Source organism: Anaerovibrio slackiae, assembly GCF_009695585.1.
Taxonomy (GTDB): domain Bacteria; phylum Bacillota; class Negativicutes; order Selenomonadales; family Selenomonadaceae; genus Anaerovibrio; species Anaerovibrio slackiae.
The window spans coordinates 1-46,933 of sequence record NZ_VUNR01000023.1 but is presented as its reverse complement, the minus strand read 5'-3'; the positions used below and the strand labels follow the sequence as shown (position 1 = coordinate 46,933).

43 protein-coding genes, 1 tRNA gene and 1 other annotated feature are annotated in these 46,933 nt (G+C 49.4%); of the genes, 3 read left to right on the top strand and 41 right to left on the bottom strand.

Translation table 11 applies throughout. The annotated features are described in order from the left end of the window. Positions 1 to 85 precede the first annotated feature (85 nt). The 11 genes from FYJ84_RS10805 to FYJ84_RS10755 form a co-directional block, all read right to left on the bottom strand. Positions 86 to 3,691: a restriction endonuclease gene (locus FYJ84_RS10805; RefSeq protein WP_154407622.1), complete on the bottom strand. Its 3,606-nt coding sequence runs from the start codon at positions 3,689 to 3,691 to the stop codon at positions 86 to 88. 87 nt (positions 3,692 to 3,778) lie between these two features. After that, positions 3,779 to 4,117, bottom strand: coding sequence for a nucleotidyltransferase domain-containing protein (locus FYJ84_RS10800; RefSeq protein WP_154407621.1), 339 nt, complete (start codon positions 4,115 to 4,117; stop codon positions 3,779 to 3,781). Positions 4,118 to 4,184: 67 nt separating this feature from the next. Then, positions 4,185 to 4,766, bottom strand: coding sequence for a Uma2 family endonuclease (locus FYJ84_RS10795; RefSeq protein ID WP_154407620.1), 582 nt, complete (start codon positions 4,764 to 4,766; stop codon positions 4,185 to 4,187). Between the two features lie 26 nt (positions 4,767 to 4,792). Continuing rightward, positions 4,793 to 5,482: an FAD-dependent thymidylate synthase gene (thyX, locus tag FYJ84_RS10790; protein ID WP_154407619.1), complete on the bottom strand. Its 690-nt coding sequence runs from the start codon at positions 5,480 to 5,482 to the stop codon at positions 4,793 to 4,795. Positions 5,483 to 5,639: 157 nt separating this feature from the next. Next, positions 5,640 to 6,137: a Mini-ribonuclease 3 gene (locus FYJ84_RS10785; RefSeq protein ID WP_154407618.1), complete on the bottom strand. Its 498-nt coding sequence runs from the start codon at positions 6,135 to 6,137 to the stop codon at positions 5,640 to 5,642. A 10-nt stretch (positions 6,138 to 6,147) separates the two neighbouring features. Further along, the gene (gene cysS, locus FYJ84_RS10780) at positions 6,148 to 7,587 is read right to left on the bottom strand and encodes a cysteine--tRNA ligase (protein WP_154407617.1); all 1,440 of its coding nucleotides are present in this window, start codon (positions 7,585 to 7,587) and stop codon (positions 6,148 to 6,150) included. Further along, positions 7,580 to 8,344: a serine O-acetyltransferase gene (cysE, locus tag FYJ84_RS10775; protein WP_154407616.1), complete on the bottom strand. Its 765-nt coding sequence runs from the start codon at positions 8,342 to 8,344 to the stop codon at positions 7,580 to 7,582. Before cysE ends, cysS begins: the two co-directional genes overlap by 8 nt. A 436-nt stretch (positions 8,345 to 8,780) precedes the next feature. Further along, positions 8,781 to 9,164, bottom strand: coding sequence for a cupin domain-containing protein (locus tag FYJ84_RS10770; RefSeq protein ID WP_154407615.1), 384 nt, complete (start codon positions 9,162 to 9,164; stop codon positions 8,781 to 8,783). 117 nt (positions 9,165 to 9,281) lie between these two features. Beyond that, positions 9,282 to 9,731 (bottom strand): MarR family winged helix-turn-helix transcriptional regulator, encoded by a 450-nt coding sequence (locus FYJ84_RS10765; RefSeq protein WP_154407614.1) that lies wholly within the window; start codon positions 9,729 to 9,731, stop codon positions 9,282 to 9,284. 504 nt (positions 9,732 to 10,235) lie between these two features. Then, entirely contained in the window at positions 10,236 to 10,694 is a 459-nt protein-coding gene (locus FYJ84_RS10760) for a hypothetical protein (RefSeq protein WP_205764215.1), read from the bottom strand. A 22-nt stretch (positions 10,695 to 10,716) separates the two neighbouring features. Further along, positions 10,717 to 11,172 carry an OB-fold protein gene (locus FYJ84_RS10755; protein WP_154407613.1) on the bottom strand — a complete coding sequence of 152 codons (456 nt, stop codon included), beginning with the start codon at positions 11,170 to 11,172 and terminating at the stop codon, positions 10,717 to 10,719. Between the two features lie 122 nt (positions 11,173 to 11,294). On the opposite strand from FYJ84_RS10755, the gene FYJ84_RS10750 reads away from it, so the two are divergent. After that, on the top strand, positions 11,295 to 11,537 hold the full coding sequence (locus FYJ84_RS10750; RefSeq protein WP_154407612.1) for a helix-turn-helix domain-containing protein: 243 nt from the start codon (positions 11,295 to 11,297) through the stop codon (positions 11,535 to 11,537). Between the two features lie 395 nt (positions 11,538 to 11,932). Beyond that, complete coding sequence (locus FYJ84_RS15075; RefSeq protein ID WP_405761720.1) at positions 11,933 to 12,241, top strand: DUF4143 domain-containing protein; 309 nt, start codon at positions 11,933 to 11,935, stop codon at positions 12,239 to 12,241. Positions 12,242 to 12,727: 486 nt separating this feature from the next. On the opposite strand, the gene ispF is transcribed toward FYJ84_RS15075, so the two are convergent. The 13 genes from ispF to FYJ84_RS10680 all read right to left on the bottom strand — a co-directional run bounded on the left by ispF (position 12,728) and on the right by FYJ84_RS10680 (position 22,601). Next, positions 12,728 to 13,198 (bottom strand): 2-C-methyl-D-erythritol 2,4-cyclodiphosphate synthase, encoded by a 471-nt coding sequence (gene ispF, locus FYJ84_RS10740; RefSeq protein WP_154407611.1) that lies wholly within the window; start codon positions 13,196 to 13,198, stop codon positions 12,728 to 12,730. After that, positions 13,195 to 13,902 (bottom strand): 2-C-methyl-D-erythritol 4-phosphate cytidylyltransferase, encoded by a 708-nt coding sequence (gene ispD, locus FYJ84_RS10735; protein WP_328596383.1) that lies wholly within the window; start codon positions 13,900 to 13,902, stop codon positions 13,195 to 13,197. Before ispD ends, ispF begins: the two co-directional genes overlap by 4 nt. A 133-nt stretch (positions 13,903 to 14,035) precedes the next feature. Further along, positions 14,036 to 15,235 carry a PIN/TRAM domain-containing protein gene (locus tag FYJ84_RS10730; protein WP_154407610.1) on the bottom strand — a complete coding sequence of 400 codons (1,200 nt, stop codon included), beginning with the start codon at positions 15,233 to 15,235 and terminating at the stop codon, positions 14,036 to 14,038. A gap of 248 nt (positions 15,236 to 15,483) precedes the next feature. After that, a complete protein-coding gene (locus tag FYJ84_RS10725; protein WP_328596382.1) occupies positions 15,484 to 15,978 on the bottom strand; it encodes a CarD family transcriptional regulator in 495 nt (164 codons plus the stop codon). 203 nt (positions 15,979 to 16,181) lie between these two features. After that, positions 16,182 to 17,567 (bottom strand): DNA repair protein RadA, encoded by a 1,386-nt coding sequence (gene radA / locus FYJ84_RS10720; RefSeq protein ID WP_328596381.1) that lies wholly within the window; start codon positions 17,565 to 17,567, stop codon positions 16,182 to 16,184. Continuing rightward, on the bottom strand, positions 17,568 to 17,729 hold the full coding sequence (locus tag FYJ84_RS10715; protein WP_154407607.1) for a hypothetical protein: 162 nt from the start codon (positions 17,727 to 17,729) through the stop codon (positions 17,568 to 17,570). 14 nt (positions 17,730 to 17,743) lie between these two features. After that, positions 17,744 to 18,193 (bottom strand): CtsR family transcriptional regulator, encoded by a 450-nt coding sequence (locus FYJ84_RS10710; protein ID WP_154407606.1) that lies wholly within the window; start codon positions 18,191 to 18,193, stop codon positions 17,744 to 17,746. A gap of 191 nt (positions 18,194 to 18,384) precedes the next feature. Next, the gene (locus FYJ84_RS10705) at positions 18,385 to 19,032 is read right to left on the bottom strand and encodes an ATP synthase subunit B family protein (protein ID WP_154407605.1); all 648 of its coding nucleotides are present in this window, start codon (positions 19,030 to 19,032) and stop codon (positions 18,385 to 18,387) included. Between the two features lie 49 nt (positions 19,033 to 19,081). Beyond that, positions 19,082 to 19,561, bottom strand: coding sequence for a pantetheine-phosphate adenylyltransferase (gene coaD / locus FYJ84_RS10700; RefSeq protein WP_154407604.1), 480 nt, complete (start codon positions 19,559 to 19,561; stop codon positions 19,082 to 19,084). Continuing rightward, positions 19,558 to 20,130, bottom strand: a complete 573-nt coding sequence (gene rsmD, locus FYJ84_RS10695; RefSeq protein WP_154407603.1) for a 16S rRNA (guanine(966)-N(2))-methyltransferase RsmD — start codon at positions 20,128 to 20,130, stop codon at positions 19,558 to 19,560. The genes coaD and rsmD overlap by 4 nt, the downstream gene beginning before the upstream one ends. A 108-nt stretch (positions 20,131 to 20,238) precedes the next feature. Next, entirely contained in the window at positions 20,239 to 21,066 is an 828-nt protein-coding gene (gene panB / locus FYJ84_RS10690; protein ID WP_154407602.1) for a 3-methyl-2-oxobutanoate hydroxymethyltransferase, read from the bottom strand. After that, positions 21,063 to 21,986 (bottom strand): Rossmann-like and DUF2520 domain-containing protein, encoded by a 924-nt coding sequence (locus FYJ84_RS10685; protein ID WP_154407601.1) that lies wholly within the window; start codon positions 21,984 to 21,986, stop codon positions 21,063 to 21,065. Before FYJ84_RS10685 ends, panB begins: the two co-directional genes overlap by 4 nt. A 213-nt stretch (positions 21,987 to 22,199) precedes the next feature. After that, positions 22,200 to 22,601 carry a bacteriohemerythrin gene (locus FYJ84_RS10680; protein WP_154407600.1) on the bottom strand — a complete coding sequence of 134 codons (402 nt, stop codon included), beginning with the start codon at positions 22,599 to 22,601 and terminating at the stop codon, positions 22,200 to 22,202. Positions 22,602 to 22,809: 208 nt separating this feature from the next. On the opposite strand from FYJ84_RS10680, the gene FYJ84_RS10675 reads away from it, so the two are divergent. Beyond that, positions 22,810 to 22,885 (top strand) — tRNA-Gln (locus tag FYJ84_RS10675). A 668-nt stretch (positions 22,886 to 23,553) separates the two neighbouring features. Here the strand turns inward: FYJ84_RS10675 and FYJ84_RS10670 are convergent. The 17 genes from FYJ84_RS10670 to FYJ84_RS10585 form a co-directional block, all read right to left on the bottom strand. Beyond that, the gene (locus FYJ84_RS10670; protein ID WP_154407599.1) at positions 23,554 to 24,414 is read right to left on the bottom strand and encodes an Asp23/Gls24 family envelope stress response protein; all 861 of its coding nucleotides are present in this window, start codon (positions 24,412 to 24,414) and stop codon (positions 23,554 to 23,556) included. Between the two features lie 85 nt (positions 24,415 to 24,499). Further along, entirely contained in the window at positions 24,500 to 25,327 is an 828-nt protein-coding gene (locus tag FYJ84_RS10665; RefSeq protein ID WP_154407598.1) for a PHP domain-containing protein, read from the bottom strand. A gap of 114 nt (positions 25,328 to 25,441) precedes the next feature. After that, on the bottom strand, positions 25,442 to 26,218 hold the full coding sequence (locus tag FYJ84_RS10660) for a TIGR00282 family metallophosphoesterase (RefSeq protein ID WP_154407597.1): 777 nt from the start codon (positions 26,216 to 26,218) through the stop codon (positions 25,442 to 25,444). Positions 26,219 to 26,236: 18 nt separating this feature from the next. Continuing rightward, on the bottom strand, positions 26,237 to 26,746 hold the full coding sequence (locus tag FYJ84_RS10655; protein ID WP_154407596.1) for a hypothetical protein: 510 nt from the start codon (positions 26,744 to 26,746) through the stop codon (positions 26,237 to 26,239). A 166-nt stretch (positions 26,747 to 26,912) separates the two neighbouring features. Next, on the bottom strand, positions 26,913 to 28,448 hold the full coding sequence (gene rny, locus FYJ84_RS10650; RefSeq protein WP_405721809.1) for a ribonuclease Y: 1,536 nt from the start codon (positions 28,446 to 28,448) through the stop codon (positions 26,913 to 26,915). A gap of 520 nt (positions 28,449 to 28,968) precedes the next feature. Then, positions 28,969 to 30,633 (bottom strand): 2-isopropylmalate synthase, encoded by a 1,665-nt coding sequence (locus FYJ84_RS10645; RefSeq protein ID WP_154407594.1) that lies wholly within the window; start codon positions 30,631 to 30,633, stop codon positions 28,969 to 28,971. A gap of 96 nt (positions 30,634 to 30,729) precedes the next feature. Continuing rightward, positions 30,730 to 31,011 (bottom strand) — a binding site (T-box leader). 104 nt (positions 31,012 to 31,115) lie between these two features. Next, entirely contained in the window at positions 31,116 to 33,689 is a 2,574-nt protein-coding gene (clpB, locus tag FYJ84_RS10640; protein WP_154407593.1) for an ATP-dependent chaperone ClpB, read from the bottom strand. A gap of 133 nt (positions 33,690 to 33,822) precedes the next feature. Next, a complete protein-coding gene (locus FYJ84_RS10635; RefSeq protein ID WP_235901432.1) occupies positions 33,823 to 35,139 on the bottom strand; it encodes a sensor histidine kinase in 1,317 nt (438 codons plus the stop codon). Continuing rightward, positions 35,114 to 35,788, bottom strand: coding sequence for a response regulator transcription factor (locus FYJ84_RS10630; RefSeq protein ID WP_154407592.1), 675 nt, complete (start codon positions 35,786 to 35,788; stop codon positions 35,114 to 35,116). The genes FYJ84_RS10635 and FYJ84_RS10630 overlap by 26 nt, the downstream gene beginning before the upstream one ends. A gap of 1,030 nt (positions 35,789 to 36,818) precedes the next feature. Beyond that, complete coding sequence (locus tag FYJ84_RS10625) at positions 36,819 to 38,318, bottom strand: IMP dehydrogenase (protein WP_154407591.1); 1,500 nt, start codon at positions 38,316 to 38,318, stop codon at positions 36,819 to 36,821. A gap of 190 nt (positions 38,319 to 38,508) precedes the next feature. Beyond that, positions 38,509 to 40,344, bottom strand: a complete 1,836-nt coding sequence (gene glmS, locus FYJ84_RS10620; RefSeq protein ID WP_154407590.1) for a glutamine--fructose-6-phosphate transaminase (isomerizing) — start codon at positions 40,342 to 40,344, stop codon at positions 38,509 to 38,511. Positions 40,345 to 40,895: 551 nt separating this feature from the next. Beyond that, positions 40,896 to 42,521 carry a chaperonin GroEL gene (gene groL, locus FYJ84_RS10610; protein WP_154407588.1) on the bottom strand — a complete coding sequence of 542 codons (1,626 nt, stop codon included), beginning with the start codon at positions 42,519 to 42,521 and terminating at the stop codon, positions 40,896 to 40,898. Between the two features lie 80 nt (positions 42,522 to 42,601). Next, positions 42,602 to 42,883, bottom strand: a complete 282-nt coding sequence (groES, locus tag FYJ84_RS10605; RefSeq protein ID WP_154407587.1) for a co-chaperone GroES — start codon at positions 42,881 to 42,883, stop codon at positions 42,602 to 42,604. Between the two features lie 553 nt (positions 42,884 to 43,436). Beyond that, complete coding sequence (locus FYJ84_RS10600; RefSeq protein ID WP_154407586.1) at positions 43,437 to 43,940, bottom strand: GNAT family N-acetyltransferase; 504 nt, start codon at positions 43,938 to 43,940, stop codon at positions 43,437 to 43,439. Positions 43,941 to 43,966: 26 nt separating this feature from the next. Then, positions 43,967 to 44,713: a TRM11 family SAM-dependent methyltransferase gene (locus FYJ84_RS10595; protein ID WP_154407585.1), complete on the bottom strand. Its 747-nt coding sequence runs from the start codon at positions 44,711 to 44,713 to the stop codon at positions 43,967 to 43,969. Continuing rightward, complete coding sequence (locus tag FYJ84_RS10590; protein WP_328596380.1) at positions 44,710 to 45,585, bottom strand: type II restriction endonuclease; 876 nt, start codon at positions 45,583 to 45,585, stop codon at positions 44,710 to 44,712. Before FYJ84_RS10590 ends, FYJ84_RS10595 begins: the two co-directional genes overlap by 4 nt. A gap of 13 nt (positions 45,586 to 45,598) precedes the next feature. Further along, positions 45,599 to 46,678: a DNA adenine methylase gene (locus FYJ84_RS10585; protein ID WP_328596379.1), complete on the bottom strand. Its 1,080-nt coding sequence runs from the start codon at positions 46,676 to 46,678 to the stop codon at positions 45,599 to 45,601. Positions 46,679 to 46,933 lie beyond the last annotated feature (255 nt).

Here is a 46,933-nt window from a genome sequence, read left to right as displayed (position 1 = left end):
AATCTTGCTCTTGAATTCAGCAGTGTATTTCCTTTTCGGCATGATAGTAACCTCCATTCGTTACTAATTACTATATCATGCACGCTTAAAAAATAAAGTGCTGGTCTAAATTCTTGGGACCATTATAAAATTTACTGTTTAAGCAACTTTTAAACTTGCTGATAATTTTCAGCTTATCTTCCCGGCTCAGGTAATCCCCTATGTCATGGTAAAAAATCTCTGCTTTTTTATTTAATGCTTTAGGATTTTTAACTAAAATCGTAATACAAATAGGTGAACGAGAACCAGAACCAAAAATTTTTCCACCTTCTTTTCGAGATAATTCACCCTGGGTTCTCTGATTGCCACGCAAATTAAAAACATAAATAGCAGAAAATTCCTTTTCCAAGCATTTTCTCATGCCATCCATAGCATTGCCATCCAGCCATCCGCCATTAGTTACAAACCCGATTACACCACCCTGCTGGGCATCTATGCGGTCAGATGCCCAGCGAAATGCCTTTATATAGCTATCATAAAGAGCATTTTTATTAGTTACTTTAGTACCTGCAACATAAGTATCAGACAGCCTCTTTTCCAAATGCGGATACGACTCGTTCTGAGCATTATCATTAGCAGATTTTTGACCTACAGAATATGGTGGATTTCCCACAATCACCCTGATAGGAGCCAATTTTTGCTGTTGTACGCGCATGGAATTATAAGGAAATACTTCTGAGAATAATTCTCCTGTATCTTCTTTTTCTCCCAGCTGAAATGTATCAGTGAGGCAAATACCATCAAAGCTGGTATAATCATCTCCCTGCATCAAATCATGAAACGCATTTTCAATATTTATTGATGCAATATAATATGCCAGCAAAACAATCTCATTGGCATGAAGTTCCTTCGTGTATTTTCGTATCAAATCCTTCTGCTTGATAATTCCTGACTGTAACAGCCTTGTAATAAACGTGCCTGTGCCGGTAAATGGATCAAGAATATGCACGTTGGAATCAGACATACTGCGCCCAAATTCCTTTTTCAAAACATCATTAACAGAGTGGAGAATAAAATCCACCACTTCTACAGGAGTATAAACAATACCTAACTTTTCAACCGTAGTCTTCAATGCCACCCTGAAAAAATTATCGTACAGCTCTGTAATAATTTTTTGCTTTGCTTCTGCACTATCAATTCCTTCGCACCGCATACGCACCGAATTATAAAAACGCTCCAAAGTTTCATGCTCTTTTTCTAAAGCATCATCATCCAAAAGAGCAAGTATTTTTGCCATTGATTGTGAAACTGTATTGTTTTCCACAAAAGAATAATTCTCAAACAATGCCTCAAAAACTGGTTTTGTAATGATATGCTGAGCCAGCATTTCTACTGCTTCCTCAGCCGAAATATAAGGATTTATATTTTTATGCAAACCCTGCATAAATTTTTCAAAAGCTTTCTTGTGCCTTTCATCCTTGCTAATCAGTGTATTTATATTATGCCTGTGCCGCTCGGCAATTTTTGCAATATCCTCCGCCCACTGGCTCCAATAACGCTTGCTACCTACTTTTTGCACCATACGGGCATAAATAGCCCCTTGCAATTCAGAAAAATAAAGCGTTGTCTGATACACACCACTACTCTCATGTACCTCGTTTTTAGCACTGTTCTCATTATTGACAACACCGCCTACCAAAATATTATCAGGCTTATTTTTATTAAGTTCAATTTTGTTTATAGTCGCATTGAAACGGTCATCATGGGCACGCAAGGCATTTAGCACAGACCAAACTGTTGCAAAATCCTTGCTTTCTTCCAAAGCCTCCTCCGGCTTGACATTAGCAGGTACAACAACTGGAATTATGATATAGCCAAAATTTTTATTTGGTGCAGTGCGCATTACACGCCCTACTGACTGTACAACATCCACCTGGCTATTGCGAGCGGACAAAAACAATATGGCATCGAGGCTTGGCACATCTACACCTTCGGACAGGCATCTCACATTAGCCAAAATATTACAGTCACGCCCGGAAGTATCAACATTCTTCAGCCAGCTTAATTTGCTGCCACGCTCTACTGCCCCCATTGAGCCATCTACATGGTCTGCTTCAACAATAACAGTTTCCTTCCGCTGGGCATCTGTCAAACTATCATAATAGAGATTTTTATATTCATTAAACACATCAACTATCTGTTTTGACTTTTTTATAGTAGCACAAAAAGCCACAGCCGTATGCATAGGTGCCGGATCAATTTCCGCCAATAGCTGTGAATCTGTAATCATCTTTTTTGAAAGGGCATTTATGCAACCAATTAACTTTGAGGCATCGTCCGTAGATATTTGGGAATTTTTATCTGCTATAGCATCCTGCAATACCGGCGGTATCTGATCATCACCTATGGTCAATACCATAACCTTGTAGTCAGCTAACAATTTTTTATCTACGGCTTCACTAAAACCTATACGATAAAATTCCTCACCATAAAGGCTTTCATCATCCATAGACCATAACACAATATCTTTTGCAACAGCTTTCTTTTTAGCCTCTGCCCCAAATAATTTCGGTGTTGCCGTCATATAAAGACGCTTTTTGCCTCTTATAAAGTCATTGTCATGCACTTTTACAAAATTGGAAGCCTCTGCATTATTCTTGTTTTCTGTGTAACCAGTCGTCCTATGAGCCTCATCACAGATAATAAAATCAAAGCTATAATCTTCTTCAACGTTTTTTGTCATCTGTAATTTTCTCTGGGCATTTGACACTACATCAATCGATTGGTATGTACTAAATACAACCACCATGCCATCATGAGGGCTAGTCACCGCCTGCCGAATGCGGCTTGCAACCATTTCTACATTGGTAGTTGCCGGTAATGCTAAATCAATATGTTTGTTTTCATCGTTGGAATTATCCTTAGAAGCCCCGGCATCAGAACACACACAAATAGCTGTTATAGGCTTACTGCTTTGGGCAGACCAAGCCATAAGGGACTGTGCTAAAAGCGCAATAGATGGCACTAAAAACAAAATAAAACCATTATCATTGGTTTCCTGCTCTGCAATCCACAAAGATGTTGCCGTTTTACCTGTTCCACATGCCATAATCATCTTGCCGCGCTCATGGTCTTTAAAATATTCTCTTGCTTTCTCAAGTGCATTTTGCTGATGAAGACGAGGTGTATACTTTTTTACGCATGCCGCCTCGCCAAATATTCCTTCATCCAGTTTCTCCCAATCTATCGGGGCTTCCTGCAAATCAAGAAGACTGATACGGGAAACTTGTGGCTGCTGGTTTTGAATAGCAATTTCAGCTGTCTTATTCCAATGATTAGTAGTAGCTATCCACAATCTCTGGGAAAAACTCCTGACCTGCCCCAAATCATCAACAAAACTTTTTCCAGAAGTAGATAAAAAACTATCCACAGCTGGCTTATCAATAACAGAATTTTCTGCATAGCATTTGCACTGTACTGCCCAATATTCCCCATCAGCAGTCAATGCTACCAGGTCTATACCTATATCCTTTCCACCAAAATCATTTTTAAAGGGAAATTCATTCCACATCCACACTTGTACAAACATGCCTTGATACAGCGGGTATGACTGCATAAAACGCTGCATCAGAAGTTCAAAACGAGTCCCTTTGTCACGCTCTGAAAAAGCTTTTCTGCGATATTTTTCCAATATGTCATAGAATGAAGCCATTGCTTTTCCCCTTTTCTTAAAAACAAAATGTCCTACTTTGCCACACTTATCCTATACCTGACTAAATCAGCTATTCCACCCGTTTCGTCACGCCGCTCCATAAAGCACAACTCCCTCCTTCTGCACATTTTGATAAAAAGGATGCACCATCACCCATTTATAAAACTGGTTAATGTCCTTCACAATCAATGATATGTCAATATGATTATCAAAATTAAAATCATACGTCATGTCAGAAGTTTTAGCAAACAGCTTGCTGATTTCCTTATCAGGCATATCCACCAAAAGCATAATATCTATATCTGACTCCGCCGTATAATCTCCCCTGGCATAGGAACCGTATAATATTACTGCCTTCATTTTTGAGCCATAAATCTCCTGCAGCTTATATATATATTTATCCATAATACTGCGATAATCAGGCATAGTTCTCCCCTCCTGGCAACATCCAATTATGATAACTATTCACCACTTTTGCAGAATCCCCTGCAGCTCACTTCACCCGCTCGAAAATATCCGCCACATCGATAATCAAATCATCATACAGGGAAACCTTCAGCTTGATGCGCTGCCTGGCAATCACCACATCTTCTTCATCCATGTGCTTGTAATCTTCCTCGGTGTAAGGATAATAGCTGGCTGACAGCTCATAGGCATCCCCCTTCAGAAGATGCACGGCAACGCGCCGTGCCTCCGGCTCAACAATCCAGTATTCCTTCACGCCTGCCCGGGCGTAGGCTGCCATCTTCACGGTCATGTCCCTGTCGTAAGTGCTGGGCGAAAGCACCTCCACCACCAGATCCGGTGCCCCGTCAATATGATGGCTGCCGATAATATCCGGGTTGCACACGATCATGGCATCGGGAATAAAGTGATTTTTTTCGTCCAGCCAGACCTCAGTGCCATCACAAAAAGACTGGCATCTCTTGCCTTTCAGATAATTATAAAATATCCCGCTTATGTTGGTAACAATTCTATTGTGATTAATGGCAGGCCTCGGTGACATCATCACAATTTTTCCATCAATCAGTTCTTCCCGTTTCATTACATCATACATATAAGCCGGATTGGACATAAAACACGCCTCCCTTACAATGGCATCTACTCAGTCCGCATTTTTATCATCTCGCCGAACCTGCCGCAGGTCATAGCCCCCTCAGGGCAATGGCCTGTGGCCACGCAGGAAGCCCCGGCATTCTTAAACAGCAGGGGGGCTGCTGCCTTGGCCTGCTCCAGCATCTTATAAGCCAGCTCCCGGATTTCCCACTGGGCGCGGTTGCAGCAGCGCAGGTTGAAAAAGTGCATCAGTGAACGGGCATTCATGGTCACCACGATTTTCGTCTCCGTGGCATTGGCCAGCACATAACGGGCATCCTCCCGAGGCACTCCCATATCAGCCAGCTCATCGTAGGTGCTCCGTATCTGCTGCATCAAGGCCTCAAACTTTTCCTTTGCCTCCGGCTTTTCCCCGATGGAAGGGGGCAGGATATACTCAAAGTCATGCTCTGCCACATACCGCTGGGACTGCTGGCTGTAGGAAGCCAGGCGATGGCGCACCAGCTGATGGGTGAGCACCCGTGACACCCCCTCGATGCCGAAGGTGAAGCTTACATGCTCCATGGTGGAGGCATGCCCCATCTGCACGATTTTTGCCACCAGCTTTTCCACCTGCTCATCGCTCATCTTTTCCGCCAGCTCCTCAGCCCCTGAGGCAGAATAGCAGAGCCTTGCTGCCATAGCTACCACCCGCTCCGGATTCGGCGTATGCTCCAGTAATTTTACCTTAATCATCTAAAAACCCCCAAACAACACATTTATCCTATACACAATTTTACTATAAAAAATGCCCGGATGAAAGCCCATTACAAAAGCAGGATGATGTATTCCGGCAGCCTGCCCCGGAATACCTATCCTGCTTTCTGCATGAAAATATTTTAATAAAATGCTATTAAGGCTGCTTCTGCCCTGCCGCCACTTCTTCCATCATGGCTTTGGATATCACCTGAAAGGCCGCCTCGGCAATCTCGTACAGGCGGTCATTGTCCTCCTGCAAATACAGGGTGCCAAGCAGTGCTTCAAAGCCGGTGCTGGAATGGTACTGGGCCACGGATGCGCTCTTTGACACGCGGCTCTTGCAGTTGCGGCCCCGCTTGTAGACGGCGATTTCTTCCTCCGTCAGCATGGGCTCCAGGGCGTGATATGCCTTGTCCTGCCACACAGCCGACACCATCTGGGCACTGAACTGGTTCAGCACCTGCACCTTGTTCTGCTCGTAGGACAGAAGCCGCCCCCGCACAAAGAGATGGAAATAGGCATCACCGATATAGGCCAGCACCAGAGGGTGCAGGCTGCGGGGATTGACCTCCTGATACCGCTGCAGCGCCCCGCCTGCCCCGTCCGGCACAAACATCATATCCACCAGCTTCTGAAAATGCTCAAAGGTCATAACAGCTGCCTCATGCCTTCTTCCACTTGGTGCCTGCCGCGGAATCCTCCAGGATAATCCCCCGGGCCTTCAGGCTGTCGCGGATTTCGTCCGCCCTTGCCCAGTTCTTTGCCTTCTTGGCCTCGGCACGCTCCGCAATCAATGCCTCGATTTCCTCAGCAGAAATGCCATCGGCATCCTCCGCCTCCGGCATCTCAAGGCTGCCCTCGAAGATACCGATGACCTCAGCCATCTCGCTGTATACATCCATCAGCCTGCCAAAATTCACCTTGTCAAAGGCTGCCCCCTTGTTCACCACGCTGTTGGCATAGGTGTTGATTTCCTTGGCCAGGGTAAACATGTAGCCGATGGCAAGGGCGGTGTTGAAGTCATCATCCATGGCCTCATAGAAGTCCGCCAATGCCTTGTCAGCCGTCTCCGCCAGCAAGGTATCAGCCCCGTCAGCACCGTCTTTCTCCAGCAATGCCATGCCGTTATCATAGGCAGTGCGCAGGCGCACCAGGCCTGCCTGCGCCTCCTTGATGCGCTCCTCGCTGAAATCCAGCGGGCTCCTGTAGTGGGTGCGCAGGATAAAGAAGCGCACCACCTCCCCCGGATACAGCTTCAGGATATCCGGCACAGTGATGAAGTTGTTCAGGGACTTGCTCATCTTCTCGTTGTCGATGGTGATGAAGCCGTTGTGGAGCCAATACTGGGCGAAGCTGTGGTAATTGCCGCAGCAGCACTGGGACTGGGCAATCTCATTCTCGTGATGAGGGAAAATCAGGTCGCTGCCGCCGCCGTGGAAGTCAAAGGTCTCCCCCAGGTATTTCAGGGACATGGTGGAGCACTCGATGTGCCAGCCAGGACGTCCCTGCCCCCAAGGGCTTTCCCAGGATGGCTCTCCCGGCTTGGCGGACTTCCACAGGGCAAAATCCATAGGATTGTGCTTCCTGGTGTCCACCTCAACCCGGGCACCTGCCTGCATGTCCTCCAGCTTGCGGCCGCTGAGCTTGCCGTACTCAGGGAATTTCTCCACGCTGAAGTAAACATCCCCCTCCAGCTCATAGGCATAGCCCCGGTCAATCAGCTGCTGCACCATGTCAATGATATCCTGCATGTGCTCAGTTACCTTCGGGTAGAGGTCCGCATGCTGCACATTCAGCTTGTCCATGGCTTCAAAATATCCCTTGATGTAGCGGTCGGTGATGACCTGCCAGCTGACGCCCTCTGTATTGGCAGCCTTGATAATCTTGTCATCCATGTCGGTAAAATTCTGGATGTGCTTTACCTCAAAGCCGCGCTTCCTGAAATAACGCTTGATGACATCCCAGGTTACAAAAGGACGGGCGTTGCCGATATGGGGATGGTTGTAGGGGGTGACGCCGCAGACATACATGCCCACCTTGCCCGGCTCCTGAGGCACAAATTCTTCTTTTTTCCTTGTCATGGTATTGTAGACTTTAAGCATTTTTATCCTCTAACTCCTTTTTCTGTAGCTCCTGCTCCAATTCCTTCACACGCTTCTCCATCGTTTCCAGCCGCTGGGACATTTCCAGCATCAGGTCACGGACAGGGTCCGGCAGCTCATCATGATTGAGATCCACATCCTGTTCCTCCACCATCTCTGCCGAATCAATGTCAGTGTCCAGAAGCTTCATCATCTCATCGGTATAGACAGGCTCGCCTACCCTTTTGCCGTGCATGACCACCACCCGGCCGGGGATGCCCACAACAGTGGCATAGGCAGGCACTGCCTTCAGCACCACGGAGCCCGCGCCTATCTTGGCATGGTCTCCCACCGTAAAGGAGCCCAGCACCTTGGCGCCTGATGCCACCACCACGTTGTTGCCGATGGTAGGATGGCGCTTGCCCTTCTCCTTGCCGGTTCCCCCCAGGGTAACTCCCTGATACAGGGTGACATTCCTGCCCAGCTCCGCCGTCTCACCGATGACGATGCCGGTACCGTGGTCAATAAACAGCCCCTCCCCGATGGTGGCGCCGGGATGAATCTCAATGCCGGTCAGGAACCTGCCCAGGTTGGAAATCATGCGGGGAATCAGCACCCAGCCCTTGAGATAAAGCTTGTGGGAAATACGGTGCAGCCAGATGGCGTGCAGCCCTGAGTAGCAGCATACCACCTCAATGACGCTGCGGGCAGCCGGGTCACGCTCAAAGATAACCCTGATGTCCTTCTTGATGCGGGACCTAAGTCTTTTAAAAAACATTGCCAATACAACTCCTACAAAATAAAAGCCGCCTCTCCCTAAAAGAGGCGGCTGATTGACGCGGTTCCACTCTAATTTCGAGCAACTGCTGACGTTCTCCTGCCACAATCGCTCCTTGGCGGACTTTAACGCACTCCCTGCGGCAGGGCCTACGCAAAATTCTTTCAGCCCTGCGGCTCCCAGGCGCACTTTCCATCAGCGCAGCTCAAATTCCTTACAGCCTGGCATCCTGCCCCTGAAAGACCTCTGCATCTCATGATGCTATGCCGCCTCTCATCGCCTGACACACCGGGAACTCTCTCTGACAGCCCTTTCTGATGTACTCTGCCTGTTCACAGCCATTAAAATATATTATTCTATATTCTAACAAAAAAAGCCCGTCAATGCAAGAAATGTTTCTGCCATACCTTACCTTGCGCCATGGCTCCCCGGCTGCTTACATCCAGGATGCCTTGCTGTCACTGAGCTTGCCGTCTGTCATAGTGTACTGCTTCAGGCTGCCCTTTGCCGCCTGAATGCAGATGTAGGTCATGCCCTGGTCACCTGCCGCAATGGCACGCTCCGCCTCCGGCTCCACCCTGATGAGGGAGCCTTCCTGCACGCCAAATTCCTCACCGTCAGCGTAGAAGACGCCGCTTCCCTTGATGACGATATACAGCTCCTCATTCTGCTGATGGGTATGCACGAAGGGATTGCCCTCATTGGCTGCCAGATTGTTGATGGAAATCTCCATGCCGGTCAGCCCCAGCTTTTCCTTCTCAAAAAGCTTGTCAGTTACATCACTCAGTTTGCCGATATTTTCCAATACTACGTTTTTCATTTTATTTGCCTCCAATTTTCTTATTAAGCTTTTGCTTCTTCTCTCAGGGCTCTTTTCGATAAGTGCATATACACCCTTTATCTTGAGCCCTGCTGATGCCCATAGAGTGAAAATCCCTCAGGGCACCAGTGCTTCCAGCTTGGAAAGGGTACTCTTTAGTTGTTTCAGCTCGTCTGCCCCCAAATACAGCTCCAGGGACTTCTGCGCCTCCAGCCACAGTTCCATGCCCCGCTGCAAGGCACTATGGCCGCTTTCCGTCAGGACAATCTCCCTGCGCCTGGCATCACTGCCCTGCCGCTGGCAGATAAGCTCCTTTTCCAAAAGTGGCTTCAGATTTCTGTTCATGGTGGTGCGGTCAATGCGGAACTCCCCTGCCAGCTCACTGATACCGGGAGACTGCATGCTGTTTATGACATTCAGCATGCCGAACTGGTTGAGGGTAATCCCCCCGGGCTCCAGCACCGAGTCATAAAACTGGGATACTGCCCTGGATGCCCTGCGTATGTTCATGCAGTTGCAGGGACTGGATGGCTTGGGGTACAAGCCCATTTTTTCATTTTTGCTCATAATCGGATATCCTTTTATATTGCGTGTATATACACTATTATTATATACAGCGACTGACCAACTGTCAATCACTTTGTAAATTTCAGTTTGTCGTAGTGCCGGTTTGTTACTTCGTGCACATACTGACTAAAATGGTTTGATAGTTCTTGGACTCTGTTCAGACATTATTAAAAGGACAGGTAGCGGCAGTACCCATAGAAAACTCGCTCTCGCTCTTAGCACAGCCTCGCGCTTCTAAGCTCCTGCGTCGCTTACGCTCGCACTCGCTAAGAAGCGAGGCTGCACTCAAGGTTTTCTTTGGGTACATGCCGCACCTGTCCCTCTTTGTGTCTGAACAGATACAAAAAAGTAATCAACGATACTCCATTTGTATGATACCATAGCAACTAATCAAGCTTTACAAAACGCCTGAAAATATGGCACAGGAAGTCTAACGATATCTGACATTACCAACACTCATAAAAAGGAAAATGCTCCTACATGAAAGTTTTACCTGCATAGACACTATTTTTTCTGTTTGTAGCATGCTACCACAAACACTAAACCAAATATAAAAGACAATGTCCCCCAAATAGGCAAATCACCGTAAGTATCTCCTGAACCTATGGTTAGTAAAGATCCAAACCAATAAAATAAAGCAGGCAACACTGTAGGTATCTTGTTTACGGATTTTCTTGTGCAGATAGCAATTATACCAGCTATCATCATACAAATAGCTAAACAGAACCCCGCTGTTCCACTTAATGAATTGTTATTATCTATTGCATTACCTAACCCGGCAGCACATGATTGGAAAGAAATCAGAACAAACAGAATAAGTGATAACATACCAATAACTGTACGGCCTGTTTTCCAAACTGCCATCGTTTTAGAGATTTCTTTGTTAGGACACCCACATTTAGGGCAATGGGCAGCTTTATCGGAATACTCATTACCACAATCTTCGCATTTTATCATAGCCATTTTAAAGACCTCTTGTACATTTTTAATTGTTTACTTCTATTTTATCAAGTTTTAAGGTATATCCCATAATGTCACCAACATCTTTAATATGACCATATACTATTACAGACTGTCCTTTTTTTATATTTAAAACAGCATCTTGCAGTTCTTTATTCTGCTTGTCAATTTGACAGCTTACATGAAGCATACTGAAATTTTTATCAGTTCCATCAAGGGTAAAATACTTTAGGTCAGAGTCAATATTATTCACTATTCCTCCAACGATTTTTACATCCTTATCCTTGTAGTTTTTACCAGCAGCTGCAGCATTTTCCTTTGCTTCAGAAATAAGAATGTTTATATCTGCCTCAGCATAGGTTTTGGGAGTGGCAGCTTCATTTGACTTTTTATCACTGCTATCTCCACAACCGCCAAGCACTGCCATACAAGAAATAAGAACAAAAAGGCCAGTTAAAATTTTCCATACTTTGGACATCATAATACATCTCTCCTTGCTATTAATAAAATATGAGTATATATCTGCTCATATGTATATTACCATATTTTCTCACCCATTACAATACACCAGCAAAAATAATAAAATTATATTGGGTGAATTTGATGAGAGATATTGATTTTGGAAGAATACAAATTAATTTGGAAGCATTACGAAAATCGCAAAATATCAGCATTAATAAATTGGCCTGTAGAGCCGAAATGCAACGAACACAATTGAAAGGATATTGCAAAAATGACGTTCAAAGACTAGATATTTCTGTTTTAGCACGACTTTGCTATGCTTTGGATTGTGATATAACCGATATTTTAGAGTACATTCCACCAAAGAAAAACACAGAACATTAATTTTGCTACCTTTCGGCTAAAATTTACTTACTACCACCACAACAAATAGTTTTTATCCCCCTCTTTTCAGGCTTGCTCGTAAAGTTGGATTAGTTGCTATAGCATCATACAATGACAAATATTGTATCATTTTGTTGTATCTGTTCATACACAAAGAGGGACAGGTGCGGCATGTACCCAAAGAAAACCTTGAGTGCAGCCTCGCTTCTTAGCGAGTGCGAGCGTAAGCGATGCAGGAGCTTAGAAGCGCGAGGCTGTGCTAAGAGCGAGAGCGAGTTTTCTATGGGTACTGCCGCTACCTGTCCCTTTATAATGTCTGAACAGAGTCCACGAAATATCAAATTACGTCATCAGTATATGCACGAAGTAACGAATAAGCACTACGACAAACTGAAATAGAGCTTCTCAAGCAGAACCTTGAGCCTTACTTCTGGCGTTCTGGCAATACGGCAGAGGTGGATTTCCTCATTGCCAATCAGGAAACTATCATCCCAATTGAAGCCAAGGCAGAAATACATACCAGAGCCAAAAGCTATCAATGTTTTTGCAGGCAATATAAGCCTGAAATTGGGTTTAAAATTTCTATGAAAAATATTGCTGTAAACGATATAGTGGAAACCAGGACCTATAGTCTGCCGCTATATCTGGCAAGCTTTGTAAAGAAAATTGCCTTCAAGCAGATGCAAACTAATACGCAAGCGTAAAAGTGCAAAAAGCTTTATATAACACTATGGTAACATATAACAATGGGCGTTTCATCATTTTGTTGTATCTGTTCAGACAAAGAAGGATGGGGCGGCAGGTGATTATAACTGAATTATGTAGAGGGCGCGAGGGAGCGGACTGCTTTTTCGGATATGAGCCACCATCTTTTCCGCAGGAAAAGCGGCTCCGCTTGCCTGAATGTCTGTGATAGATGGTGTTTTGCCCAGCCGTAATTTTGCTTGCGCAGCAAGCAAAATAGGCGTTAGTTGGAAACGGCGGCTGAGGTACGAAGCGGACCGTTTGTGGCGAATGGAGAAAAAGTATGTCCGTCCCGGGAGCCCGTGCCACAATATTTTCAATCATTAATCATTATTATAATCACCTGCCGCCCCATCCCATTTTTAGTCTGAACAGAGTCCACGAACCAACAAAACTCATCCGTTAATGTTCCAGAAGCCTCATACCTTCACGACGACAAACTGAAATTACTCTATTCCTGCTACGGCATAAGCAGAAATTCCCTGACCGCTGCCGGTAAAGCCCAAATGCTCCTCCGTGGTAGCCTTCACATTTATCCTGTCTACATCCACATGCAGCACCCGGGCGATATTTTCCCGCATCACAGGAATATGTGGTGCCATCTTCGGCCTCTGTGCCACGATGGTAGCATCCACATTGCCAACCGTATAGCCCTTTTCAGCCAGCAGCCTGCCCACTTCCTCCAGAAGCTTCAGGCTGTCTGCCCCCTTGTAGCGCTCATCGGTATCAGGAAAGTGCTTGCCGATGTCCCCCAGGGCAGCTGCCCCCAGCAGGGCATCAGAAATCGCATGCAGCAGCACATCCGCATCAGAATGCCCCAAAAGCCCCTTTTCAAAAGGAATCTCCACGCCACCGATAATCAGCTTTCTTCCTTCCACCAGCTGATGCACATCATATCCCATACCAAACCTGCTCATTCATTCTCCTCCTCTGCTGCCAAAAACGCCTTGGCGATTACCATATCCTCCGGGGTAGTCAGCTTGATATTGCGATAGTCGCTCTCCACAATAAACACCTTCTGCCCCAGCCTTTCCACCAGGCTGGCATCATCTGTGCCCAAAAAGCTTTCTGCCATAGCCTGCTGATTTGCCCTGACCAGAATACCCCTGCGGAACCCCTGAGGGGTCTGCACCTCCCAGAGCCTGCTGCGGTCAGGGGTTTCCACTACCTCACCGGCAGCATTGCACAGCTTGATGGTGTTCTTGGCAGGCACTGCCGCAATGGCCGCCCCTTTCGCCTCCGCCACACGGATAGTCTCCAGAATGGTCTTTTCCGAAACCAGCGGCCTTGCCGCATCATGCACCAGGATAATATCATCATCTGCCGCTCCCTGCACAGCCTGAATGCCGTTCCACACGGAATACTGCCGCTCTGAGCCACCGGCAGTTACCAGCCATGGCTTCAGCCCGTATTCCCTGTCCGCCCTGGTCAGCATATCCGTCACAAATTCCACCTCATGAGCCGCTACTACCACCACCAGCCTGTCAACAGCCTGACAGCGGGAGAACCTCGCCAGGGTGCGCACCAATATAGGCACCCCCTCCAGCTCCACCAGTACCTTGTTCATACCGGCCTGCATTCTTTTCCCCTTGCCTGCCGCCGGAAAAATCGCTGTTACCACCTTTACACCTCCATCATCATGCCAAAAATCACACACATATACAAAATCAGGGGCCGTGAAAGCAAACACTCAGCCCACAGCCCCCAATATCCATACCTTGCTCAATTAACTAACAGCCCCGCCAGCTGGCAGCTTACGCTGTCACAGGCTTGGCAAAAATCATGCGGCCGGCAGAAGTCTGCAAGGCAGACGTAACCTCCACCTGTATGGCCTCATTCAGATGATAGCGGCCATTCTCTACCACAATCATAGTGCCGTCATCCAGATACGCCACTCCCTGGCCATGCTCCTTGCCTTCCTTGACAATGGTAACGTGCATGCTCTCCCCAGGAATCACCACAGGCTTTACCGCATTGGACAGATCATTGATGTTCAGCACAGGCACACCCTGCAGCTCTGACACCTTGTTGAGGTTGTAATCATTGGTAATGATCTTGCCTCCCAGCTGCTGCCCCAGCCGTACCAGCTTGGAGTCAACCTCTGTAATATCATCAAAATCCTGATTGACAATCTCCACCTGCAAACCGCTTTCAGTGCGGATTCGCTGGAGAATATCCAGTCCGCGCCTGCCCCGGACACGCTTCAGGGCATCTGCGGAGTCAGCAATATGCTGCAGCTCCTCCAGCACAAAGACCGGTATCAGAAGCTTGCCATCCACAAAGCCTGTCCTGCAAATATCAGCAATGCGGCCATCAATAATGACACTGGTGTCCAGCAGCTTGCAGCCTACATAGCTGGCATAATTGGCAGGAGACGGCCAGGCATCTGCCATCATGCCGCCAGCCAAAGCCGCCTCTGCGCTGCCAGCGCCATAGGATGGCTCCGCAGCAGCATCAGCCTTGGGCTTTTTCTTCAGTTTCAGCATACGCCCCAGCAATTCGCCAATTTCCTTCTGCTTGCGCACAACAATATGAATACCAAGATAACCGAAAACGATGCTGAACACCACCGGTATATAGTCGCCTACCACCGGTATGTTGGAAAACGCCCCGCCTAATAAATTTGCAATAATAAGTCCAATAGCCAAACCGGCAACTCCGGCAATCACATCCTGCAATGGCATCTTGCTGAGCTGCCCTTCAACCCAAACGGAAAATCTCTGCAATGTGCCGGCCACAAAGGGGGAAATCAGATAGCCCACGGCAGCACCCACCGCCATGCCCAATGCTATCAGGATGACATTTGCCATAGTCAGCTTGTAGAGCCCCATGGAGGTCTTCAGCACCTCGGTACTGATAAGCTCCGTCAGCACAGGGCTGGCCAGATGCACTATGACACCGCCAATCACCGCCAGCAATGCAGTAACAAAAAAACGAATAACCTTTACCAGCATTCCTTCTCACCTCCTTTCATCGTTACAATAACGCACAACCGTTACAATAACGCATAACCGTTACAATAACGCATAATCGTCACAATAACGCATAATATAGCAAAAAGATGAAAATCATCTGTATGCCTCTGCTTAACAAAATTAGGAAATATCTCCCAGGCCTGTCCCTGACACAAAAACAGCCTGTTACAGAAACAGGCTGCATACTGCTCAATAAGCCGCCCCTGCGGCATAGCGGAACACAAAACTCAGCTATGGTTGCTGTCAAGCTTTTCCATCATCCAGCCTTCTGCCTGCTCCGTAGGCAGCTTCAGGGCAAAGGAAAGCTCGCTGACGAATATCTGCCGCGCCAGCTCCAGCAGGCGTTTCTCACCGCCTGATATCCGCTTGCGCCTGTCCTGCAAAATCAGATTGCGGATTACCGCTGCAACCTCCAGAATGTCCCCTGTCTTTAGCCGGTTCAGATTGCTGTGAAACCTCTTGTTCCAGCTTCCCAAAGGCCGTTCCGGTTCATCAAGCAGCACCTCCGCCACCCTGTCAAGCATCTCCGGCGGTGAAATCTGCCGCAGGCCGATACCATCCGCATTGTCAGTAGGAATCATTATCCTGATGTCGCCGACAGGCAGCTGCAAAATAAAATACTGCTTGACCTGCCCCATAATCTCGCATTCCTCAATCCCGGCTATCTCACCTGCACCGTGCATAGGATAAACCACCTGGTCACCAACCTGTAACAAAATCACACCCCCTCTTACAAATCAACCGTACAAAACGATTATAACACAAATTAATTCACAAGAAAAGAAGTAATTTTATCATACATGCAATTTTCTGTCAATACAGATTATTATAACATGTTATCATAACCTGTCCTTGCAGCCTGCTATTACCAGATGTTATCCACATCATTACTGGCTATTATTACAGTTCACTATTGCATCCTGCCTTATTCCCTGGGCATGGCATAACGCAGTGCTTCCGTCAAATCAGCAGCTCCATAGAGGGCAATCCCCTCCACAGCCTTTTCATTTTTCAGCTGCTGGTAGTTTTTCCTTGGCAGGACGGCACTGGTAAAGCCCAGCCGCGCCGCCTCCCTGAGCCTGCCCTCCGCCTGGCTCACAGCCCTGACCTCCCCGGAAAGCCCCACCTCCCCGAAGACGATGGTCTGAGGGCGCAGGCGGCGGTTGGCAAAGCTGGAGGCCATGGCAACGCAGATGCCAAGGTCTGCCGCCGGTTCATCAATGCGGATGCCTCCTGCCACCTTTACAAATACATCACAGGCACCGATGGCAAGGTGCACCCGCTTTTCCAGCACCGCCAGAAGCAGCTGGATGCGCTTGATATCCACCGAGTCCGAGGTGCGGCGGGGCGGCACATAAGGCGTCTGAGCCACCAGTGCCTGCACCTCCACCAGCAGGGGCCGTGTTCCCTCCACCGTAGGCACGATGATGCTCCCTGCCTCCTCCGTCCGCTCTGACAGGAACAGCCGGGAGGCATCCGGCACATCCACCAGCCCCGTATCGCGCATCTCAAAGATGCCTATCTCGTTGGTGCTGCCAAAACGGTTTTTCACCGCCCGCAAAAGGCGGTACTCAGAGTTGCCGCCCCCCTCAAAATACAGCACTGTATCCACAATATGCTCCAGCACCCTTGGCCCTGCCAGGGTGCCGTCCTTGGTCACATGCCCCACCACGAATACGGCAATGCCGTTGGTCTTGGCCAGCCGCAAAAGCTCCACGGCGCACTCCCTGACCTGGCTGACGCTGCCCGGCGCGCTCTGCACATCGGGACGGAAAACCGTCTGAATGGAGTCCACCACCAGGAGCTCCGGCTTTAGCTGCTCCACATGCTGGCCGATATGCTCCAGATTCGTCTCGCTGACTGCCAGCAGGCCTTCCTGCACTGCTTCCAGCCTGTCAGCACGCATGCGCACCTGCCGCACGCTTTCCTCCCCGGTCACATAGAGCACTTTTTTGCCCATAGCCGCCTCATTGGCACACACCTTCAGGGTGAGGCTGGACTTGCCGATGCCGGGATCTCCAACAATCAGCACCATAGAGCCCGGGATAATGCCGCCTCCCAGCACCCTGTCCAGCTCCTGGGAACCAGTAGTCATGCGGGGCAGATCCTCCACCGCCACCTGGCTGATAGGGCAGGGCCTGCTGCTCTCAGACAGGCCCAGGCTCAGTCCCCGGGACTGGTTCTTTTCCTCACGGACTATTTCCTCCACCATGGTATTCCACTGGCCGCAGCCGGGGCATTTCCCCAGCCATTTTGCTGTGTCATAGCCGCAGCTCTGACACACGTACATGGTTTTCTTCTTTGCCATCACTCACCGACTCCATCTCTGCCACAGCTTTGCTGCCAGCCTGATCGTCCATCTGCCCAGCCACACGACAGCAATGCCGAAGCTCAGCAAAAAATTCAGCAGGGAGTCAAGTGCCCCCCTGCTCATGGGCATACCGCCCCTGCCGCCTGCACCGCGCTTTTTCAATCTCCCGCTCCCCATCATGAAAGCTCCGCCAAGGTAGTAAACAGGGACTTGACCAGCTTCACCCTGGGCTCAGGGGGCATATTCTCATAGGCTGACTTGACAGCCTGCAGCAAAAGGGAACATTCCCGGGTGGAAATCATCTGATGCTGGATGAGATATTGAAGCATTGCCTTAACCTCCACAAACTCCGTACCGGCATCGATTTTGTCCAGCATCTCCTGATAGATAATGTTCCTGAAAGGCACCCTGACTACCCGGATAAATCCCCCCAGCCCCCGGCGGGACTCCACGGAAAAGCCCTTGTCATGGGTAAAGCGGGTATTCAGCACATAGCTTATCTGGGAAGGGGCGCAGGATATCTCATCGGCAATATCCGTCCGCCTCAGCTCCACCTGCCCGGTCTGCTGCTCTGCCAGCCTTGTCAGAATATAATCCTCTATCAAATCTGCAATATTACTGCTCATACTTACACCTTATTCCTTAAAACGAATTGACAATTTGACCTTTCCTATATTATATTTGACATTTTGACATTACGCAAGCACTTTTTTCTCAAGGAAAAAACCGCCTGCAAAATCCTTGCAGACGGCCACTCCCATCGCTGTACAAACAGCGGTATTTATCTTTCTTGATTTTTCTGGCTTTGCCATGCCCATCAGCTGCGGCTGTTGGCAGCATGAATCTGCTCCTTTGCCTGCTGCATGGCCTGCATGGCACCGCCCACATCATTGTGAATGTTCTCCATGGCATTGACGATGCCGCCGGCATGATTCTGAATAGCCGTCATGGCTGTGTTCATATTGGCCAGCACATGGTCAAACAACTGATTTGCATAATGCTCTACATCCGCCTTCATCTGTGCAGTCTCACTTTCGGCAGCCTCCTTGAGCTGCCCGGCCTGTGCCTCCGCCTCTTTGGTCATTTCCGTGGCCTTGGCATTAGCTTCCTCAATGATATTCCTGGCCTGCTCATTGGCCTGCGCCACCAGCGCATGCTCATCCACGGTCTTCTGGGCAAGCCGCTTTGCCTTTTCGATAATCTCCTCAGCCTCTGCATTGGCCTTGGCAATAATCTGCTCTGACTCGGTCTGGGCAGCCCCGATGATCTCGTCCCGGCGGCGGCAAACCTCCATGGCATCGCTGACCTCCCTAGGCAGCTCCTGGCGCAGCTTGTCCATCAGGTGAAAAAGCTCATCATCCTTGATCATAACCCTGTCTACGAGAGGCATACGGCTTGCACCAGCCACATAATTCTCAATTTCTTCCAATACTGCATCAATCTTCAACATAGCGTCGCCATTCATTGCAATTACCACCTTTTATATAACACTCAGCTGTGCGAAGCCATTACCGTCACACAGAATTTTTCCCATTCAGATATTCTACCACCTCATGAGGCACCAGCCGGGAGTAATCCCCCTTGAAGCGGATAATCTCCCTCACCACCGAGGAGCTGTAGCTGTTGTACTCCGGCTTGCCCAGAAGGAACATGGTATCCAGCTCCGGGTGCATGGACTTGATAATCTGCGCCTGTCCCTGCTCGTACTCATAATCCGTCACAGAGCGCAGCCCCCTGACAATCACCTGAATATCGTTGGCAATCATGTACTCTGCCAAAAGACCGTCAAAGGCAACCACCTTCACATTGGGAATATCCGCCACCGCACTCCTGAGAAGCTCCATGCGCTCCTCCGTCTGCAGGAGGGGCGTCTTTCTGATATTGTTAAACACGCCGATATAAAGCTCGTCAAAAATCCTTGCTGCCCTCCGGAATATATCCACATGCCCCAGGGTAACAGGGTCAAAGCTGCCCGGGCAAATCGCTCTTTTCATTCTGCATCCTCCCTGCCGTTCCCCGGCGGCAAATGAAAAAAACCAATCCGTGTGGTCCTGCCATAGCTCTGCTCCCTGACAAGCCGCAGCCTGCCGGTAGCTGGCAAATCCGCCTCATCGCCCCCATACTCCACCACCACGATGGCATCAGGAGCCAGTACCTCCCCCTTATCCAGGTATTCCAGCACCCTGTGTGCCAGCCCCTGATGATAAGGTGGATCACAAAAAACCAGGTCAAAGCGCTCTCCCTGACCGGCAAGGCGGTGCAAAAGGGCAAAGACATCGCCCTTTAGCACCCTGCACCTGTCAGACAGGCGTGTATGCTCCGCATTGAAGCTGATAATATCCGCTGTTGCCTTGTCAATAAAGACACAGCTATCAGCACCCCGGCTCAGGGCTTCCAGCCCCAGCGCCCCGGTACCTGCAAAAACATCCAGCACCCTGCCGCACGCATCGCCGCCCAGGATGCTGAAAAGGGACTCCTTCACCCTGTCCGATGTAGGCCTAGTACTCATTCCCTTTGGAGTTTTCAGATTGCAGCCCTTGGCTGTACCGGTAATAATGCGCATACAAAAACCTCAAAAAACAAATTCTTTTCTATTCTAACATATTTCCAGCGATAATTGAATAATTTTTTTAGCCTATATCACGCTAATTAGTATAAATTGTACACCATTTTAATACAGACGCTGCAGCACATCATCATCCATCTTAAAGGTATGCTCCTCCGCCGGATAAGTGCCTGCCTTCACTTCCTCATCATAGGCACGGAAAGCAGCCTTCATCTGCTCCCCCAGCTCCGCAAAATGCTTCACGAACTTCGGCTTGAAGCCGCTGAACAGCCCCAGCATATCCTGATAAACCAAAATCTGTCCGTCACAGCCGGCACCTGCCCCGATGCCGATGGTCGGGATAGTCAGCTTGGAGCTGATGAGCTCTGCCAGCTTTGCAGGGATGCATTCCAGCACCACCGCAAAGGCACCTGCCTCCTGAATGGCCAGGGCATCCTCCACCAGCCTCTTGGCGCCTTCCTCGCTCTTGCCCTGCACCCGGTGCCCACCCAGGGCATTGACGGACTGAGGCGTAAGTCCCAGATGTGCCATCACCGGGATGCCTGCATCGGTAATCGCCTTGATCTGAGGGCAGACTGCCGCGCCCCCCTCCAGCTTGACGGCGTTGGCACGGCCTTCCTTCATCAGCCGCCCGGCGTTCATCACCGCCTGCTCCACGGATACCTGATAGGACATGAAAGGCATATCAATAACCACCATGGTATCGTTGCAGGCACGGGCCACGGCACCGCCAAAGGTAATCATATCCTCCATGGTGACGGAGATGGTATCAGGCAGCCCCAGCATCACGTTGCCCAGGGAATCCCCCACCAGTATGCCGTTGATACCGGCTTCCTCCTCCAGCCGGGCTGTAGAATAATCATAGCAGGTCAGCATGGAAATCTTTTCGCCCTTCTGCTTCATTGCCAAAAAAGTTGCCACGGTGTTTTTCATTTAGCTTCGTCCTTTCTTCCAGCCTGCAGCAGCTCTGCCGCAGCCGCCTCAATACCTTTTCTATATTCCTCATCCAAAAAAGCCCCGATGGAGGTATCATCATAGTCAGCATTCCTGGCCTTGGCCAGCTGCAAAAGCCGCCTGGAAAGCAGCAGGTACAAAAGCCTGTCCTCACAGCCCTCAAGAACTGCCAGGTGCTTTGCCAGCGTCCCGGTATCTCCCCGCTGCACAGGCCCTGTCAGTGCCCTGACCGCGCCTTCATCCGCCACATGGGAAGCATTGCCGAGAAAAATTGGCGTCAGTGCCTTCTGTGCCGCCTCCGGCTGGAAGCCGCACTCCATCAGCATGCGCCTGCTTTCCTCAAAAAGCGCCACCACCTGATTGCTGACAATGGCGGCCGCCGCATGGTACTTCGCCTTGCAGCCTGCCTCGATGAGCTGCACCTGAAGCCCGGCTGCCCTCAGCCATTCCAGCATAAAATCCCTGCGCCCGGCAGAGCCCTCAAGGGTAAAAAAAACATCCGCCATCTGGCTATAAGCATGAAACCTGTCACTTATAGCAAAAAGCGGATGAACAGAATATCCATAGGCTCCTGCCGCCTCAACTCCCGGAAAGGCAGCCTCTGCCGTCATGGCACCACTGGCATGACAAAAAATCTTTCCCTGAATACTGCCGGCTGACCGGCACAGCTCCCTGTAGCAGGATGCAATGGCATCATCGGGAACCGTCAAAAACAGCACATCGCTATCTGCCAGCAAATCACTTGCACACCGGTAAATGTTCGCTGCCGTAAACTCAGCTGCTTCCCTGGCTGACTGAATATTGCGGCTGTAATAGCCTGTAACTTCGCCCCCGTGCCGGCTGAAATACTTCCCCAGGGTAACCCCCACCTTGCCGGCACCTATAAAACCAATCTTCATAAGCATCACCTCTCTAGTATGGTGATGTGCTGCCCAAAATATCAGGAAAAAACCTTGCAGAAAATCATAGTACAGTTTCCAAACAGAATACCGTCCATCACCTGCAATACTACCACACACACCGTCAAAAGTAAAGATGGGCAAAGCAAAAAACGGCACCTGGCAAAGCCATATAAAGCTCTGCCCATGCCGTCCCTTGTCTCGCAGGCAGCCTTACTTTGCCGCCTCGCCAATCTTCTTGTCCATGCCCTTGATGTGACTCTGCAGCCACAGAGCCAGAAAGTCCAGTATCTCCAGAAGCCCTTCCTGCTGGTTCACGTCGATTTCCTTCAGGTTGTAGGACTCCAGCTTGTTGATGAACTGGGTATGCTGATGCAGCTGGCTGAAACGCTTAGGGTAGTTGATGCTTTTCATGTACTCCTCCTCATGGTTGAAGTGGTACTTGGTATAGTCCCTCAGCTCCTCCAGCACCGCCACAATCGCATCATATTTATCCGTCACGAACTGATTTGTCAGCAAATCGTAGGCACGGTTCGCTATCTCAAAGAGCTTGGCATGCTCCTCATCAATAAAATCAATTCCCGTATGATAGTCCTTGGTAAACTCATATTTCATAATTAATGCCCCCAATCTATGATATATGCACCATTATTATACACGATTATTAACAAAATTGCACTATGCCAGAAAAACTAATCTGGCATAAGTCGGAAATTATTTTCTGCCCAAAAACAGAAAAATGTAAATATTTTTCTTGACAAAACGCTCAGCAATCATTATAATAATATTTGTTGTGAATAACACAGTACACAAAAGAAAATATAGGGGTATCGCCAAGTTGGTAAGGCACTGGATTCTGAATCCAGCATGCGTTGGTTCGAGTCCAGCTACCCCTGCCATTGAGCTTTCAGCCGTTCCGACAGGAGCGGCTTTTTTACTGCCCAAAATTCTAAATTCCGTGCAGGGGAGCTGTCAGAGTGTATCAGCGATACGCCAATGGGCGGAAAGGCAATGCCAATGCAGGCACGCTCGCGCTACTATCCGTGCCTAGCGGATGCTAAACTCACGCTTCGCCTGCGGCTCGCGACGTCGCAGCACAAGACAACGCATTGCAGTTGTCTTGTGCTGGGTGATATGCCACTGGCATATCACCCGCCGCGCACCGAGGCACGGCTCAGTGCCTTGCATTGGCACCGACTTTTCCGCCCATCACAATCCCTGCTCATAGCCACTATCCCAAACAGCTCCCCACCAGCCTCCCGGCTTCCCTGTTCAAGTTCTACGTTACATGAACAACACATACAACTTCGCAAATGAACAAACTCGTCAGTCAGACCTATAAAAGAGTGCCATGGCATGTGCCATTCGCAGGGCACTGAGACGCGCCTCGGTGCTTAGCAATTCGCAAGCCGTAAGGCGCAGCGAGAGCTTAGCACCGCTAGGCGTGGATAGTAGCGCAAGCGTGCCTGCGATGGTACTGCCATGACACTCTCTAAAAAGGTCTGACCACAAAGTTATACACTATTATATACTATTATGCACTATCATGCACTATTATGCCCCAGCCTCAGAACTTTTTCGGCTGCACAAACAACGCCTTGATAGTGATATTGACCTTCTTCACCACCATGCCGGTCATATACTCCACATCCTTGCGCACCTGGTTCTGCAGCTTCTGCACCAGGGTAGGAATATGCTTGCCGTAGCTGATGACCACATCACAGCCGATGACGATACCGGCAGACTCAAAGCCTACCTCCCCGTCCCCCTTGTAGACATGCTCAATCCTCACATCAGCCACCTTGGTAACATTCTCCCCATCCACCAGAAGCTTCCTGACGATAGCCTTGATGGCCCAGTCATCGATAATCAGCTTGCCATAATAGCTGAACACAGGCCGCACGATAGACTTTTCCCCCAGATGGCGGCGTCCGTCCTCGCGCCTCTTTTTCAGCAGGGAATTAATCGGGTCCACCAGATAGCCGGAAAAATGCGGCTTCAGCTCAATAGTCGGCACCGGGATAATATGCTTGCCCTCCCGCAGCCTGTGGAAGCGTGCCTTGTCCATCTCGGACTGGGTGGCTATATCCTCGATGTGCACGAAGCGGGAAACCTCCGGCAGCTTCAATGCCTTGGCAATCTTGCTGGCCATGTTTTCGGAGGTGCCCAAAATCAGAATCCGCACCGGCTTTGTTTCCTCAATAGCCTTGCGGACCTCCTCCGCATGTCCCGGCAGCACGAATATGGCACGCTTGACTGCCAGCACCTTGTTCTGCTCCCTCTTGGCAGACTTGCCGGCAATAATCTTGCCATTCTTTATCAGCAGGCCATCATCAATAATGGCATCAGCCTGATTGTTATGGGCAACCAGAAGGGCACGATGGCTCTTTCCGGTGCCGCTTGGCCCCACTAAAGCAATAACCTCCATAATAATATCCTCCAAACTCCCTGTCACGCCCTGCAACAGCTAAAACTCTAACCTGCTTATCCCAATTTGCGCAGCAGCAATATCCTTACAGCTCCGGCTCCCGGTACAGCTCCTCCGCATACTCATCAGGCACCGTAAACTCCCCCAGGAATTTTGGCAGCCTGCCTGCAATGCCATGAAAATCCGAGCCGCCCGTCACCAGCAGATGATACTTGTCCGCCATTTCCAGATACCGCCTGGTATCCTCATCCGTATGGCGGGGATAAATGGCCTCAATGCCCTCGATGCCCTTTTTCAGCAGCTCCTCTACCAGCTCATCATCCTTCACCAGCTTGGGATGTGCCAGCACCGGCGTACCGCCGCTGTTCTTTATCAGGTCGATAATCTCCTCCGGCTCCAGGCGGTAGTGGGAAACATAGGCAGGCTTGCCCTTTTCCAGAAGCTGGGCAAAAGTATCTGCCACAGTCGGAAAATAACCTTTCTTCACCATGGTCTGAGCAATATGGGACCGGCTGATGGAGGTGCTGCCATCGGCAATCTCCAGCACATCAGTCTCGTTTATATCATAGCCCAGCCCCTGCAGCTTCTCCACCATAGTAGAAAACCTGGTCCAGCGCCCCTCAACCACATCGTTGAGCCTGTCCCCCAGTTCCTTGTTGTATATGTCGATGTTGTACCCAAGAATGTGAATCTCACTGGTCTCATGATGGGCACTGAACTCAATGCCCGGAATAATCCTTATGCCCGGCTGGGGATAAAGCCCCTGCTCATAGAGCTGGTGCAATCCTGCCACCGTATCGTGATCCGTAATAGCAATATAGCTAAGCCCGGCTTCCTTGGCAGCCTCCACCAGCTCCTCCGGAGCCAGCAGGCCATCGGAACAGCTGGTGTGGGTATGTAAATCGCTTGACATCAGTTTATACCTCTAGTTATAGTTATACCTTCGTATATTCTGTATATTCGCTTTCTATTGAAAAAATCCTGCTTGTGGAAAAATTTTTCCTCAAATACCTGCCAAATGACAGCATCACTCGTTGAGCAAAATCCGCTCCACCTTTACCGCCTTCTTCGAGGCATCATCAATCTCCACCAGCAGCGCCGAGTAAACGGCAGGCCCTTCTGCCAGCTCAAACCGCACCGGCATGCAGGTAGTGAACTTCTTGATGATTATCTCAGGCTTTACCCCCAGCACGGAGTCCCAGGGACCGCACATGCCCAGGTCTGTAATATATGCCGTCCCCTGAGGCAGAATCCTGGCATCGGCAGTCTGCACATGGGTATGGGTTCCCACCACTGCCTGCACCCTGCCATCCAGGTAAAAGCCCATGGCCATCTTTTCCGAGGTGGTCTCCGCATGAAAATCCAGGATAAAAATATCCGCCTGGTCGCCAATCTCCGCCAGGATGTCCTCTATCTTCTGAAAAGGGCAATCCATCTCAGGCATAAAAGCCCTGCCTGACAAGTTGATGACTGCCACATTGGCGGAGCGGAAGGGATAAATGCACCAGCCCTTGCCAGGCGCCCCCTCCGGATAGTTGGCAGGCCGCACCAGATACGGCTCATCATCAATAAAGCCGTATACTTCCCTGTTATCCCAGATGTGGTTGCCGGAGGTCACGATATCCGCGCCCCCCCTGTACAGCTCATCCAGGGACTTGCGGCTGATGCCCTTGCCCCCGGCAGAATTCTCGCCATTCACAATCACCAGGTCAATGCCCCTGCTCTGCTTCAGCTCCCTGGTATAGCGGTCAAAGGCCCTGCGGCCTGTGCGCCCTACCACGTCACCTGTAATTAAAATCTTCAACCTATTTCCTCCCGGTGCTTAATAGACCATTACCCTGCCTTCCTCACGGATACCCACCATATTCTCATGGATATGGTTTGTTCTCAGAAAACGTATCCTGTGGTCAATCATCTCTGACTGATTAAAAAGCACATCCTCATCAATATTGTTCACGGTATCAGCCAGCAGCAAATCACTGAAATGATCCCGGATGATACTCACCAGAATATCCAGCTCAGCCCTGGTCAGGCTATCTATGTCACGGAAAATGCGCAGCACCCCCTTGGCGTAGAAAAACGCCAGCCTGGCCCTGCTGAATCCCTCCAATTCGTGGTAAAGCCTCATGCTGTCAGTAATCACCTTGTCAGCTTTCTTCATGCGTTCCTCTGTGGGAACATCCTTCAGTGTAAAATCAAGCCAGACACCGCTATCCTCGGAATCCAGCGTTACCTTTGCCATTTCAGGAAAGCACATCAAAATAGATGCCACCAGCTGAATGCCATCCATTGATGCCTCGCTGGGAGTAACTCCTGTTTTATTCTCGCCCATAATCTTCCTCCTTTTCAATCCTGACGAAGATTACTATCTATTACCAATTATCCAACATTCCAAAATAAACTGCAATACTTATCTTTTCAGCCAAAACTTTAACCTGCTATATTTAATGAAAAGGAGCTGCCATCCCACGACAACAGCCCCACTCATTTGCCAATAATTATTTCGCGTAATCAACTACACGGGTTTCACGGATAATAGTAGCCTTTATCTGGCCAGGGTATTCCAGCTCAGCCTCAATCTTCTTGACAATATCGTGAGCCAAAGTAATGGCACCTGCATCGTCAACCTTATCCGGCTTGACCATCACGCGGATTTCGCGGCCTGCCTGAATGGCAAAGCAGCGCTCAACACCGCTGAAGCCCTCGGCAATCTCCTCCAGGCGGGTAAGACGCTTCAGGTATGCCTCCAGGCTCTCACGGCGTGCCCCAGGACGGGCAGCAGAAACGGCATCTGCCGCAGCCACCAGCACAGCCTCCACCGTATTCGGCTCCACATCACCATGATGTGCCATAATGGCATTGATGACATCCTTGGACTCACGGTACTTCTTGGCCACATCTGCACCGATAGTAACATGGGTGCCCTCCACCTCGTTATCGATGGACTTGCCAATATCGTGGATAAGGCCGGCACGCTTTGCCAGCATTACATCCACCCCCAGCTCCGCAGCCATCATGCCTGCCAGGTGGGATACCTCCACGGAGTGATTGAGCACATTCTGGCCATAGCTGGTGCGATAGCGCAGACGCCCCAGAAGCCTTACCAGCTCAGGGTGCAGCCCGTGCACGCCTGTATCAAAGGTAGCCTGCTCACCGGCCTCCTTGATGCGCTGCTCCACCTCCCGGCGGGCTTTCTTCACCATATCCTCAATGCTGGTAGGATGAATACGGCCATCAGCAATCAGCTTCTCCAGGGCAATCCTTGCCACCTCACGGCGTACCGGGTCAAAGCCCGACAGGATAACAGCCTCCGGGGTATCATCAATAATCAGGTCAATGCCGGTCATGGTCTCAAGAGCGCGGATATTGCGCCCCTCACGGCCGATAATGCGTCCCTTCATCTCGTCATTCGGCAATGCTACCACAGAAACCGTAGTTTCTGCCACATGGTCAGCAGCACAGCGCTGAATCGCCATGGAAATAATATTCCGTGCCTTCTTTTCAGCCTCGTCCTTGGTCTGCTGCTCATAATCCTTAATCATCATTGCCTTCTCGTGCTGCAGCTCCTCCTCGACCTCGGCCAGCAGCATGGTCTTTGCTTCTTCCGTGGTCAGGCTGGAAATGCGCTCCAGCTCCGTCTTCTGCTTCTCGTGCAGCTCATTGATGGCAGCCTGACTCTTTTCCAGCTTGGCTTCCTTGGCAGCAATGGCCTCCTCCTTCTTTTCCATGGAGTCCAGCTTGCGGTCAAGGTTCTCCTCCTTGGATACCAGACGGCGCTCCTGCCGCTGCAATTCATTGCGGCGGTCACGGGTTTCACGATCTAATTCCTGACGAAGACGATGTACGTCTTCCTTTGCTTCTAACAGCTTTTCCTTCTTTGCAGCCTCACCCTTGGACTCTGCGGCTCTGATAATGCGCTTTGCTTCCTCCTCGGCAGAGCCGATCTGCTTCTCAGCAGCCTGCTTGCGCATCATATAGCCCCCAGCACCGCCTGCCGCCAGGGCAACAACTGCTGCAAGTATAATCTCAATGATAATAACACACCTCCCCTTCTAAAATTTTTTTGCCATCTCATGGCGTTAATTATCATTTAGCGGCTGTGACTACACACAACCATACCATTCTATTTTACGAATTATTAAGATTAAAGTCAAGAAGTTAAATTTCAGTTTATACAGCGGTCGGCAATAGCAAGTTTCGTCAGCCTCCCGGCTCCCCCTTTTCAGCTTTTTCGTAAAGTCAGATTGATTACCTTGGTAGCGTACAGCAGAGTATAGTTGATAACTATGTGCATATCTGTTCAGACACAAAGAGGGACAGGTGCGGCATGTACCCAAAGAAAACCTTGAGTGCAGCCTCGCTTCTTAGCGAGTGCGAGCGTAAGCGACGCAGGAGCTTAGAAGCGCGAGGCTGTGCTAAGAGCGAGAGCGAGTTTTCTATGGGTACTGCCGCTACCTGTCCCTTTATAATGTCTGAACAGAGTCCACTAACTATCAAACCATTTCAGTCAGTATGTGCACGAAGTAACAAACCGGCACTACGACAAACTGAAATTCACACCTTCATGCGATTAATAGCACTGAACAGCGCCATAACCGAAGCAGACATAACATCCGTATCCATCCCGGCACCCCAGGTAATAGTCCCATCCGGAGCAGTCACGCCGATATATGCCATAGCACGGGAGGTGGAGCCTATCTCCAGGGCATGCTCACTGTAAATGAGGTTGCTGTAGCGCACATCGGTATTTTCCTGAATAGCATTGCTGATGGCATCCAGGCGACCGTTGCCCTTTGCCTTGAAGACAGTCGGCTTGCCGTTGATTTCCAGCTCCACATAGCCGGTACGGGTGCCGTCCACCTCTTTTTTCAGGCTGAAGTCAATCAGCTTGTACGGCTCGCTGACATTCACATACTCATCCTGGAAAATCTGATAGATTTCATCACCCAGCAGCTCCTTGTGCTTGTGGTCGGATACCCCCTTGACGCAATAGCCAAAATCCTCACGCATCTTCTTCGGCATAGAAATACCATACTTCTGCTCCATGATATAAGCAACGCCCCCCTTGCCGGACTGGCTGTTGATGCGGATAACATCAGCCTCATATTCACGACCTACATCATGAGGGTCAATAGGCAGATACGGCACAGTCCAATGGTCAGGGTCCTGCTCCTCACGCCACTTCATGCCCTTGGCAATAGCATCCTGATGGGAGCCGGAGAAAGCTGCAAATACCAAGGCACCGGCATAAGGCTGGCGCTCATGGACACGCATACGGGTAACCTTCTCATAGAGGTCAACCAGATCAGGCAGGTTGCTGAAATCCAGTCCAGGGTCTACCCCCAGTACATACATATTCATGGCAATGGTGACAATATCCGCATTGCCGGTACGCTCGCCATTGCCGAACAGAGTTCCCTCGATGCGGTCAGCACCTGCCAGGATGCCCAGCTCTGAGTCAGCCACACCGCAGCCCCGGTCGTTATGCGGATGCAGGGACAGCTCCACCGCATCACGGTATTTCAGGTTCTGGGAAATATACGCCACCTGCATGGCATAGATGTGAGGCATGGACATTTCCACAGTTACAGGTATGTTGATAATCGCCTTGCGGTCAGGTGTCGGCTGCCATACATCCAGCACGGCATTGCACACCTCCAGGGCATACTCAGGCTCGGTGCCGGTAAAGCTCTCCGGGGAATACTCAAAGCGGTAGTTGGCCCCTGCTTCCTCCGTCAGCTTCTTCAGGAGCTTCGCCCCCTCAATGGCTATCTGCTTGATTTCCTCCTTGTCCTTGCGGAACACCTGCTGACGCTGTGCCAAAGAGGTGGAGTTATACACGTGGACAATGGCATTCTTGACACCCTCCAGTGCCTCAAAGGTCTTCTTGATGATATGCTCACGGGCCTGGGTAAGCACCTGCACGGTCACATCATCAGGAATCAGGTCTTCCTCCACCAGGCGGCGCAGGAACATATACTCAGTCTCAGAAGCAGCCGGGAAACCCACCTCAATCTCCTTGAAGCCCACCTGCACCAGCATCTTGAAGAACTCAATCTTCTCATCCAGGCTCATTGGGATAATCAGTGCCTGGTTGCCATCCCTGAGGTCAACGGAGCACCAGGTTGGTGCCTTGTCCGGGTGCTGCTTGTAAGCCCAGCTCAGGTCAATGGTCGGCGGCATAAAATATCCTTCATGATACTTCTTTACATTTTCCATTACAAATCTCTCCTTTTAATCCTCGGCAGGCAAAATCCTGCCCAACTACATATCAACCCTCGGAGACCGGGCATATAAAAAGGCTCCGTCTCCTTTTACAGAGACGAAGCCCGAAAACTCCGTGGTACCACTCATCTTCGCACAAAGCCTGTGCGCACTCATTACGGATACATGCATATCCTCCTGCTGTAACGGCCAGTTCCCGGCACCGCCTACCATGCCGCCACCATATCATAGCACAACCATGCCATAACACCGATCAGCATTTCAGCGGGCTGCTCCGGGGCCAGTTCACATCGGCCTGCCTGCTGCCTCGCACCACCCGGCAGCTCTCTGGAAAACTCAGCCCACGCTACTACTCCCCATCAAAGCATTTCGCATATTTACTTGCGTGAGTAAAAGTATAGCAAATATTCACACAAAATTCAAGTACCAGATGTGATTTTTGTTGCCTGACATGTACATCAGCCAACACCATGGCTTTACTGCTTGGCAAAATGCAGCCTGCCATTCTCCACGCTCATGGCAACCGTATCACCCTCGCTGACATCACCCCGGATAATGGACTTGCTGAGCTCCGTTTCCACTGTGTGGCTCAAAAGGCGGCGCAGCGGGCGGGCGCCAAAATCCGCATCAAAGCCCTGGTCAGCCAAAAGCTGCAAAGCAGCATCGTCCCAGGTAAGGTGCAGCTTGATCTGCTTTTCCAGACGGCTATCCAGCTGATGCAGCAAAAGGGCGGCAATATTCTTCACCTGCTCCTTGGCCAGCCCCTTGAACACCACAATATCATCCACCCGGTTCAGGAACTCAGGACGGAAATAATCCTTCAAAATCTCCTTGACGGTCTGCTCCGCCTCACCGTACTCCTTGCTGAGAATCTCATGGGAGCCCAGGTTGGAAGTCATGATGATGACAGTATTCTTGAAGTTTACTACCCTGCCCTTGCCATCGGTGAGCCTGCCATCATCCAGAATCTGCAGCAGCACATTGAACACATCCCTATGTGCCTTCTCAATCTCATCCAGCAGGATGACGCTGTACGGACGGCGGCGCACCGCCTCGGTCAGCTGGCCGCCCTCATCGTAGCCCACATAGCCCGGAGGCGCACCAATCAGCCTTGCCACAGAGTGCTTCTCCATGTACTCGCTCATGTCGATGCGGATCATGCTGCGCTCATCATCAAAGAGCGCCTCTGCCAGTGTCTTGGCCAGCTCCGTCTTGCCCACGCCGGTAGGCCCCAAAAAGATAAAGGAACCAATCGGCCGCTCCGGTGCCTTGATACCGGCACGGGCACGGAGAATAGCCTCGCTGACCACCTTGACAGCCTCATCCTGGCCAACTACCCGCTCATGGAGCACATCCTCCAGATGCAAAAGCTTTTCCCTTTCGCCGGTGAGCATCTTGGCCACAGGAATGCCAGTCCAGCGGCTGACCACCCTGGCAATGTCTTCCTCGCCAACCTCCTCCTTCAGAAGCTGGTTATCAGAAGACTTGGCGGCAATGGCGGCTTCCTCCGCCTCCAGCTTTTTCTGCAGCTCCGGCAGCCTGCCGTATTTCAGCTCCGACAGCTTGTTCAGGTCATAGTCCCTTTCCGCGCTCTCCATCTGGCTGCGTACCGCATCCATTTCCTTCTTGATGCCGCGAACGCGGAGGATTGCCTGTTTCTCAGCCTCCCACTGCTGCTGCAGCTCCTGCTGCTGGCTTTGCAAGTTTTCCTTTTCCTTCTGGATATCAGCCAGTTTCTCCTGCCCGGCTGCATCATTTTCCTTCTGCAAGGCCTGCTCCTCGATTTCCAGCTGGAGAATCTTGCGGCGCACCTCATCCAATGGCCCCGGCATGGATTCAATCTCCGTGCGGAGCTTGGCTGCCGCCTCATCCACCAGGTCAATGGCCTTGTCCGGCAGGAAACGGTCGGAAATATAACGGTCAGACAGCACAGCTGCCGATACCAGGGCCGCATCCCGGATGCGGACGCCATGGTGCACCTCGTAACGCTCCTTCAGTCCACGGAGAATGGAAATGGTATCCTCCACGGAAGGCTCCCCTACCATGACCGGCTGGAAGCGGCGCTCTAACGCACTGTCCTTCTCGATGTACTTTCTGTACTCATTCAGGGTAGTAGCACCAATGCAGCGCAGCTCCCCCCTGGCCATCATCGGCTTCAGCAGGTTGCCTGCATCCATGGCACCATCAGTGGCACCGGCACCTACGACAGTGTGCACCTCATCAATGAACAGCAAAATCTGCCCGTCGGACTTGACCACTTCGTTGAGAACTGACTTCAGCCTTTCCTCAAACTCACCCCGATATTTGGCACCAGCCACCAGGGCACCCATATCCAGTGAAAACAGTGTCTTATTCTTCAGGGACTCCGGCACATCACCTGCCACGATACGCCGTGCCAGGCCTTCCACGATGGCGGTCTTGCCTACGCCCGGCTCACCGATCAGCACCGGGTTGTTCTTGGTGCGGCGGGACAAAATCTCAATGGTGCGGCGGATTTCATCATCCCTGCCGATAACCGGATCCAGCTTGCCCTGCCTTGCCACCTGGGTCAGATCCCTGCCGAACTTCTCCAGTGCCTTGTAGCCATCCTCGGGATTGGTTGAATTAACATTCTGCTTGCGGTTCTTCTTGATGGAAGCCATGATGCCGGATTTGCTTATGCCAAAATCCCGGCAGATGCTGCGCACCTCCTCGCCACCATCCTCGGCAATAGCCAGCAGCAGGTGCTCGGTGCTGATGTAGTCATCATGCATGGACTTTGCCAGCTGCTCGGACTTGGCCATAACACGCCCCAGCTCCACGCTCATGGTGAGCCTGTCCTGTCCCTTGACACTAGGGATTTTTCTCAGCTGCTGCTCCAGCCGCTGCTGCAGCATAGCAAGGTCAGCCCCTGCCTCCTGAAAAATAGTCTCCAAAAGCCCCTCCGGCTCCTGCACCAGTGCCAGAAGCACATGCAGGCTGCCAATCTCCTGATGATAGTGCAGTGCCGCATTCTGCTGGGCACGCTGCAATGTATTCAAAACTCTCTGAGTATATTTTTCCTGTTCCATATCTTATTCTCCACCTTTCTAATACAATCACGCCAATGCTTGATACATGATGGTTAGTTTGTCTTTTTGACTTTCTGTATCTATTATAAAACAAAAAGACAAAAAGTCAATCGCTTTTTGTCTTTTTGACTAATTATTTTCCCATTTTTTTCGGCAGGGACAATTCCACTGTAAAGGTGGTCCCCTTGCCCAATTCACTATCTACATAAATGTAGCCATGATGCACGTCAACGATATCCTTAGCAATGGCAAGCCCCAGGCCGTTACCGCCCATCTGACGGGAACGTGCCTTGTCCACCCGATAGAACCTGCCAAAAATCTTCTCCTTATCCTCCTTGGCAAGCCCGATGCCGTTATCAGCCACGCTGAACCGCAGCTTTTTCCCTCGCGGCACCTCGGCTGTCACCGTTACAGTGCCATAATTCTGAGTGTATTTGACAGCATTATCTACCAAAATGGTAATCAGCTGGCTGATTTTCTGCTCATCACCTACCCACAGGATAGACTCCGCTATATTGCCCACCAAAGCAATATCCTTCTGCTCTGCCAGAGGCTGCATGTTGCGCAGCACCTGCCGCAGGGAAGCTGACATATCGAATTCCTGCATATTGAGGCTTTCCACGTTATTGTCGCTGCGGGCAATAATGAGCAAATCACCTACCAGCTTGCTCATCTTCTTGACCTCGTCCTTTACGTCGTCAAGCACCTGCCGCAAAAAAGGCGACTGCACCGCCGGGTCATTGCTGAGAAGGTCAGCCGATGCCATAACTACGCTGAGAGGCGTGCGCAGCTCATGGGAAGCATCTGCCGTAAACTGCTTCTGCCGGTCATAGGCAGCCTGCATAGGTGCCATGACACAGCCGGCAATATAATAGCCTGCCATGGCAGCCAGCACCAGGGCCACCAGGGCTACAATCCCCAGAAAATAGGAAAACTTCGTCAGCCCCTTGTACAGGGCATTAATGTCCTTGCCAAGATAGACTACGCCCACGTTCTGGCCGTTAATCTTCACATAAGCGGCAGTCATCATGATTACCTTGTCAGGATTGCCCTCATGCTCAAAGACAGCCACATCAGAAAAGGGCACATTCCCGTGCCTGATCAGCTCCAGCACCTCATCCTCCAGCCGCTGGGGAGCCCTGGAAAAATGGCGCAGCTCCCCCGTATTGTCATAGGCATAGAAAAACATCCTCTCCCGATAGCCCAGGTCATCAGGAAAGAAATTGGATTGCATCATCAGTGCCTCGCCTGAAGCCACATCCTGCACGGTACTGGACAATTCCCGTGCCTGCTCGGAGCTTACCGCCCAGATCATCCCCCGATAGCTCAGAACAATCAAAAGGGCAAAGAGCAAAAACATCAGGGTGGTATAAGCCACTGTCAGCCTCAGGCGGCTCCTGTAGAAAATATTGGTCAGCTTATGCTTATTTAATTTCCAGTTTATAGCCAACACCCCGAATCGTGCTTATAATCATCTGGCCGTCAGCCGACTCCAGCTTCTTCCTTAAAAGCTTTACATAGGAATCGATATTGTTGGAGCTTACCTCTGACTCAAGTCCCCAGATTCTATCCAGAATAATATCCCGTGGCACCACGATTCCCATATTTTGCACCAGCAGGTCAAAAATCTGGAATTCACGAGGGGAAAGCTGTATCACCTGCTCCCCCTTTTCCAATACCTTTGATGTCCTGTCCAAGGTAAAATCCCCCAAGTCCATCATATCCTGCTGGATTTTCTGGCTGCTGCGCCTTCCCAGGGCACGCAGGCGCGCCATCAGCTCCGCAAACTCAAAGGGCTTTACCAGATAATCGTCAGCCCCGGCATCCAGCCCCGTCACCCTGTCCTCTATGGAATCACGGGCTGTCAGCAGCAGGATTGCCCTCTGATAGCCATCACTGCGCAGCTTTTTGCAGGCATCCACCCCGGACATCTTCGGCATCATCCAGTCCAGCACCAGCACATCATAGTCCTCATACATGGCATAATCATAAATCATATCGCCAGTAGTAACCCACTCGGTAGAAATGCCATTCTGCTCCAGCATGTACTTTATCAGCTTGCCCAGCTTCATATCATCCTCTGCCAGCAAAACATGCATAATATCAACCTCCACACATACTTAGCTAGTTTCATTCTACTAGTGTTGGGTGAAAATTCCATGTAAATGGTAAATTTCAGTTTGTCGTAGTGCCGGTTTGTTACTTCGTGCACATACTGACTAAAATGGTTTGATAGTTCGTGGACTCTGTTCAGACATTATTAAAAGGACAGGTAGCGGCAGTACCCATAGAAAACTCGCTCTCGCTCTTAGCACAGCCTCGCGCTTCTAAGCTCCTGCATCGCTTACGCTCGCACTTGCTAAGAAGCGAGGCTGCACTCAAGGTTTTCTTTGGGTACATGCCGCACCTGTCCCTCTTTGTGTCTGAACAGATATGCACATAATAATCCAACTGCATTCAATTAGTATGCAACTGTAGCAACTAATTCTGACTTTACGAGCAAGCCTGAAAAGGGGGAGCCGGGAGGCTGACGAAACTTGCAATTGCCAACCGTTGCATAACGTATAGTGCAAGTAAACAATTCTTCAGCCCAACTGTATAAGTTGCATGGGATAAACTGCTACCCTTAGCATAAGAATATAGTGACATGTAAACAAGCCTGTTTATAAGAGCAGGTTGCCTTGCATAGTAGTTGGCAGTATCAAGTCTCGTCAGCTCCCAGCCCCCCCTATTTCAGGCTTATTCGTAAAGCTGTATAGGGCACTATGGTAACAAATAATGTATGTGGTTCTGTCATTTTGTTTATATCTGTTCAGACAAAGAAAGGGATGAGTGAGGACAGTACCCATAGAAAACCTTTGTTGTACCTCGGTGCTTAGCGGGTGATATGCCGGTGGCATATCACCCAGCACAAGACAGCTGCGAAGCGTTGTCTTGTGCTGCGACTTTGCGAGCCGTAGGCGAAGCGTGAGTTTAGCATCCGCTAGGTACAACTAGGAGCGCGAGCGTGTTTTCTATGGGTAGCTGTCCCGCTCAGCCCATTTTTAATCTGAACAGAGTGCACAAACCCACAAAATTCATCCGTTAATGTTCCAGAAGTCTCGTACTTTCACGACGATAAACTGAAATTTATCTATTTATGCTGTCGCGCAAGATAACGTCATGGGAGCCGCCCTCTACGATACTGGTAGAGGACACCAGGGTAAGCCGTGCCTTCTCCTGCAGCTCCGGAATGCTCAGGGCACCGCAGTTGCACATGGTAGAACGGATCTTGCTCAGGGTAATGCCTACATTGTCCTTCAGGCTGCCGGCATAAGGCACATAGGAGTCAACGCCCTCCTCGAAGGACAGCTTCTTGGCACCGCCCAGGTCGTAACGCTGCCAGTTGCGGGCACGATTGGAGCCCTCGCCCCAATACTCCTTGTAGTAGGTGCCATTAATCTTCACAACATCCGTCGGGCTCTCATCGAAGCGGGAGAAATACCTTCCCAGCATCATGAAGTCCGCACCCATAGCCAGTGCCAAAGTCATGTGATAATCATGCACAATACCGCCATCGGAGCATACCGGAATATAAATGCCGGTAGCCTCATAATACTCATCACGGGCTGCGCACACATCAATCAGGGCAGTAGCCTGACCGCGGCCGATACCCTTGGTCTCACGGGTAATGCAGATGGAACCGCCGCCGATACCAACCTTGATAAAGTCAGCGCCTGCCTTGGCAAGGAACATAAAGCCTTCACGGTCAACTACATTGCCGGCACCAACCTTCACATCCTCGCCGAAATTCTCGTGGATGTACTTCAGGGTGATGCGCTGCCACTCGGAGAAGCCCTCGGAGGAGTCAATGCACAGCACATCGGCACCGGCCTTCAAAAGGGCAGGCACGCGCTCTGCATAGTCACGGGTATTGATACCGGCACCTACGATGTAACGCTTCTTCTCGTCAATCAGCTCCAGCTCGTTTTCCTTATTGTCAGTATAATCCTTGCGGAATACCATGTAGCGGAGGCGCTGGTTCTCATCAATCAGCGGCAGCATGTTCAGCTTGTTGTCCCAGATGATGTCGTTGGCCTCGGACAAGGTAGTATCTGCACTGGCATAGACCAGCTTCTCAAAAGGAGTCATGAATTCCTTGGCAGGAGTATCAGGGCTCATGCGGGTAACCCGGTAGTCACGGCTGGTAACGATGCCCAGCAGCTTGCCGGTAGGGGTACCGTCCTCGGTTACTGCCATAGTGGAATGGCCGGTCTTTTCCTTCAGTGCCAAAATCTCTGCAATCGTAGTCTCAGGGGTGATATTGGAATCACTGTCCACGAAGCCGGACTTGAAATTCTTTGCCCTTGCCACCATAGCAGCTTCTTCCTCAATAGTCTGGGAACCATAGATAAAGGAAACGCCGCCCTCACGCGCCAATGCCACTGCCATGCGGTCATCAGATACAGACTGCATGATAGCGGAGGTCATCGGAATGTTCATGGAAATCTTCGGTTCCTCACCCTTCTTGAACTTTACCAATGGAGTCTTCAAGGAAACATTCGCCGGAATGCACTGATCCGAAGAATAACCAGGTACCAGCAGGTACTCGCCAAAGGTATGAGATGGTTCACTGAAATAGAATGCCAACTTAATCCCTACTTTCTGTAAAATATTTAACTAATGCCCGACATACATCAGGCTCCTTTAACCGAATTATATCCGCAGATATTGTTACTATACTAGTACAAACTCTGTCACTTGTCAATTTTTTTCTGCAAAAAAGAACAGTCCCCGGAAAGCCATCAGCCTCACAGGGACTGTTATATTTTATGGTAAATTACTCAACAGTAACGGACTTGGCAAGGTTTCTAGGCTTGTCCACATCACAGCCACGGGTAAGTGCGGTGTAATAAGCCAGCAGCTGCAGCGGCAGCACAGTCAGCAGCGGAATCAGCAGCTCATCCGTCTCCGGCACAAAGATAACATGGTCGGTATACTTGTGCAGCTCTGTATCCCCCTTGGCGGCAACACCGATAACCACTGCATCACGGGCCTTTACTTCCTTAATATTGCTCAAGGTCTTCTCGTAGACGCTTCTCTGGGTAGCCAGTGCCACCACAGGAATGCCGCGGGTAATCAGTGCCAGGGTGCCGTGCTTCAGCTCCCCTGCCGCATAAGCCTCCGCATGGATATAGGAAATCTCCTTCAGCTTCAGGGAACCTTCAAGAGCTACATGATAGTCAAGGGCACGCCCCAGGAAGAACACATCATCATTGTAGCCATACTGCTGGGCAAAAGCCTTGATCGGATCCACATCCTCAAGGGTTTCACTGATCTGGGCAGGAATATTCCGCAGCTTGCCCAAAAGCTCCCTCATGCGGCTATCCTCTACAGTGCCCCGGAGGCCTGCCATATAAGCTCCTAGCAGGAACATAACAATCAGCTGGGTAGTATATGCCTTGGTGGAAGCCACGGCAATCTCAGGGCCCGCCCAGGTATAAACAACCTGATCTGCCTCACGGGCAATAGAGGAGCCTACCACATTGGTAACGGCCATAGTCTTGGAGCCGAGACGCTTTGCTTCTTTCAAAGCAGCCAGGGTATCGATAGTCTCGCCGGACTGGCTGACTACGATAGTCAGGGTATTGTCATCAATAATCGGCTTCCTGTAACGGAACTCAGAGGCAATATCCACCTCAACCGGCACCCTTGCCAAATTTTCAATATAGTACTTGCCCACCAGGCCTGCATGATAAGCAGTACCGCAAGCAATAATAAACACCTTGGAGAAGGAATTTACATATTCCGCTGTCCACTTCAGCTCGTCCAGGATAACAGCACTGTCATCCTTGGCAATACGGCCGGACAGGGTATCACGGACAGCCTTCGGCTGCTCATGAATTTCCTTCAGCATGAAATGCTCATAACCGCCCTTCTCGGCAGCCTCGGCATTCCAGTTCACCTCAAATACCTTCTTGGTAATAGGCTCGCCCCGGCGGTTGGTAATCCAGACGGAATCCTTCTTCACCACAGCCACCTCGCCATCATTGATGATATAGGTACGACGGGTACGGGCAATAATAGCAGGAATATCGGAAGCGATGAAGTTCTCCCCTTCACCCAGGCCGATAACCAGCGGATTATCCTGCTTGGTGCAGATCAGGGTATCCGGATCTGCCTTGGACATGAACACGATGGAGTAGGAGCCCTCAATGCGGCGCAGCACCTTGCGGACAGCTGCCTCGAAGTCACCCTCATAATAGGTCTCCAGAAGGTGAGGCAGCACCTCGGTATCCGTCTCAGACTTGAATACATGGCCTGCCTCAATCAATTCTTCCTTCAAGGCAAGATAATTCTCAATAATGCCGTTGTGCACCACGGCAAAATCACCGGTGCAGTCAGTATGCGGATGAGAATTCAGGTCGGAAGGGCCGCCATGGGTTGCCCAGCGGGTATGGCCGATACCCATGCAGCCCACAGGCACGTTGCTATCAATCTTCTTCTCCAGCTCTGCCAGGCGGCCAACGCTCTTTTCCACGCGGATGGCATCAGACTCCCCATTGTATACGGCAATACCGGCGGAATCATAGCCACGGTACTCCAGCTTGGTCAATCCCTCAATCAAAAACCTTGCCGCCTGCTTGTCGCCTACATAACCAACAATACCACACATAAATAAAACCTCCAAATCTGCTGCCGTGACAGCCCAAAATCCACTCCGCCATCAGGCAGCCTGCCTGAAGTCCTGACCTGCCCGTGCCCGCTGCTTTGTACCCCCGGTCGCCCGGGGGCTTTGACAGCTGCTGACGATGGGGCATCCCACCGGGAGGCATCCGCTGATATATCGACAACCTCCATCCTCGTCATCTTGCGCCCCTGCACATCCGTCAGGCACAAGACCATGCGCTAAACCCGTACATGAACCAGCCTCAAAAGCCACACACATACAAGCCTTTTCCCGGCTGCCGCAGCCATCGCCCAGGACCAAGCGAAAACTGCACATAACAGCCAGCTTCCATTATTCTAGTCTATAACATGGGTTTAGTCAATAAAATTTTCTCAAAGCCAGGCACTATCCCTTAGTGCCAAAATTCAAACAACAAAAAGGGTGCCCCATCCAGCTTCAGGGATAGGACACCTCTTTCAAATACTGTGCATATAGCAACGGCTGCTGACCTTATGACTCAGGCAGCCCTGCGCCGTCAGCATACGCCCCAGGGCATATTACATCATGCCAGGCATGCCGCCCATGGCCGGAGCAGCAGGAGCTGCACCCTCAGGAGCAGGCTTGTCAGCAACCAGAGTCTCAGTGGTGAGAACCATAGCTGCAATGCTGGCTGCATTCTGCAGGGCGGAACGGGTAACCTTGGCAGGGTCAACGATACCTGCCTCAATCATGTTCACATACTCATCCTTGGCTGCATCATAGCCAACGCCGATACCTGCATTCTTAACCTCGGCAACAACCACGGAGCCTTCCTTGCCTGCATTGCTGGCAATCTGGCGAACAGGCTCCTCGATAGCACGGCGTACAATGTTGATACCGGTCTTTACGTCGCCCTCTGCCTCCAGCTTGTCAAGAGCAGGGAGAATGTCGATAAAGGTAGTACCGCCACCGGCCACAATACCTTCCTCAACAGCAGCACGGGTAGCGTTCAGGGCATCCTCTACGCGATACTTCTTGTCCTTCATCTCTACCTCGGTAGCAGCACCGATTTCGATAACAGCTACGCCGCCGGACAGCTTGGCAAGACGCTCCTGCAGCTTCTCCTTGTCAAAGTCGGAGGTGGTGTCAGCAATCTGCTTCTTGATCATCTCAACACGGGCAGCGATAGCATCCTTGTCGCCCATGCCGTCAACAATAGTGGTATTCTCCTTGGAGGAATGTACCTGACGGGCACGGCCCAGATCCTCGATGGTTACGCTGTCCAGCTTGCGGCCAACTTCCTCGGAAATAACCTGGCCGCCGGTGAGGATAGCAATATCCTCCAGCATAGCCTTGCGGCGGTCGCCAAAGCCAGGAGCCTTGACAGCCAGAGCCTTGAAGGTACCGCGGAGCTTGTTTACAACGATGGTAGCCAGAGCCTCGCCGTCCAGATCCTCGGCAATGATTACCAGCTCCTTGCCCATCTTGACAACCTGCTCCAGGATTGGCAGGATTTCGTTGATGGTGGAAATCTTCTTGTCGGTAATCAGGATGTATGGATTATCCATAACGGCTTCCATCTTGTCGGTATCAGTTACCATGTAAGGGGAGATATAGCCGCGGTCAAACTGCATGCCCTCTACTACGGACAGGCTGGTCTCCATGCCCTTGGACTCCTCAACGGTGATAACGCCTTCCTTGCCAACCTTCTCCATGGCATCAGCAATGTAATGGCCGATTTCCTCATCAGCGGAAGAAATAGTGGCAACCTGGGCAATCTCGGACTTGCTGTTTACGGACTTGGATACGGACTTGATTTCCTCTACCAAGGTCTTTACGGCAGTCTCGATGCCCTTCTTCAGTACCATCGGGTTGGCACCGGCAGCTACGTTCCTCATGCCCTCATGAATCATAGCCTGTGCCAAAAGGGTTGCAGTAGTAGTACCGTCACCAGCAATGTCGTTGGTCTTGGTAGCAACCTCGCGCACCAGCTGTGCGCCCATGTTCTCAAACGGATCCTCCAGCTCAATATCCCGGGCGATAGTAACGCCGTCATTGGTAATGGTAGGAGCACCGAATTTCTTGTCCAGAACCACGTTGCGGCCCTTTGGACCAAGAGTAACCTTTACTGCGTTTGCCAATGCATCAACGCCCTTGCCCAGTGCACGGCGTGCTTCTTCATCAAATAAAATCTGCTTTGCCATTTAGAATTACCTCCAATGTATAGATGTGCAGCTTTTTTGCTATGCTCAGCTGCTTTTAATTACAAAACCAATTGGCTTGATTACTCGGCTACAGCCAGGATGTCGCTCTGACGAACTACCAGATAGTCCTTGCCCTCAACCTTGACCTCGGTACCTGCGTACTTGGAGTAGATTACCGCATCGCCAACCTTCACGTCCATAGGCACGCGATTGCCATCCTTGTACTCGCCAGGGCCTACTGCAACGACAACGCCCTTCATAGGCTTCTCCTTGGCAGTGTCAGCCAGGATAATGCCGCTGGCAGTCTTGGTCTCTGCCTCTGCAACCTCAATCACAACTCTGTCACCCAATGGTCTAATCATATTTATCTGCCTCCTAAAAAATTTAGATGGATTTAAACTTTTTTGTTGTTAGCACTCTTTTTTGCTGAGTGCTAACTGCAAGTATTATAATAAAACCTTTTCGTCAAAAAGTCAATAAGTCAAGAGAAAATTTTTCAGTTTGTCGTAGTGGTAGATTGTTACTTCGTGCATATAATGACGTAGCTTGTTAGTTCGTGGATTCTGTTCAGACATTTAAAATGGACAGGTAGCGGCAGTACCCATAGAAAACTCGCTCTCGCTCTTAGCACAGCCTCGCGCTTCTAAGCTCCTGCATCGCTTACGCTCGCACTCGCTAAGAAGCGAGGCTGCACTCAAGGTTTTCTTTGGGTACATGCCGCACCTGTCCCTTCTTATATCTGAACAGATATGCACGTAGTCATCAACTATACTCTGCTGTACGCTACCAAGGTAATCAATCTAACTTTACGAAAAAGCTGAAAAGAGGAAGCCGGGAAGCTGGCGAAGCCTGCTGCTGCCAGCCGCTGCATAAACGTATAGTGTTTCACAGCGATACAATGTCCTTTGGGTAAAATTATTTGATTTTTGCGTATAGACTCATATCTATTACCGTGCCATTTTTCACAGCATTGCTCCGAAGTATTCCTTCCATCTGAAAGCCGGCCTTTTCCAGCCCCCTGCAAGAAGCCATATTATACGCAAATGGCTCCGCAAAAATCCTGACAACATCCGAATGTGCAAAGATATACTCGCAGGCCTTTTTTACCGCACAGGTTCCTATCCCCTGTCCCCAATAGGGCTCACCGATATAATATCCCATCTCAGCCGTTCTAAAATGAATATTTTCACCTCGAAATGCACCAATATTGCCCACAACCCTGTCATCAGCAACTATCGCAAAAGAAAAATTCCTGGCATTATCAGCCGAAAGCATCATGGCAATATATTCCCTTGCATCCCCTTCAGTATATGGATACGGCAAACCATCACGCAATTTATCAAGCACGTGCCTGTTATTCAAAATTTCCGCCAAATAAGGTGCATCCTCCAGCTTCCACGCCCGCAATTTGCATTCCATCAAGACGCTCCCCTTCATCATCAAAACTATTTTCTAAACACAAACAGGTACTCATGGGCAATCAACAAAAAATTATATTTTACGCTATTTGTTTTCCAATAACCTGTTGCCCGGCAATTATGCTGTTCTTTGATAATCAATTCCTTCAAGGTAAAACCAGCTTTTTGGAAAACTTTCATTACGTCAAAAGACATAGGTATCATGCAGCCTTTTTTCCTTGTATCCCCCATCAGGATTGCACAAAACTTATTGCTCTTGAGAACTCTATAACTTTCTGCCGCCACCTTTTCCATTTCTACGAGAAAGTCTTTTACATTACACCTAGACAAATCATTGTCCAAATCGTCACTATACTTAATAATATCTGCATAAGGCGGATGAGTGCAGATAAAATCTATTTTTTCATCAGGAATAAAATCCAGATTTCTGGCATCACCCTTGTATAGATATACTTTACCGTTCGCGCCATCATGTTTAAAGTCTATTTTCTCCCTGCATCTATTTAGAGCTATATCATTGACATCTACACCAATAATATTTCTATTCAGCAACTTCGCTTCCACCAAAGTTGTTCCACCGCCAGCAAACTGATCCAATACTAGTTCCCCAGCCTTAGAGTAACGAAGTAATAAATTCCGTGGAATATATGGTGACCAATTACCACGCCACTTTGCATCATGGGTGGCCCAATCCCCTCGCTTAGGAAAAGACCAATGGGTTGTCATTTCCATCTCAAAGTTATCTGGTTCCCACTTAGTTATTTTTTTGCTCATCGAAATATCTCCGCCATAATTCCATCTTCCATATCCTTTATATTATAAACATGGTCAAGTACATCAAATGTTTCTTCCAGGTTATGCCGGGCACTATTCCAGCCCTTGCCATCCGTAAACCAAACAAAAGTAAATCCATCAATATCTTTTGATTCCAATGCCAGTGTCTTATAACTGCGAGCGGTTTCATTCAGCTTGCTGCCACCACCAGTATAAAAATTGGTTTCTATGCCATAAACGCCATTCTCTGTACGCACAACGTAATCAAAGCGTTTCTCAGTTTTTCCCTGATTGGAAATAGCTGATAAGTCCAAACCCCACTTTTGCGTTATTTCATGGATATACATCTCCTTAAAGTAGGTGCTATTCAATTTGAAGCCTGCCTTCTGAATATATTTTTCCACTAGATTTTCCATCAAATGTCCGCCCCTATTTTTGCGCCCATTTGAGTCCAGACCTGTTTCCACCCCAGTTACATAATCAAGCAAATTACCAATAATTCTTTTAGAAAGCAATTCAAACAAACCTGTCTTCTGCATAAAATAAGCGTACTGATCGGCAGATAATATGTCTTTTGCATTTCTATAAGACGTAAATCTGTACAGAAAGCTGCCATTCTCATCCTGGCAAAATATTTCCTTATCCCGTACAGCCAATAGAATTGGAATACATTTCAAAACTTCAGGATATTTTTTTATAATATGCAAAAAATCTTTCTCTATACATTTTGAACCAATCAACGAATTTAAAATATTAAGTTCTATTTTTATGGTATCTACATTATGATAAACTTTATCATAATTCACATAATAATCATAGGTTGCAATGCTCTCACGAAAACTGTTCAACCATTCATCAAATTTCCTTTTCACCACGATTATCCCCCTAAAAATTTGATATTAATAGCTCTGTTACACGCCCACGCTTGCTTCCCTTGCTATTTATCATGCGGTTCGCGCCTATTCTTTTAATATTGTACCCTTCATATAGTTCATCAAAAAAACTGTCATCCGAATCTACATTCCTGGGATCAGAATTACTCAGCACAAATAAAGCACCTCTGTCATCCACTTCCGTTACAAACTCAGCCAATTCTCTTTGATCCTCATCATTAAAACTTCCCTCTGTATATGACGTAAAACTAGCAGTAGGCGTAAGAGGTCGATACGGTGGATCGAAATATACAAAAGTTTCTGCATCAACAAAAGACAGACACTGCTTATAACTTCCACATTCAATCTTGACCTGGCGTAACTTTTCCGAAATCAACAAAATATTTTTTTCATCACAAATTAAAGGATTTTTATACTTTCCCATGGGAACATTGTACAAACCTTTTTTGTTAACCCTATACAAACCATTAAAGCAAGTTTTATTCAAAAATATCATCAACGCAGCCAGTTCTATCCTGCTACCTTCAGAAAATTTTCCTTTTAATTCATTAAATCTTTCACGTTTACTAGAAAAATACTCTTTCCTACCATCGTGAGCTAAAGGAATAAATTCTTCCTGATATTTATAAAGCACATCCAGCAACTCATGTGCATTATTTTTTACGACATGATAAGCATTCATTAGCTCACCATTTATGTCATTTATATAAACCTGATCCAGCTCATACCGATTTAAAATATCAAACAGAACTGCTCCGCCACCCACAAATGGTTCTGCATATTTTTTTAGGGTTGCATCTTCAAAGGGATACAAAGCACTTATATCCTTTAATAACTGCCCCTTGCCACCAGCCCATTTCAAAAACGGTTTTCCGATATTATCATCCTTCACCATACATCGTACTTTCATTGCATCGGCAGGCTTATCTGCACTTGCAGGAATTATCCACATATTGCCAACCATAGTGGCATAAGGTATACGACTTTCAGCACACAAAAATGCCACCTGTCTCTGAGAAATTCCCCATTTATTCGCTGCATCACGAGCTGAAATATACTCCAAAAATATCACTCACATTCTATACAATCAAAAAATTATGTATCTATTATATTCTAAAACGCTAATAATATCTATACAAATTAAAATTTCAGTTTGTCGTAGTGCCGGTTTGTTACTTCGTGCACATACTGATAACGTAATTTGATACTTCGTGGACTCTGTTCAGACATTATAAAGGGACAGGTAGCGGCAGTACCCATAGAAAACTCGCTCTCGCTCTTAGCACAGCCTCGCGCTTCTAAGCTCCTGCATCGCTTACGCTCGCAC

Excerpts from the sequence above, each read along its gene's own strand:
- FYJ84_RS10805 (WP_154407622.1), bottom strand. The coding sequence starts at position 3,691 with ATGGCTTCATTCTATGACATATTGGAAAAATATCGCAGAAAAGCTTTT.
- FYJ84_RS10800 (WP_154407621.1), bottom strand. The coding sequence starts at position 4,117 with ATGCCTGATTATCGCAGTATTATGGATAAATATATATATAAGCTGCAG.
- FYJ84_RS10795 (WP_154407620.1), bottom strand. The coding sequence starts at position 4,766 with ATGTCCAATCCGGCTTATATGTATGATGTAATGAAACGGGAAGAACTG.
- thyX (WP_154407619.1), bottom strand. The coding sequence starts at position 5,482 with ATGATTAAGGTAAAATTACTGGAGCATACGCCGAATCCGGAGCGGGTG.
- FYJ84_RS10785 (WP_154407618.1), bottom strand. The coding sequence starts at position 6,137 with ATGACCTTTGAGCATTTTCAGAAGCTGGTGGATATGATGTTTGTGCCG.
- cysS (WP_154407617.1), bottom strand. The coding sequence starts at position 7,587 with ATGCTTAAAGTCTACAATACCATGACAAGGAAAAAAGAAGAATTTGTG.
- cysE (WP_154407616.1), bottom strand. The coding sequence starts at position 8,344 with ATGTTTTTTAAAAGACTTAGGTCCCGCATCAAGAAGGACATCAGGGTT.
- FYJ84_RS10770 (WP_154407615.1), bottom strand. The coding sequence starts at position 9,164 with ATGAAAAACGTAGTATTGGAAAATATCGGCAAACTGAGTGATGTAACT.
- FYJ84_RS10765 (WP_154407614.1), bottom strand. The coding sequence starts at position 9,731 with ATGAGCAAAAATGAAAAAATGGGCTTGTACCCCAAGCCATCCAGTCCC.
- FYJ84_RS10760 (WP_205764215.1), bottom strand. The coding sequence starts at position 10,694 with ATGGCTATGATAAAATGCGAAGATTGTGGTAATGAGTATTCCGATAAA.
- FYJ84_RS10755 (WP_154407613.1), bottom strand. The coding sequence starts at position 11,172 with ATGATGTCCAAAGTATGGAAAATTTTAACTGGCCTTTTTGTTCTTATT.
- FYJ84_RS10750 (WP_154407612.1), top strand. The coding sequence starts at position 11,295 with ATGAGAGATATTGATTTTGGAAGAATACAAATTAATTTGGAAGCATTA.
- ispF (WP_154407611.1), bottom strand. The coding sequence starts at position 13,198 with ATGAGCAGGTTTGGTATGGGATATGATGTGCATCAGCTGGTGGAAGGA.
- FYJ84_RS10730 (WP_154407610.1), bottom strand. The coding sequence starts at position 15,235 with ATGCTGGTAAAGGTTATTCGTTTTTTTGTTACTGCATTGCTGGCGGTG.
- FYJ84_RS10710 (WP_154407606.1), bottom strand. The coding sequence starts at position 18,193 with ATGAGCAGTAATATTGCAGATTTGATAGAGGATTATATTCTGACAAGG.
- FYJ84_RS10705 (WP_154407605.1), bottom strand. The coding sequence starts at position 19,032 with ATGAATGGCGACGCTATGTTGAAGATTGATGCAGTATTGGAAGAAATT.
- coaD (WP_154407604.1), bottom strand. The coding sequence starts at position 19,561 with ATGAAAAGAGCGATTTGCCCGGGCAGCTTTGACCCTGTTACCCTGGGG.
- rsmD (WP_154407603.1), bottom strand. The coding sequence starts at position 20,130 with ATGCGCATTATTACCGGTACAGCCAAGGGCTGCAATCTGAAAACTCCA.
- panB (WP_154407602.1), bottom strand. The coding sequence starts at position 21,066 with ATGAAAAACACCGTGGCAACTTTTTTGGCAATGAAGCAGAAGGGCGAA.
- FYJ84_RS10685 (WP_154407601.1), bottom strand. The coding sequence starts at position 21,986 with ATGAAGATTGGTTTTATAGGTGCCGGCAAGGTGGGGGTTACCCTGGGG.
- FYJ84_RS10680 (WP_154407600.1), bottom strand. The coding sequence starts at position 22,601 with ATGAAATATGAGTTTACCAAGGACTATCATACGGGAATTGATTTTATT.
- FYJ84_RS10670 (WP_154407599.1), bottom strand. The coding sequence starts at position 24,414 with ATGGAGGTTATTGCTTTAGTGGGGCCAAGCGGCACCGGAAAGAGCCAT.
- FYJ84_RS10665 (WP_154407598.1), bottom strand. The coding sequence starts at position 25,327 with ATGTCAAGCGATTTACATACCCACACCAGCTGTTCCGATGGCCTGCTG.
- FYJ84_RS10655 (WP_154407596.1), bottom strand. The coding sequence starts at position 26,746 with ATGGGCGAGAATAAAACAGGAGTTACTCCCAGCGAGGCATCAATGGAT.
- FYJ84_RS10645 (WP_154407594.1), bottom strand. The coding sequence starts at position 30,633 with ATGGAAAATGTAAAGAAGTATCATGAAGGATATTTTATGCCGCCGACC.
- clpB (WP_154407593.1), bottom strand. The coding sequence starts at position 33,689 with ATGGAACAGGAAAAATATACTCAGAGAGTTTTGAATACATTGCAGCGT.
- FYJ84_RS10630 (WP_154407592.1), bottom strand. The coding sequence starts at position 35,788 with ATGCATGTTTTGCTGGCAGAGGATGATATGAAGCTGGGCAAGCTGATA.
- glmS (WP_154407590.1), bottom strand. The coding sequence starts at position 40,344 with ATGTGTGGTATTGTTGGTTATGTAGGCGACAAGCAGGCGGCAAGGTTT.
- groL (WP_154407588.1), bottom strand. The coding sequence starts at position 42,521 with ATGGCAAAGCAGATTTTATTTGATGAAGAAGCACGCCGTGCACTGGGC.
- groES (WP_154407587.1), bottom strand. The coding sequence starts at position 42,883 with ATGATTAGACCATTGGGTGACAGAGTTGTGATTGAGGTTGCAGAGGCA.
- FYJ84_RS10600 (WP_154407586.1), bottom strand. The coding sequence starts at position 43,940 with ATGGAATGCAAATTGCGGGCGTGGAAGCTGGAGGATGCACCTTATTTG.
- FYJ84_RS10595 (WP_154407585.1), bottom strand. The coding sequence starts at position 44,713 with ATGAGCAAAAAAATAACTAAGTGGGAACCAGATAACTTTGAGATGGAA.